The 57,671-nt window shown below is 40.7% G+C and carries 53 protein-coding genes and 2 tRNA genes (2 of these 55 cut by a window edge); 22 read left to right on the top strand and 33 right to left on the bottom strand.

Annotated features, from left to right (window positions below):
• Together ubiE and H5200_RS03330 are read right to left on the bottom strand one after the other, a co-directional pair.
• A protein-coding gene (gene ubiE / locus H5200_RS03325) for a bifunctional demethylmenaquinone methyltransferase/2-methoxy-6-polyprenyl-1,4-benzoquinol methylase UbiE (RefSeq protein WP_145240051.1) crosses the window boundary here: on the bottom strand, positions 1-435 show its 5' portion. 321 nt of this gene lie to the left of the window's left edge; the window shows 435 of its 756 coding nt (coding positions 1-435); the start codon lies at positions 433-435; its stop codon lies off the left edge, out of view.
• Positions 436-550: 115 nt separating this feature from the next.
• Positions 551-1,537 (bottom strand): GGDEF domain-containing protein, encoded by a 987-nt coding sequence (locus H5200_RS03330; protein WP_182760964.1) that lies wholly within the window; start codon positions 1,535-1,537, stop codon positions 551-553.
• Between the two features lie 355 nt (positions 1,538-1,892).
• On the opposite strand from H5200_RS03330, the gene H5200_RS03335 reads away from it, so the two are divergent.
• Both H5200_RS03335 and H5200_RS03340 read left to right on the top strand, forming a co-directional pair.
• Positions 1,893-3,671, top strand: a complete 1,779-nt coding sequence (locus H5200_RS03335; protein ID WP_182717496.1) for a DUF885 family protein — start codon at positions 1,893-1,895, stop codon at positions 3,669-3,671.
• 180 nt (positions 3,672-3,851) lie between these two features.
• Positions 3,852-5,333 carry an FMN-binding glutamate synthase family protein gene (locus tag H5200_RS03340; RefSeq protein WP_182717495.1) on the top strand — a complete coding sequence of 494 codons (1,482 nt, stop codon included), beginning with the start codon at positions 3,852-3,854 and terminating at the stop codon, positions 5,331-5,333.
• Between the two features lie 89 nt (positions 5,334-5,422).
• Here the strand turns inward: H5200_RS03340 and mtnK are convergent, their stop codons facing one another.
• Positions 5,423-6,640: an S-methyl-5-thioribose kinase gene (gene mtnK / locus H5200_RS03345; RefSeq protein ID WP_182760944.1), complete on the bottom strand. Its 1,218-nt coding sequence runs from the start codon at positions 6,638-6,640 to the stop codon at positions 5,423-5,425.
• Between the two features lie 132 nt (positions 6,641-6,772).
• On the opposite strand from mtnK, the gene mtnA reads away from it, so the two are divergent.
• Complete coding sequence (gene mtnA / locus H5200_RS03350) at positions 6,773-7,798, top strand: S-methyl-5-thioribose-1-phosphate isomerase (RefSeq protein WP_182760945.1); 1,026 nt, start codon at positions 6,773-6,775, stop codon at positions 7,796-7,798.
• Between the two features lie 3 nt (positions 7,799-7,801).
• Here the strand turns inward: mtnA and H5200_RS03355 are convergent, their stop codons facing one another.
• The 5 genes from H5200_RS03355 to H5200_RS03375 form a co-directional block, all read right to left on the bottom strand.
• On the bottom strand, positions 7,802-8,866 hold the full coding sequence (locus H5200_RS03355; protein ID WP_182760946.1) for a RelA/SpoT domain-containing protein: 1,065 nt from the start codon (positions 8,864-8,866) through the stop codon (positions 7,802-7,804).
• Positions 8,867-8,947: 81 nt separating this feature from the next.
• Positions 8,948-9,283: a gamma-glutamylcyclotransferase family protein gene (locus H5200_RS03360; protein WP_182760947.1), complete on the bottom strand. Its 336-nt coding sequence runs from the start codon at positions 9,281-9,283 to the stop codon at positions 8,948-8,950.
• 24 nt (positions 9,284-9,307) lie between these two features.
• A complete protein-coding gene (locus H5200_RS03365; RefSeq protein ID WP_182760948.1) occupies positions 9,308-9,850 on the bottom strand; it encodes an acireductone dioxygenase in 543 nt (180 codons plus the stop codon).
• Positions 9,847-10,533, bottom strand: coding sequence for an acireductone synthase (gene mtnC, locus H5200_RS03370; RefSeq protein WP_145240037.1), 687 nt, complete (start codon positions 10,531-10,533; stop codon positions 9,847-9,849). Before mtnC ends, H5200_RS03365 begins: the two co-directional genes overlap by 4 nt.
• The gene (locus H5200_RS03375) at positions 10,530-11,147 is read right to left on the bottom strand and encodes a methylthioribulose 1-phosphate dehydratase (RefSeq protein WP_149982209.1); all 618 of its coding nucleotides are present in this window, start codon (positions 11,145-11,147) and stop codon (positions 10,530-10,532) included. The genes mtnC and H5200_RS03375 overlap by 4 nt, the downstream gene beginning before the upstream one ends.
• A 90-nt stretch (positions 11,148-11,237) precedes the next feature.
• Between H5200_RS03375 and H5200_RS03380 the strand changes: the two genes are divergently transcribed.
• On the top strand, positions 11,238-12,380 hold the full coding sequence (locus H5200_RS03380; protein WP_182760949.1) for a methionine aminotransferase: 1,143 nt from the start codon (positions 11,238-11,240) through the stop codon (positions 12,378-12,380).
• Positions 12,368-13,156 (top strand): amidohydrolase, encoded by a 789-nt coding sequence (locus H5200_RS03385; RefSeq protein WP_182760950.1) that lies wholly within the window; start codon positions 12,368-12,370, stop codon positions 13,154-13,156. The genes H5200_RS03380 and H5200_RS03385 overlap by 13 nt, the downstream gene beginning before the upstream one ends.
• Positions 13,157-13,395: 239 nt before the next feature.
• Here the strand turns inward: H5200_RS03385 and H5200_RS03390 are convergent, their stop codons facing one another.
• From H5200_RS03390 to H5200_RS03405, 4 genes are all read right to left on the bottom strand, one after another.
• The gene (locus H5200_RS03390; protein WP_182730731.1) at positions 13,396-13,872 is read right to left on the bottom strand and encodes a hypothetical protein; all 477 of its coding nucleotides are present in this window, start codon (positions 13,870-13,872) and stop codon (positions 13,396-13,398) included.
• Positions 13,873-14,325: 453 nt separating this feature from the next.
• Positions 14,326-14,418 (bottom strand) — tRNA-Ser (locus H5200_RS03395).
• Positions 14,419-14,469: 51 nt separating this feature from the next.
• Positions 14,470-14,560: transfer RNA gene (locus H5200_RS03400), tRNA-Ser, on the bottom strand.
• Between the two features lie 211 nt (positions 14,561-14,771).
• Positions 14,772-14,912 carry a hypothetical protein gene (locus tag H5200_RS03405; RefSeq protein WP_169019719.1) on the bottom strand — a complete coding sequence of 47 codons (141 nt, stop codon included), beginning with the start codon at positions 14,910-14,912 and terminating at the stop codon, positions 14,772-14,774.
• A gap of 323 nt (positions 14,913-15,235) precedes the next feature.
• Between H5200_RS03405 and H5200_RS03410 the strand changes: the two genes are divergently transcribed.
• Complete coding sequence (locus H5200_RS03410) at positions 15,236-16,093, top strand: diacylglycerol kinase family protein (protein ID WP_220496380.1); 858 nt, start codon at positions 15,236-15,238, stop codon at positions 16,091-16,093.
• 73 nt (positions 16,094-16,166) lie between these two features.
• Here H5200_RS03410 and H5200_RS03415 read toward each other — a convergent pair whose 3' ends face one another.
• Complete coding sequence (locus H5200_RS03415; protein ID WP_145240025.1) at positions 16,167-17,102, bottom strand: DMT family transporter; 936 nt, start codon at positions 17,100-17,102, stop codon at positions 16,167-16,169.
• A 116-nt stretch (positions 17,103-17,218) separates the two neighbouring features.
• Here H5200_RS03415 and H5200_RS03420 point away from each other — a divergent pair, with 116 nt between their 5' ends.
• Complete coding sequence (locus tag H5200_RS03420) at positions 17,219-18,661, top strand: PLP-dependent aminotransferase family protein (protein ID WP_182760951.1); 1,443 nt, start codon at positions 17,219-17,221, stop codon at positions 18,659-18,661.
• Positions 18,662-18,744: 83 nt separating this feature from the next.
• On the opposite strand, the gene H5200_RS03425 is transcribed toward H5200_RS03420, so the two are convergent.
• The gene (locus H5200_RS03425) at positions 18,745-19,542 is read right to left on the bottom strand and encodes a YggN family protein (RefSeq protein ID WP_182739446.1); all 798 of its coding nucleotides are present in this window, start codon (positions 19,540-19,542) and stop codon (positions 18,745-18,747) included.
• A gap of 407 nt (positions 19,543-19,949) precedes the next feature.
• Between H5200_RS03425 and H5200_RS03430 the strand changes: the two genes are divergently transcribed.
• Positions 19,950-20,138, top strand: coding sequence for a PA3496 family putative envelope integrity protein (locus H5200_RS03430; RefSeq protein ID WP_145240019.1), 189 nt, complete (start codon positions 19,950-19,952; stop codon positions 20,136-20,138).
• Between the two features lie 49 nt (positions 20,139-20,187).
• Here H5200_RS03430 and H5200_RS03435 read toward each other — a convergent pair whose 3' ends face one another.
• On the bottom strand, positions 20,188-20,679 hold the full coding sequence (locus H5200_RS03435; protein WP_145240017.1) for a glutathione peroxidase: 492 nt from the start codon (positions 20,677-20,679) through the stop codon (positions 20,188-20,190).
• A gap of 95 nt (positions 20,680-20,774) precedes the next feature.
• On the bottom strand, positions 20,775-21,647 hold the full coding sequence (locus H5200_RS03440; RefSeq protein ID WP_149982204.1) for a LysR family transcriptional regulator: 873 nt from the start codon (positions 21,645-21,647) through the stop codon (positions 20,775-20,777).
• A gap of 173 nt (positions 21,648-21,820) precedes the next feature.
• Between H5200_RS03440 and H5200_RS03445 the strand changes: the two genes are divergently transcribed.
• Positions 21,821-22,975 carry an iron-containing alcohol dehydrogenase gene (locus H5200_RS03445; protein ID WP_149982203.1) on the top strand — a complete coding sequence of 385 codons (1,155 nt, stop codon included), beginning with the start codon at positions 21,821-21,823 and terminating at the stop codon, positions 22,973-22,975.
• A gap of 27 nt (positions 22,976-23,002) precedes the next feature.
• Here the strand turns inward: H5200_RS03445 and H5200_RS03450 are convergent, their stop codons facing one another.
• Both H5200_RS03450 and H5200_RS03455 read right to left on the bottom strand, forming a co-directional pair.
• Positions 23,003-23,302 carry an AzlD domain-containing protein gene (locus H5200_RS03450; RefSeq protein WP_149982202.1) on the bottom strand — a complete coding sequence of 100 codons (300 nt, stop codon included), beginning with the start codon at positions 23,300-23,302 and terminating at the stop codon, positions 23,003-23,005.
• Positions 23,302-24,006 carry an AzlC family ABC transporter permease gene (locus H5200_RS03455; RefSeq protein ID WP_259398451.1) on the bottom strand — a complete coding sequence of 235 codons (705 nt, stop codon included), beginning with the start codon at positions 24,004-24,006 and terminating at the stop codon, positions 23,302-23,304. The genes H5200_RS03450 and H5200_RS03455 overlap by 1 nt, the downstream gene beginning before the upstream one ends.
• A gap of 123 nt (positions 24,007-24,129) precedes the next feature.
• Between H5200_RS03455 and H5200_RS03460 the strand changes: the two genes are divergently transcribed.
• Entirely contained in the window at positions 24,130-24,786 is a 657-nt protein-coding gene (locus H5200_RS03460; RefSeq protein ID WP_182717488.1) for a cytochrome b/b6 domain-containing protein, read from the top strand.
• 68 nt (positions 24,787-24,854) lie between these two features.
• On the opposite strand, the gene H5200_RS03465 is transcribed toward H5200_RS03460, so the two are convergent.
• Entirely contained in the window at positions 24,855-25,307 is a 453-nt protein-coding gene (locus H5200_RS03465; protein ID WP_149982199.1) for a cytochrome c, read from the bottom strand.
• A 125-nt stretch (positions 25,308-25,432) separates the two neighbouring features.
• On the bottom strand, positions 25,433-25,903 hold the full coding sequence (locus tag H5200_RS03470; protein ID WP_145240002.1) for a DUF2721 domain-containing protein: 471 nt from the start codon (positions 25,901-25,903) through the stop codon (positions 25,433-25,435).
• 249 nt (positions 25,904-26,152) lie between these two features.
• On the opposite strand from H5200_RS03470, the gene H5200_RS03475 reads away from it, so the two are divergent.
• The 5 genes from H5200_RS03475 (at position 26,153) to H5200_RS03495 (ending at position 38,213) form a co-directional block, all read left to right on the top strand.
• Complete coding sequence (locus H5200_RS03475) at positions 26,153-30,208, top strand: S8 family serine peptidase (protein WP_182760952.1); 4,056 nt, start codon at positions 26,153-26,155, stop codon at positions 30,206-30,208.
• 204 nt (positions 30,209-30,412) lie between these two features.
• Entirely contained in the window at positions 30,413-34,804 is a 4,392-nt protein-coding gene (locus H5200_RS03480; protein WP_182717486.1) for a S8 family serine peptidase, read from the top strand.
• Positions 34,805-34,974: 170 nt separating this feature from the next.
• On the top strand, positions 34,975-37,155 hold the full coding sequence (locus tag H5200_RS03485) for a S9 family peptidase (RefSeq protein ID WP_182760953.1): 2,181 nt from the start codon (positions 34,975-34,977) through the stop codon (positions 37,153-37,155).
• A 185-nt stretch (positions 37,156-37,340) separates the two neighbouring features.
• Complete coding sequence (locus tag H5200_RS03490; protein ID WP_145239994.1) at positions 37,341-37,712, top strand: DUF4870 domain-containing protein; 372 nt, start codon at positions 37,341-37,343, stop codon at positions 37,710-37,712.
• A 66-nt stretch (positions 37,713-37,778) separates the two neighbouring features.
• Positions 37,779-38,213 (top strand): YqaA family protein, encoded by a 435-nt coding sequence (locus tag H5200_RS03495; RefSeq protein WP_145239992.1) that lies wholly within the window; start codon positions 37,779-37,781, stop codon positions 38,211-38,213.
• Here H5200_RS03495 and folX read toward each other — a convergent pair.
• The 3 genes from folX to folM are packed head-to-tail and all read right to left on the bottom strand — an operon-like array spanning position 38,210 to position 39,867.
• Entirely contained in the window at positions 38,210-38,569 is a 360-nt protein-coding gene (gene folX / locus H5200_RS03500; protein WP_145239990.1) for a dihydroneopterin triphosphate 2'-epimerase, read from the bottom strand. The two genes, H5200_RS03495 and folX, sit on opposite strands and share 4 nt — an antisense overlap.
• Positions 38,570-38,573: 4 nt before the next feature.
• Positions 38,574-39,128 (bottom strand): GTP cyclohydrolase I FolE, encoded by a 555-nt coding sequence (folE, locus tag H5200_RS03505; RefSeq protein ID WP_145239988.1) that lies wholly within the window; start codon positions 39,126-39,128, stop codon positions 38,574-38,576.
• A 19-nt stretch (positions 39,129-39,147) separates the two neighbouring features.
• On the bottom strand, positions 39,148-39,867 hold the full coding sequence (gene folM, locus H5200_RS03510) for a dihydromonapterin reductase (RefSeq protein ID WP_182760954.1): 720 nt from the start codon (positions 39,865-39,867) through the stop codon (positions 39,148-39,150).
• Positions 39,868-40,085: 218 nt separating this feature from the next.
• Between folM and H5200_RS03515 the strand changes: the two genes are divergently transcribed.
• On the top strand, positions 40,086-40,982 hold the full coding sequence (locus tag H5200_RS03515) for a sulfite exporter TauE/SafE family protein (protein WP_182760955.1): 897 nt from the start codon (positions 40,086-40,088) through the stop codon (positions 40,980-40,982).
• Here the strand turns inward: H5200_RS03515 and nadE are convergent.
• The 3 genes from nadE to H5200_RS03530 all read right to left on the bottom strand — a co-directional run bounded on the left by nadE (position 40,979) and on the right by H5200_RS03530 (position 45,953).
• Entirely contained in the window at positions 40,979-41,815 is an 837-nt protein-coding gene (gene nadE / locus H5200_RS03520) for an ammonia-dependent NAD(+) synthetase (RefSeq protein WP_149982194.1), read from the bottom strand. The two genes, H5200_RS03515 and nadE, sit on opposite strands and share 4 nt — an antisense overlap.
• Before the next feature lie 110 nt (positions 41,816-41,925).
• Positions 41,926-42,549 (bottom strand): YceH family protein, encoded by a 624-nt coding sequence (locus H5200_RS03525; protein ID WP_145239982.1) that lies wholly within the window; start codon positions 42,547-42,549, stop codon positions 41,926-41,928.
• Positions 42,550-42,587: 38 nt separating this feature from the next.
• On the bottom strand, positions 42,588-45,953 hold the full coding sequence (locus H5200_RS03530) for an ATP-binding protein (protein WP_182717480.1): 3,366 nt from the start codon (positions 45,951-45,953) through the stop codon (positions 42,588-42,590).
• Positions 45,954-46,118: 165 nt separating this feature from the next.
• On the opposite strand from H5200_RS03530, the gene H5200_RS03535 reads away from it, so the two are divergent.
• From H5200_RS03535 to H5200_RS03545, 3 genes are all read left to right on the top strand, one after another.
• Positions 46,119-48,410: a penicillin acylase family protein gene (locus H5200_RS03535; protein ID WP_182760956.1), complete on the top strand. Its 2,292-nt coding sequence runs from the start codon at positions 46,119-46,121 to the stop codon at positions 48,408-48,410.
• A gap of 308 nt (positions 48,411-48,718) precedes the next feature.
• Complete coding sequence (locus H5200_RS03540; protein WP_145239976.1) at positions 48,719-50,251, top strand: bifunctional GNAT family N-acetyltransferase/carbon-nitrogen hydrolase family protein; 1,533 nt, start codon at positions 48,719-48,721, stop codon at positions 50,249-50,251.
• The gene (locus H5200_RS03545; RefSeq protein ID WP_087531228.1) at positions 50,251-50,568 is read left to right on the top strand and encodes a multidrug efflux SMR transporter; all 318 of its coding nucleotides are present in this window, start codon (positions 50,251-50,253) and stop codon (positions 50,566-50,568) included. The genes H5200_RS03540 and H5200_RS03545 overlap by 1 nt, the downstream gene beginning before the upstream one ends.
• 56 nt (positions 50,569-50,624) lie before the next feature.
• On the opposite strand, the gene H5200_RS03550 is transcribed toward H5200_RS03545, so the two are convergent.
• The gene (locus H5200_RS03550; RefSeq protein ID WP_182760957.1) at positions 50,625-51,506 is read right to left on the bottom strand and encodes a DMT family transporter; all 882 of its coding nucleotides are present in this window, start codon (positions 51,504-51,506) and stop codon (positions 50,625-50,627) included.
• 272 nt (positions 51,507-51,778) lie between these two features.
• On the opposite strand from H5200_RS03550, the gene H5200_RS03555 reads away from it, so the two are divergent.
• The gene (locus H5200_RS03555) at positions 51,779-52,162 is read left to right on the top strand and encodes an MAPEG family protein (protein ID WP_182730742.1); all 384 of its coding nucleotides are present in this window, start codon (positions 51,779-51,781) and stop codon (positions 52,160-52,162) included.
• 147 nt (positions 52,163-52,309) lie between these two features.
• Here H5200_RS03555 and H5200_RS03560 read toward each other — a convergent pair whose 3' ends face one another.
• The 3 genes from H5200_RS03560 to H5200_RS03570 all read right to left on the bottom strand — a co-directional run bounded on the left by H5200_RS03560 (position 52,310) and on the right by H5200_RS03570 (position 54,679).
• Positions 52,310-53,521 (bottom strand): TonB family protein, encoded by a 1,212-nt coding sequence (locus H5200_RS03560; RefSeq protein WP_182739440.1) that lies wholly within the window; start codon positions 53,519-53,521, stop codon positions 52,310-52,312.
• Between the two features lie 9 nt (positions 53,522-53,530).
• Positions 53,531-53,905 (bottom strand): BlaI/MecI/CopY family transcriptional regulator, encoded by a 375-nt coding sequence (locus H5200_RS03565; protein WP_145239968.1) that lies wholly within the window; start codon positions 53,903-53,905, stop codon positions 53,531-53,533.
• An 81-nt stretch (positions 53,906-53,986) separates the two neighbouring features.
• Complete coding sequence (locus tag H5200_RS03570; protein ID WP_145239966.1) at positions 53,987-54,679, bottom strand: pseudouridine synthase; 693 nt, start codon at positions 54,677-54,679, stop codon at positions 53,987-53,989.
• An 85-nt stretch (positions 54,680-54,764) separates the two neighbouring features.
• Here H5200_RS03570 and H5200_RS03575 point away from each other — a divergent pair, with 85 nt between their 5' ends.
• Positions 54,765-55,070 (top strand): DUF6482 family protein, encoded by a 306-nt coding sequence (locus tag H5200_RS03575; RefSeq protein ID WP_145239964.1) that lies wholly within the window; start codon positions 54,765-54,767, stop codon positions 55,068-55,070.
• Between the two features lie 46 nt (positions 55,071-55,116).
• Complete coding sequence (locus H5200_RS03580) at positions 55,117-55,527, top strand: N-acetyltransferase (protein WP_182739439.1); 411 nt, start codon at positions 55,117-55,119, stop codon at positions 55,525-55,527.
• Here the strand turns inward: H5200_RS03580 and H5200_RS03585 are convergent.
• The 3 genes in view from H5200_RS03585 to H5200_RS03595 are tightly spaced (at most 17 nt apart) and all read right to left on the bottom strand, a layout consistent with a single transcriptional unit that may run on beyond the window.
• A complete protein-coding gene (locus H5200_RS03585) occupies positions 55,520-55,876 on the bottom strand; it encodes a HopJ type III effector protein (RefSeq protein ID WP_145239960.1) in 357 nt (118 codons plus the stop codon). The genes H5200_RS03580 and H5200_RS03585 overlap by 8 nt on opposite strands.
• 8 nt (positions 55,877-55,884) lie before the next feature.
• Positions 55,885-56,997, bottom strand: coding sequence for a retroviral-like aspartic protease family protein (locus H5200_RS03590; protein ID WP_182760958.1), 1,113 nt, complete (start codon positions 56,995-56,997; stop codon positions 55,885-55,887).
• Between the two features lie 17 nt (positions 56,998-57,014).
• Positions 57,015-57,671 carry the 3' portion of an HAD-IA family hydrolase gene (locus H5200_RS03595; protein ID WP_182739437.1) on the bottom strand. It continues 57 nt past the right edge of the window, so the window shows 657 of its 714 coding nt (coding positions 58-714); its start codon lies off the right edge, out of view; the stop codon is at positions 57,015-57,017.

A 57,671-nucleotide genomic window follows, 5' to 3' on the forward strand; every position in this document is an offset into this window, starting at 1 on the left:
ATTACGTAAACCAAAGGCAATGGTAATTAAATCAAAACTATTATCAGGGAAAGGCAGTGCTTCAGCATTCATTTGTACGTAGTCAATATTACCGACAAGACCTAGGTTATGTAGCTTTTCGCGCCCCACTTTAAGCATTGATGAGTTAATATCACCTAATACTACTTGCCCAGTATCACCAACTAGTTGACTAAACTTTGCCGTTAAGTCGCCAGTGCCACCGGCTAAATCCAGCACATGATGGCCTTTACGCACACCTGAGCTGGCAATGGTTTGACGTTTCCATAAACGATGAATACCAAACGACATGAGATCATTCATTACGTCATATTTAGTAGCAACTGAATGAAATACATCGGCAACCATAGAAGCTTTTTCGGTTTCGGCAACGGTCTTATAACCAAAATGCGTGGTCTTTTCAGGATTCTCGTTCATGATTAATCTCTATCGTAGTAATAAAGACTAGTGTACTTGATTGTTACGCCATGGTGCAATTTGAATATGGGGAAAATTGCTTGTGGATCAAGCTTTATTATTTATTCGTTGTGGCTCACTGTCCGGCAATAAAGCTGCTTTGGCCAAGCGATCTTGCTTTATGTGCTGCATTGGAGGCTTTACGGGCAAGATTATTAAAATCTTTTTCATCTTGGTGTTTGGCAATCCCTAATGACAGGTTGATTGCTGGCAGCTTAATGCCATTTTTAGAACTGACGAAACGCAGTTTCTCGACTCCGTTACGGACTTTTTCAGCAATTACATTCGCAGTTTCAGGGTCGATATCAGCCAGTAATACAGTAAAAGCATCTTTACCAGTACGCCCTGGCAGGCCACTTTCAAATACATACTTTTGAATTTGTTTAGCTACTTTACTTAAAATTACTTCACCAATGATATCGCCGTAGTTATCAATAAAGTGATCTAAGTTATCGATTTGGATGGCAATTGCACACACAGATTTTTTTTGGTTTAACCATAATTGTGTTTGCTGGTTTAAATAATGACGTTTAAAAAGGCCTGTTTGCTGGTCGGTGATGTGTTGTTTACGTAATTGTACGAGCTGTTGTTGGGTTTTCTCTTGCAATCGCTTTGCTTTGATTAGCTCTATTTTAAATTGTTTATGTTGAGTGAGCAGGTGGGCAGTTTGCTTATTTAATGTCTCAAGTGCGAGTTTGCTTTGGCTAACATTATTTTCATCTAATAAATGCACGCATTCGCTGACCTGACTTGCAAAGCGAATGATATCTTTTTCGGTTGAGTGCGCGCTACGTGATAATGAATTAATAACATCATCAACATTGCGTACCATTTTGGTTTCAGCTTGATGAGCTTGATCCATATAATCGAAATACAGTTGCTCTATATAAACACAGTCAATTTCTTGGCCTTGGGCAATTGCACGATCGATAGTGGTATTTAAATCAGAATTAACTTGGCTGATATAGGTATAGACAACGTGATAATTGAGAGGGGTCGGTGGTAATATATGGTGTTCTAAAAAGATACATACCTTGGTCATTTTTTCTTGAGCAATAGCCATGGAATCATGGAACATCATTGTATACACCAATTAAATACACGTAACAGCGAAATTAAATAACCTTCTCCATGAGGTCTTGACGCGATCCTAGCGTATGAGATTGCCTTACATTAATCTGTATCGGGGATATTTAAAAGCAAAAATATGTAATTTGGCAGCGAAATCTCCATTTTTCTCGTTCATTAGCTGGTTTTCTCGACAATCTTATTAGGCAATAAAAATGCTGATTAACTACTAGCCAATAGTCGCGGTTAATTTAACCTTATATTTATCGCCCTTGGTCGCATTTTTTTGGTTATTTGATCTGCCTAGGTTAGGTTAAACATCACGTTTTAAGTAGCAGATCCCTATTATTATGAAAAAATCACCTTCATCGGTTATGCGTCATTCCCTGTTAAGTATCGCCTTGGTATGTACATTAAGTGCGTGCCAAATGACCACGATAGATAGTGACCAACAATTTACGCAAGTGGCGCAATCAATTGTTGATTACCGTAAAAGTATTAGCACGTATAGCAACCCCGAGGGGGTTGATGGCTATTTGTTAACTAATTTATCTGCGGAGTTTCTTGAAAAGAAATACCAACATAACACTGAATTATTAGCGCAGTTAGATGCAATAGATAAAGATAAACTCAGTGATGAAAACCGTATTAATCTCACTATAATTCGTGGCCAAGTACAAAATAGTATCGATGAATATGTATTTAACAGCCACTACATGCCGCTTACTTCTGAATATGGCTTTCACTCGAGTTTATCTTTTATGGTGTCGAGTTCAGATTATAAAAAACTAGCTGATTACCAGCTTTATCTACAGCGTTTGCAGCAAGTTCCTCGGTTTTTTGCGCAAAATATCGGTTGGATGCGTAAAGGGCTGGAAGTTGGCTTAACTCAACCTAAGGCTGTATTAATTGGTTATCAAGATTCTATCAGTGCATATATTGTTGATGACGTTACTGAGTCTGAATTTTATAAACCATTTTTAAATAATACCGCTGGTTTGAGTGATAGTGAGTTTTTTGCTTTACAGCAACAAGCTAAAAAAATCATTAAAGAACAGGTAATTACTGCTTATAAAAATTATTTAACGTTTTTTAATGAAGAGTATCAGCCAGGTGCGCGTACTGAAATTGGTATCTCTGCTACACCAAATGGTGCTGCGTTTTATGCTAATCGTGCCAAGTATTACACCACCACAGATATGACACCAAAAGAAATCCATGAACTGGGGTTAAAAGAAGTGGCACGTATTCGTGCTGAAATGGATAAGATTATTGAGCAAGTTGGTTTTAAAGGCACATTTGCTGAATTTGTGCACTTTTTACGTACTGATCCGCAATTTTACGCTAAAACACCGGAAGAGTTATTAAAAGAAGCATCGTACATAGCTAAAAAAATGGATGCACAATTACCTAAGCTATTTCACACCTTACCACGCATGCCTTATGGTGTTGCACCTGTGCCAGCAAGCATAGCGCCTAAGTACACGACTGGTCGTTACTCTGGTTCGAGTCGTGATGATCAAGCGGGTTATTACTGGGTAAACACTTATGCACTTGATAAGCGCCCTTTATATGTTTTAGAGGCACTTACTTTTCATGAAGCTGTACCTGGGCATCATTTACAGATTTCCCTTAATGCTGAATTAGAAAACCTACCAAGTTATCGTCAAGATGCTTATTTATCAGCATTTGGCGAAGGATGGGGATTATATTCTGAATACTTAGGTATTGAAGCGGGCTTTTATCAAGATCCATATAGTAACTTTGGTCGTTTAACTTATGAAATGTGGCGTGCAGCCCGTTTAGTGGTTGATACTGGCATGCACATGTACGGCTGGAGTCGCGATCGTGCGATGAAATTTATGAGCGAAAATACGGCGTTGTCTTTACACAATGTGAAAACCGAAACTGATCGTTATATTTCATGGCCAGCACAAGCACTATCATACAAAATTGGTGAGCTGACTATTAAACGCTTACGCAAAGAAACAGAGCAAGCATTAGGGCAAGACTTTGATGTACGCGAGTTCCATCATCAAATACTTCGTCATGGCTCTGTGCCAATGTCAGTATTAGAAGATCAAATCCATCGATACATTGAAACTGAGTTAACTAAACAAAAAAGCTAGCTTCTATCGACATGGATCGCTGCATTCAGTGCAGTGATCCATTAAAATCCTTTGCTTGAAATTTAATCTGCTTATATGCTCTCTACTGTAATAAGATTTTTACTAATATATTCGCTACTTAGCTTAAGTTTTTAGTATAAGTATTAGTGAAATGAGAAAACAACCAGCAAGGGGCGCTGCATGAGTAATTTAATAGTTTTTAGCATTGATGTGTTTGCCAGCTTATTTATAGTGGTATTTGGGTGTTTAGTTTTAGTTGTTATTTATTTTTATATCAGTGATGTCACTCAATCTAAACAAGCGATTAGACGTAATTATCCGGTAATAGGTCGGTTTAGATACTTTTTTGAGCGCCAAGGTGAGTTTTTTCGTCAATACTTTTTCGCTATGGATCGCGAAGAAATGCCATTTAATCGCGCCGATCGTAGTTGGGTTTATAAAGCGGCTAAAAATGTTGATCGTACCACCGCCTTTGGCTCAACTCAGAGCCTAGAAGTTACCGGGACCGTGATGTTTATGAACTGCGCGTTTCCTACCTTGGACGAAGAAGCGCTTGAACCTAGTGCAGTTACCTTAGGGCCGCATTGTCCAAATCCTTATATTACTAAATCGCTATTCAATATTTCAGGTATGAGTTTTGGTGCGTTATCAAAACCTGCTGTACGTGCGTTATCGCAAGGTGCCAAACTCGCTGGTTGTTGGATGAACACTGGTGAAGGTGGTTTAAGCCCTTATCACTTAGAAGGAGGTGCCGACATTGTGTTTCAAATTGGCACAGCTAAATATGGTGTGCGCGATGAACAAGGTAAATTAAGTCATGAGAAGCTCAAGCAAATAGCTGCGCATGAACAAGTAAAAATGTTTGAAATTAAAATGAGCCAAGGTGCGAAGCCTGGTAAAGGCGGTATGTTGCCAGGCAAAAAAGTGACTGCTGAAATTGCGGCTATTCGTGGTATCCCAGAAGGTCACGATTCAATTAGCCCAAATGGTCATCCTGAAGTTAAAAACCCTGCAGATTTACTTGATATGATTGCCTCGGTGCGCGAAACGACTGGCAAGCCAACCGGCTTTAAAGCGGTTATTGGCGCTTATGCATGGCTGGAAACCTTGTTTGCTGAGATCAATCATCGTGGTATTGAATCTGCGCCCGACTTTATTACTATCGATAGTGCTGATGGCGGTACCGGTGCTGCACCACAACCGCTGATGGATTCGGTGGGTTTACCACTGAAAGAAAGTTTACCTTTGGTTGTTAATATGCTCGAAAAGCATGGCCTGCGAGAGCGAATTAAAGTTATTGCGTCAGGCAAACTGATTGTGCCGTCTAAGGTTGCATGGGCGCTCGCGCTGGGCGCAGACTTTGTTGTATCGGCACGTGGTCATATGTTTGCTTTGGGTTGTATTCAAGCGCTGCAATGTAATAAAGACACTTGCCCAACAGGGATAACCACACACAACGAGCGGTTGCAACGTGGCTTAGATGTCGCCGATAAAGCGCAGCGCGTAGCAAACTACAATAAGTACATTCATTATGGTGCGGGTTTAATTGCTCACTCATGCGGGGTATTTAGTGCCCGTGAACTTGGCCGCCAGCATGTGCGCGTTGTGCAAGAAAATGGTTTATCAGAGCCGCTTGATAAAATGTATGAAAATTACCAGTAATTTAAAAGATTAGGTAATAGAAGCTAGGTCCCGCCCAAATAGGTTGATAAAAGGCACTAAATAAAGTGCCTTTTGCTATTTTTATAAATTTAATTTAGTTGGCTTATCAATAAAGAGAAAAACTCTTCTTTGTTATTGCAAGTGTGGGCGTTGAGTACTAACTGCTCACCCAGCGCTAAAGTGTGGCGTTGTACGTCTAAACGCGCCTGCGCATCTTCAATGCCATCAATGTCAGCAACGTGTGCTAAGCCGATAGTGCGGCGTATTAGTTCTGTCCCACAGTAACCAATCGCGTCTTGTAATACTTGTTGCATAAAATACTCGCCATAACCAGCGGCTTTTAAATTGTTATCTGTGGTTTGCTCTGCAATAAATGTCAGCCACTGTTGTTCAAACAAAGAATAACTCTCTTGCAGGCAAGTCAGTAAATGGGTGTGATAGTTACGGCGTGTAACAAATTCACTAATACGAGCATTTTGCGCGCAGTAGTTTAATAATAAATTGCCGATAAATGAGCCGATATCAAAGCCAACTGGGCCAAAAAAGCCAAATTCAGGGTCGATCATCTTAGTGGTGTTTTGATCGACAAAAATACTGCCGCTATGCATATCACCATGTAATAGCGTCTGCGGGCATGATAAAAACTTAGCTTTTAGTTTTGCGATCGCTAAATGTAATGCGGTGTTATTTTGTAGTTTATTGACTGTACTTTGCAACTCGCTTGGATAGTTATTACGTTCATGTTCACGCAAGATATCGTTGAAAAACAAATCTTCAGTAATTTGGCACAATTCTGGATTGGTAAACTGACTGATTTTGGCTTTTTTATCTTGCGCGGTTAGGTAAAAGTCTGAGTTATAAAAACCGGTATGGCTTAAGTAGTGAGCTACATGTTGACCTAATAGCGGAAATTGCTCTGCGTTTATTTGTGCGCTACGCAAAATTTGTAAGTGACCAAGATCTTCTAAAATGGTCAGTGCTTGCGCTGGATTATGATGCAATACTTTTGCTGTGTAGTCAGGGCTTAATGCGCCGTGATTGAGTAAAACCTCAGCTTCAATGCGTGCTCGGTCAAGCGTTAATGGCCATGACTCACCCACACAGCGCGCATAAGGCAAGGCTTGCTTTAAAATAACGCTATTACTTTGCTCGTCGCTTATTCTAAAAACGAGATTTAAATTGCCATCTCCAAACTCATACGCCGATAACGTTTGGTCAGGATCAAACAAATCATATCCATCTTTAGTTACAAGATTTTTAATATAATCAATCGCATGCTGTGCATTAAAGGCAACGTATTCGGCCATCGGCGTACTCTCAGAAAATGATAAACGATAGCATTCTATACCTTCAACCGTTTAGATGTCTACACTTCTGGGTTGTGCGTTTTAAAAACTACTGTAAAATAACCTCAGCCTAACGATTATTCAGGATCAATCATGCAAGACCTCATAGCGAGCAGTTTAAAATATCAAAACAATACACTAAGCGTGTTAGACCAATACCTACTGCCGCATCAGCAGGTATGGCACGAATGTGATGATGTAGCCAGTATGAGGGATTTAATTCTAAGCTTAAAAATACGCGGCGCACCGCTGATTGGTTTAGGAGCAAGTTTGCTAGTTGCCCATTTGGCAGAGCAAGGCACAGATAAAGTAGCATTAGCGCAGGCGATTGATGATTTAGAAGCCACTCGGCCAACCGCGGTTAATTTAATGCATTGTATGGCAAAGTTACGTATTGCGTTACAACAAGATGATTATTTAACGGCAATTGTAAGCGCAGCTGTTACCCTGTTTAATGAAGATATCGCCTTGTGTGAAAGCATGGCAAATCATGGTGCTGCATTGGTTAGCAGCGGCGATAATATTCTCACACATTGTAATACAGGCGCCTTAGCAACCGCAGGTATTGGTACTGCTCTTGGTGTTATTTATAAAGCGCAGCAACGTCATGGCGATATTCATGTATGGGTGGATGAAACGCGGCCATTATTGCAAGGCGGGCGTTTAACCGCATTTGAACTTGAGCGCTGGCAAGTACCTTACACCTTAATTTGCGATAATATGGCAGCGAGTTTAATGGCTGCTGGCAAGGTTGATAAAATTTTTGTCGGTGCAGATCGTATTGCTGCAAATGGTGACTTTGCTAATAAAGTAGGCACTTATAACTTAGCAGTACTGGCGCATTTTCATGACATCCCATTTTATGTAGTAGCGCCGCTAACAACCCTCGATGTAAACACAGCATGCGGTGCAGACATTGAAATAGAACAACGTAACAGCGCAGAAGTGCGCGGTGTAAGCGGAAGCTTTGGTGAAGCGCTATGGGCACCTACAAATGCTAACGTATATAATCCCGCATTTGATGTAACCCCCGCTAAGCTTATTACCGGCTGGGTACTCGATACTGGCGTGTATGACCAACAACAAGTGTTAGTTGGTGAACTGAAAGACTTAAATTAACAGTTAACCCAGTAATATACGGCTAAATTCTGAAAGAAACTCAGAAGTGTCATTAAGGTAGTTGGGATAGGCTTTTTCGATAGATTTTAAGTCATTTCCCGCGACTAATAATACGTTGTTGTGAGTTTGTCGCTCTTGCTCTGCATAGTGCGTTAATGCTTCTTGTTTCTTACTGGCTGCGTACAAAAAGACCCGACCCATTTGAGTTTCGGTATTGTGAACAAGTAAAGCAAAACCTGTATCTTTTGATTTATTTTTAATCTCGTCAACTTGAAACGCACGGTTAAACGCATCGAGTTTATGAAATGCTGCGAGCTTTTTATTTAAAGCAGCTAATTCATCAATAAAGCCTTGTGATTGTTCAGGACTTAATTGATTTGAGCCATCTTTAACGGCAAGAAATTCACCCATGATAAAAAATAATCGCTGCCAATCTGTATCGGCGGCTTGTGGGTTGGTTTTCAGTGTTTCTTTTTCAATAATATCGACGATTTCGACTGTAGTTGCCCATAAATGCTGGAGTCGAGTACGTAATTGAACTTCTATTTGAAAGCCTCTGTAATCGTGAGACTCTAAATTGTTATAGCTTTTATAGACACGATGAATGCCCCTATAGCCAGTGGCTTTAGGATGTTCAATATAATCATATGACTTTACGCTATGGACTGTTCGACTTGAATCTAAACTCGTATTGAGCTTATACAGGCTGTCTAAATTGTCTAAAATAACTCTGCAACCACCTATGTCGTGCATGCGTTTAAGGTTGATTGCATTTTCACTTTTGCCGTCTAATGACTCACGTTGCAGTTTATCAATAATTGTCGGCAAGCGTTTTAAGCGACGTACAATAGTAGCAGAATCAAGCAGGTTGAGTTTTTTTACGTGTTTCCATATTAAGTTTTTGATGATGGTCAGCGGGTATAAATGAGCCGCGCGATAGTTCTGAATGACTTCGGTAGCAAATTCAAAATCGCCTTCTTGTTTACGAAAAATACGGCCAGCTTTTTCAACTTGCTTACGAGAATACGCAAGTTGTTGTTTGGACTTTTGATATTGTTCGTTGACCATTCCACGTTCACTTAATTGAGTAAAACTAATACTGAAAATATACTACAGAGTTAAGTTGTTTAAGTCATCTTTGATATGACGTTAGCTCTTAGCCACATACACCCATGCATTAATGCCGCTGCTAAATGACTCTTCAATACGGATGTAGTCATTAACTTCGTAGCTATCCGCGTTAGCAAGTTCCTCTAAGGTGATAGTAAAAATAGTGCCAGTTACTGTATCTGTTGGCAGGCCTGTTTTAATTAATGCTGGATGAAAACGCTGGCCGCTGCTTTTGTGCACGGCGGCGTCGGTGATCTCAACTTCGCCTACTACGTAACCTTGTAGTGTATCGGCTTGGCCTTCGAGCAAGCGGCCAAAGGTATCAAGCTGTACTTGCTCTAATTGCAGTGTGCCGTATGAAAACAACTTTTCCATTTAAACTCCATTATTAACAGATATTTAGTCCAATAAAGGAAACTGCTTAGCAATCTCAGATTCGGTGCTTTGTGCCACCCAGCCTTCGATATTATTGAACAAACGGATCGCAGTAAATTCAGGATCGCTGCCCATATCAAACCAATGGGGAGTAAGCTCTGGTACTGAAATTAAATCACCCTGCTTGCAAAGTACTTGGTAAACCTTGTCGTTAATATGCAGGCAAAATAATCCTTGGCCTTTTATAAAAAAGCGTACTTCGTCTTCACTATGGGTGTGCTCAAATAAAAACTTAGCACGTAATTCTGCAGCGTTCGGGTTGCCTTTTGCCAGCGAAATAACATCTACAGTTTGATAACCACCTTGTTGCTTTAAGCGTTCAATATCAGCGTTATAGGCGGAAATAATAGCTTCATGACTAGTATCAGCAGTAATCGTTTTTGTTGCTTGCCACTGCTCAAATCGTACATTTACTTTATTAAGCTCGGTGGCAATTTGTGCTGTATCTTGAGTGTTTAATAAAGCATTATTGCCGTTACAATCAGCAAAAATAGTCAGTTGGCTCATGCTAAATGCTCCACGGTGAATTGGCTAAAATCGTTAATATAGTTATGCGCAGGCGAGCTTGCTTGACCATCACGGATCAGGTGCAAGGTTTTTAAACCTGCGGCTTTGGCGGCATCAAGCTCGGCTGCCACATCACTTAAAAATAACACTTCATTAGCGGCAAAAGGTAGTTGCTCAATAATATTGTGATATGAACGTTGCTCTTGTTTAGCGCCGACTTGAGTATCAAAATAATCAGTAAACAAGGAGCGAATATCACCAAAGTCAGAGTAGTTGAAAATTAAATGCTGTGCTTTTACTGACCCTGATGAATACACATACAACTGCTGGCCGGCTTGTTGCTGTGCAACTAAAAAGTGGTAGGCATCTGGGTATAAATGGCCGGTAAAATCGCCATTTTCATAGCCAGTTTGCCAAATCAAACCTTGTAACTGTTTTAATGGAGTGATTTTTTTATCGTCACGGATCCATTCAAGTAAAGTGTTAATTACGACATCAATACTGGCATCTGGCTGTTCAATAACCGCTTTTACGGCATAAATTTGTTCAGCTACAGCGCTTTGCTCTTGATGAGTTTTTACAAATTCGGGGAGTTGCTTTGCGGCATATGGAAATAGTACGTCTTTAACAAACGAAATACGGGTAATAGTGCCTTCAATATCGGTCAGCAGTGCTTTGATCATGATTCTAATCCTACTAATTTTAAGCGTTCTATCTCACATGCAAATAAAAACTCAAGGCCTTCTAATTGACGGCGTACTTCACCAATAGTGCGACCCACTACATACAAACCGTGGCCGCGAATAAGCACGCCGTGCTCAATAGGCGTGTGTAAGTGGTGATCGCTCACTAATAAACTCAAGCGATCAATATCTTGGTCGTTATCAAAGATTGGAATACTCAAGGTGTCTAAATGTGAAGTAATGCCGGTTAGTGACTTTTGCATTTCGTAGCCGTGTAAGTCTAGGCTGTGACCTTTAATAACCCGAGATAATACCGTCGCAGCAACCGAATGAGTGTGCAATACATAATTAGCAGCAGGAATAAGTTTATACATGCACAAATGCAATTCGGTTTCAGCTGAGGGTTTGGCGGCGCTAGCGCTACGATTACCGACATGATCCAGTTCAATAAAGGTATGCGACCCTAATTGACCTTTGTCAAAACCGCTGGCAGTAACCACAAAACCGGTGTTAGTTCGCGCTGAAAAATTACCACCCGTAGCTGGCACCCAACCACGTTGACTGATCCACTTTCCTGCTTCTATAAGTTCTGAAATAGCGGTATTGTTATGCATACATTCCTCATACTTTTTTAGACGGCTATACATCTGTTAACAGCAATGATAGCATCGCTTTGGGCGCAAAACCATCATTAAGGGTAACCAGTGTTTGAAAGTAAATTGCCAAATTTAGGCACCAGTATTTTTAGTCAAATGACTGCTTTAGCAAATCAATTCGAAGCGATTAATTTATCGCAGGGGTTTCCTGAGTTTGATGCGCCTGAGCTACTTAAAAAACAGCTTAATCATTATGTGCTTGAAGGAGTGAATCAATATTCACCTTCATCTGGTGTACCGCGCCTGCAGCAACAAATTGCCCAGTTAGCAAAACGAAAATATGCGGCTGAAATAGATGCCGCGCAGCAAGTAACGGTAACCTCTGGCGCGACCGAGGCCTTGTTTGTTGCCATTCAGGCGCTGGTGCGCGAAGGTGATGAAGTCATTGTGTTTGACCCCGCTTATGATTCATACCAGCCAGCGATTGAATTGGCCGGTGGTAAGTCAGTCAATATTGCTCTGCATGCTCCGAGTTATGCAATTGACTGGCAAACGGTGGCTGCGGCTATCAATAGCAAAACGCGGGCTATTATAATCAACACCCCACATAACCCAAGTGGTAAAACGTTAAAACAGCACGATATTAATGCTCTAAAAGCCTTAGTAATTAAGCATGACTTATACCTGATAAGTGATGAAGTATACGAGCATATTACTTTTGATCAGCAACCACATTTAAGTGTGCTGCGTGATAACGAATTGTTTGCTCGCAGCTTTGTGATCTCAAGCTTTGGCAAGACTTTTCATAGCACAGGCTGGAAAATGGGTTACTGCATCGCACCCGCTGCACTTGCGGTCGAGTTTCGTAAAATTCACCAATATGTGACTTTTTCAAGCTTTACGCCGGCACAACATGCATTAGCTGATATGTTAGAACAGCAAGGTGAGCATGTGGATGAGCTCAGTGAGTTTTATCAACAAAAGCGTGATGTACTTAGTAATGCACTAAAAGATAGCCGCTTTACCATTTTACCAAGTGAAGGCACCTACTTTTTACTGCTTGATTACAGCGATGTATCAGATTTAAATGACGTAGAATTTTGCCAGTGGTTAGTAGAACAAGCAGGCGTTGCAGCCATTCCACTAAGCGTGTTTTATCAGCAACCAAGCAACGATAAAGTTATTCGCTTATGCTTTGCCAAAAATGACGCCACGCTATTACAAGCCGCGGAGATTTTATGTCAACTTTAACTATAGCACTGATACAAACATCGCTTAATTGGTTAGATAAAGACGGCAACTTGGCACACTTTGGCAATAAAATAGCTGATGTAGATAAATCAGTAGAGCTTATTTTATTGCCAGAAACCTTTGCCACCGGCTTTGCTATTAACCTTGATTGCGCAGAGCCGGATCATCAGTTAAAGCAAGGCAAAGTGCTTGATTGGATGATCGCGTCGGCAAAATCAAGCAATGCGGTAATTGCAGGCTCGGTATTGGTAACGCAAGGCGATAAAAAAGCGAATCGCTTTTATTGGGTATGGCCCAGTGGCGAAGTGAAATATTACGACAAACGGCATTTATTTTGCTTGGGCAAAGAGGGCGATTTTGTAACCGCAGGGCTGCAACGTGAAGTGTTCACCCTTAATGACTTTAGAATTCTACCGCAAGTTTGTTACGACTTACGCTTTCCGGTATTTCAGCGTAACCGCAACGACTACGATGTGATGGTGAATGTCGCCAACTGGCCAGCGGCACGACGCAAAGTATGGGATACCCTATTGATGGCGCGGGCGATGGAAAACCAGTGTTATGTGATTGGGGTTAACCGTATAGGTGATGATGCTAATGGCGTCGCACACAATGGTGGCACAGCTGTATATGACTTTAAAGGTGATACGTTAGCAGCCGCTACTGATAACAAAGCTGATGTTGTTATTATCACTTTGGGCAAACAGCCGCTTGAGCTCTTTAAGCAAAGTTTCCCGGCGCATTTAGATGCCGATGGGTTTAGTTTGGGTTATTAAGATAAAGAGACTGTTTAGCCTCTTTACCCGTTTTACACAGAAGCACTGTAGGTGAGTTTGATCGCAGCGAAACCCGACAACATACAAAAAAAAATAATCTACAGGCTTGTATCAATACAAGGCCGTTTATCTGCGATGAATTTTTACCTGCTCACCCAATCGTTACGAGAGAATACCTAGGCTAGGTTAAAGTATTGATTTAATAGGTAGCAACCTATTGCATTACTATGATGTATCAGTTAGTTATCCGGTTTTTTATCTGCATTGTGATTATATGGTTGGCACAATATCTGAATTTCGTGATGCCCATCATATAATTTAAATAACTCATCGCCCCCAGTTTTGTTAAAAAATTGAGATAGGGTTATTTTGTCCTGCTCATACTCCATTAGTAACCAAAAGCCGTAAAAACCTTTAAACCAAAAATAATAGAATATCGCTGCGAAAAAAAATACTAGATAGGCTGCTTTACCTACTTTCTTTTTATATTTTAAACAACTAAGGAACAACCAAATACAACTCAATATTGCTAAAATTAAGAATGCTGAAAAAGGAGTAATAACTACTTCAATGTTGTCCCAGCGAGAGCTTAGACAAGAAGCATATCGGTCTGAAACTATTGTGTAAATTAAAGTGATTTTGAAAAGGAAGTACAATAATACAGTTGTAAAAACTGCATATAAAATACCACTTTCTTTGTCCTCACTGTTATTCAACTTGTAGCCTTAGAAAATATTTTGGTGTTTTTAAAAAGAAAAGTCAGAACGATTTTTGAATTTGGTTTAAGAGCTGACTTATGTGTTCTATTTGATATTACATTACACAACTTAGCGGAAGGGATCTAGAGTTTAGTTTTCTGGCCGCACTGCGTGCGTTTAACTTTGTTCCAGACAAAGTTTGGTCGAACCCTAGTCGAGGGTTCTCACCCGCCTTCATTGGTGTAAAGGTTACGGACATAAAACAATAGGCTTTTCATTCTGAAATTTGTGTCAAACGTGGGGATGGGCTTGCTTACGTCCATGTAACCAATCGCTTCGCGACGCTTGCAGCGGCCTAAAATGTTCCTGAAATTTTATCGAACCCTGGTCGAGGGTTCTCACCCGCCTTCTGCCATTTTTAACAACAAAAAAAGCCCCACAATAAATTGCGGGGCTTTTTTCGTTATTAAATGGCGGAGAAGGAGGGATTCGAACCCTCGATAGAGCTACAAACCCTATACTCCCTTAGCAGGGGAGCGCCTTCGGCCACTCGGCCACCTCTCCGGCGCATAAATTGTCATTTTGATAATCGAGTGAACCACCAAAATGTAATAATGGTGGAGAGATAGGGATTTGAACCCTAGAGGGGCTATAAACCCCTGCCGGTTTTCAAGACCGGTGCATTCGACCACTCTGCCATCTCTCCGTTGGGAAAGAATAATACGCAGGTGATTGGGGTGTGTAAATAGGAAAAAGATCGTTTGCTGTTTTTTTGTTCTAAAAAAGAGGTTTTTTTATAAAAAAGTAGTTTTTAGGGAGTTTAAAGAAGGGGTTGCAGCAAACGAGGGAGCTAAATAAGTAGTTTCATTTAGTGGTTGGGTGTTTGCTGCACCGCTAAAGTAATCATGGTTGGGTGATTACTTGTATTGAACTGCGCCGCCAAGAGCTAGCTTTTTGCCGAAACGGTTAAGTCTGGCAAGCATTTTTGCTTTGCGGTTGGTCGGTTTTACTGCAACATGAGTAGCTGCATTTTCGTTTAATGTATTTACTGGGTTCATTACTTTGCTCCGGGTTATGTCTGTTTTGACAATACGGCTATTCTGAGCTTTTTTTGCACAAAAATAAAACGATAAAAATTAGGGTGGTCGGATAGAAATAACTAATCCGAATTGTTTTTATTAAGGTATGATTCAGATAGTACGTACTGAGTATTATGCATGGTTATGAAATTTAAAGTCGCCTAAATCACTTGTTTAAAAGCAATATTACACTACCACTGATATTTTAATGCATTAGATAATAAATAAAGTGACTAATTATTCAGATTAATTTATTTTTTGAAAATGTCTATTTCCCTACTTTTGAATAGGCTGGTATCCAGATGCTAATAATTATTAAACCAAGTACGCAAAAAAAACATAAAAAAAATTGCACTTGGTTATTAGAGCAGTGTCAAAAACGTCAAATTAGTTACACTATTTTTTACACCACAGGACATTTTACCAATGATTGCCAAAAAATAACGGTTTTGGCTCAGTCACAAAAGCGCGTTGTTGTGCTCGGTGGTGATGGCAGCCTGCATTTGGCTGTAAATGCATTGATGGGATTGAGTTGCTCGTTGGCGTTATTGCCTCAGGGGACGGGTAATGATTTTGCACGCGGCTTTGGCTGTTCAAACTCAGCTTGGCGTAATGCTATTTTTAGTGAGCATCAAGTAAAAATCGATATTGGCCAAATAAATAGCCGTTACTTTATTAATATTGCGGGGGTTGGCTTTGATGCGCATGTAGTACAGGCATTGCAAACCAAGCCTGCATTATCCGCTTTAAGTTATAGTTTAGCTGGCTTTAAGTGTTTATTCGTTTATCAGCCTTCTCGCTTGGCTGGGAGTTTTGCAGGGCAGCAATGCGAATATGGTAATTTGATTACTGTATTTGCAAATCATCATTATTTTGGTGGGGGGTTGATGATAGCGCCAAAAGCACAATTGAATAGTGGCTATTTAGAGTGCTATCGCGTGCCTACGCGTGGTTTGTTAGGTAACCTCTACAGTTTTGTGCGCTTATTGCTACGTAAGCACCACGGTATGAAAGAGCTCAACTACCAGCGCTTAGAAATTGCTTATATAAATACGCCTGATTTACCAATCGAAGCAGATGGTGAGCTGGTAGGCGTTACCCCAGCGGTGGTGACTATTCATCCGCTCGCGTTGCGTTTTTGTATGCCCAATGCTAAATGACGAGTAATATGTTAGTAATAAAAAAGCGCCTAACAAGTAGGCGCTTTTGGCGTTAGTTGCGTATATACGCATTCTAACTGGGGATGGAGCGTTTATTAGCAAATGATGCTTTATTAGACTCAATAAACGCTTTAATTCTTTTTGTTGGAGTCAGTACAATAGCATTACCAAGCAGTACTAAACTAAAGCCGATAAACGTATTGGCTTGCCAACTAAAACCTTCAAATAATGTACTTAAAGTCACTGCAACTAATGGAAATAACACAATCACATAGCTGGCACGTTCTGGGCCGATATTTTTTAGTAGTGCAAAGTAACATGCAAATGCAATAACCGTCCCAAACACCGATAAATAAACTAATGAATACCAGTAGCTTGCTGGGGCCGACAGGCTAAAATCGGCACCGCTGATGATTACATATACAAATAAACCAATAGCGCTGTATAACATGCCCCATGCATTGCCCTGCATGACGCCAATACGTTGTTGAGAGTTACGCACGCTGATCATATTCCCTAATGAAGCCACAAAGGTGCCAGCTAAGGCAAGTAGCAAACCGACCAACGCCCCATTACTCAAGTCGAACTGCTGTAATTGTGGCCAAAACAGACTGATGATGCCTAATACCCCTATCAATGCACCCGTATAAATACGTTTAGCGATGGGTTTACCAAAAAATAATCGGGTATTTACAATGTTCATTAATAACAACATTGAAAAGGCGATTGATGCCATGGCTGACGTTAAATAATGTTGTGCCCAGTAAAGTACTAAGTAATTAAGGCCAAAGTTACACAGTGCTAGTAATACGAAAAAGCCATGATCGCGACGACTATAATTCATCGGTAATTTTTTAATATTCACCCATACCCACATTAGAATTGCAGCCAAACTAAAGCGATAAAATAGTGAAACTTCAACGGCGATATCGCCAAGTTGAAATTCGATTGCGAGCCAGGTAGAGCCCCAAATTAAAACGGTTAGTGCATAAAGCACGATACTTTTCATGGCCTTGGTCCATTATGTCGATTAAGTGTTTATTTTAAGATACTTCTGTATACTTAACATACACAGAAAACTATAAATGCAACCTATACAGATTGTACGGCTTTAAGGTGTCTACTATGTCGCTGGTGATCAGCAAAACCAACCATGACTTTTTATATCAGCAAGTAATGCAGCTGGTGCGTGAGCTGAGTGAGCAGGGGACACTATTACCAGGCGAAAAACTCCCCTCATTACGTAAAATGGCCACTAAGCTGAATGTCAGTATTCCGACGGTGAAATTGGCTTACCAATCACTTGAGGCACAAGGTTTGGTTGAAGCACGAGAAAAGTCAGGCTATTTTTTAAAAACGGCACATACCCAGTTAGCGCGGCCAAAGCGGGTTAAACTCAATCGTGAGCCAGTTTCGGTCAACATGCAGGTATTAATTGAGCAAGTGTATGATGCAATTCATCAAGCCGATGTCGTACCGTTTGGCATTGCTAATCCTGTTGCTGCCGCTCCAACTGATAAAATGCTAAGTCGTACGATGCGCCGGGTTATGTCGATTGCCGGCAGTCGCGCCATAAATTATGGTGCGATGGATGGTTTTGCACCATTGAAAAAGCAGTTAATCCATCGTTATTTAGATTTTGGCATTGGTGTTGACTCGCAAGAACTTGTGATCACCAACGGTGCTCAAGAAGCACTGGCGATCGCGCTAAAATGTGTCACTAAAGTAGGTGATGTGGTGGCGATCGAGTCACCTTGTTATTTTGGTATCATTGAATTGATCGAAAGCCTGGGCCTCAAGGCGCTCGAGATCCCGCTGTGTCCTGATGATGGGATCTGGCTTGATGATCTGAGCCAGGCTTTACATGATCACGATATTAAAGCCTGTGTGTTCTCTACTTCGATCAATAATCCTGTGGGTAGTTTTATGCCTGATCATAAGCGTAAACAATTAGTAGAGTTATTGGAATCTCAAGATGTGGTGCTAATTGAAGATGATGTGTATGGTGATTTACATTTTACCCCGCAGCGTGGTACACCCGCTCAGGCTTACTCAACAAAAGGGTTGGTATTAACCTGTGCATCGTTTTCTAAAACTGCGGCGCCGAGTTATCGTGTTGGCTGGTTGATTGCCGGAAAGTTTGCTGCCAAAGCGCGTCGCTATAAGCGTGCATTGAGTTGTTCTACTTCACTGATCAATCAATGGACGTTATATGAATTTATAGTCAGTGGTGATTATGATCGTAATATAAAACTACTGCGACAGCGTCTACGTTCTAATAAAGAACGAATGATCTGGTGTTTACATCAGGCCTTTCCGAGTACCGCTAGGATCAGCGATCCGCAAGGCGGATGTGTGGTCTGGATTGATTTAGGTGCGGCTTACGATAGTGTAAAACTATTTCAACTGGCATTAGAAAGTGGCATTAGCATTACTCCGGGCTATATTTTTTCAGCCACTAATAAATATCGCAGTTGTATTCGATTAAGTTATGGTTTGCCATGGGGTGAAAAAATTGAACAAGCTATTATAAAGCTAGGTGAGTTAGTGCATTTAGCGAAGAAATAGCATGGCATAAAAAAGCAGCACCTTTAAAAAAGAGTGCTGCTAAAGGGATATCAAACTTTTAGCGTTTAGAACCTGAGTTCAAGTTAGTTATTTTGTTTATAACTAAATAATTGGTAGTCTTTCAATTCTGGAACTAGTTTAACTAATTGTTGCTCTTGATCAGCAATGGTTGAAAAATTACCGCACAGTGCATCAGCGCGTTTTTCAAGTTGGTTAGCTTGTTGCTCAACTTTGGCTTCAATTTCAGCTCCCATATTTTCCATGCGTTGTTCAAAGGCTTGCATATCGCCACCAGAGCCCATTAGTTCTGAACCTACAGCCATTAAAATACTACCCATCGATTGCATCATCGCAGCTTGTACAGCGCTTTCTATTTGCTCATCAAATTGGCTTTCAAAGTTTTCGCCAAATTGGCTAAAGCTTTGTTGGCCCATTACAAAAGCGCCTTGTTGGTAAAAGGTGTTTTGTACTTCTACCTGAATATCAGCCATTAATTCATTAATGCTATCTAGGCCATCGATATTAAATGCATTGGCGACTTCTTCAATGGCGACCCCGGCAATTTTAACGCCTTCAAGAGCAATGTTCGCGACTTCTGGTAATTGGCTACGCAGACTGTCTGAATAATTACTGATCGCTTGGTGTTGTTGACTGTTGAGTGCCAAAGTTTGGCCATCAATCATTAACTCGCCACTATTTATAAAAGTCATAGTGTGGTTATCAGCTGTAAAAATTTCTAATTCATTTGGCTTAATACGCACATCATTTTTAAATTCAACGTCACATGTGTCGCCGCTAAAAGAAATATTCGTCTCATTATCATTGTGTGCCATTGCCCCTGTGGCAATGAATAAAGAACTTATTAATAGTAATTTTTTCATTTTTATTTCCTGCTAATTTGTTGATTATGACCAGTACGCATTTAACGTATTTAATACTTATCAAGTTTAATGCCAATAATTATTGGCATTTAAAAACAATGAGTTAATTGTTTTTTTCCCTTTTTTAATTACATTTAAATGTTATAAAAAAGCCATTTTTTAGTCATTTTGACTAATTTACATTAATACATAAAAGATACTTATCGTTTCGATAAAAAACTCTCACTTTCCAGAACTCAAATTTAGCGCTATTTATTCACAATATCGACATAACACTATTTTAGAATTGCGTTATGGCTTTATTTTGGTGCTTTTTCATACGGTGAAATAGTGCTGAACATTTTTAATTTACCAATGATAGTGATAAAAAATCCTTAATTGGTCTCAAACACTTTATGGAGTGGGTTGTGGGTAAGACATTTAGTTACGATGCGCTAGATGACGATTTTGTTGAAGACGAGTACGAAATGGTCGGGCGTAATCAACACGACAAGAATAAGCAAAAGGTTAAGAAAAAGTTGGAAGACTACCTTGAGCAAAAACGCTTGCGTAAAAACTTGGGCGATGATGACTTAGATGAGTATTTAAACGACTAAGAGATAATTTAAATAAAGAGGCAATTTGCCTCTTTATTGCTTTTAGAGTTTAGATATTACTGCTTTTAAGGGCTTTGATAATAGCACCTTCGATTTGTTGCGGTTTGGTAAATGGTGCAAAGCGTTTAATTGCCTCGCCGTCGCGGCCAACTAAAAACTTAGTGAAATTCCATTTTATTTTGCGGGTTAAAAATCCAGGTAAGGCTGATTTTAAATGCCTGAATACGGGGTGGGCGTTTTCGCCATTAACATCAATTTTGCTCATCATCACAAAATCAACACCGTAGTTAATTAAACAACCTTGCGCTATTTCTTTTGCGCCGCCAGGCTCTTGTTTGCCGAATTGATTGCACGGAAAACCAATAATTACTAACCCTTGATCAGCGTATTTTGCATGTAATTGTTGTAAACCTTCGTACTGTGGAGTGAAGCCACATTTACTAGCAGTGTTGACAATTAACACAACTTTGCCTGCGAAATCTGAAAAATCAATGCTTTGGCCTTGCAGATTGCTGGCTGAAAGTTGATAGAAGTCGTTCATGTTGCTCTCTTGTTATTGTTGTTTGTTAAATTCTATCCTGAGTTGTGACAGACATACAGCTTAAATTATCATCATATTGCATAGACCATTTTATTTTAACTTGCATGATTAAAGCTTGTGAGTAAATGTTCAATCAATAATCGCACTCTGTACGGCATTAAATCTTTACGTGGATACACTAACCAAGAGGCATTGTCTGTTACCTGAAACTCATCAAGTAAGGTAATTAGTTGCCCGTTTTCAATATACTTATCAACAATATCAGTGGCTAAATGGGCAATGCCTAAGCCTGCTAATGTCGCAGATAATAGTGCGCGCGGATGGTTACTGCGCCAGTTGCCGGCAACTTTTACCTCTTTAATATCGCCGGCAAAATTAAATCGCCAACGTTTCCCCATGGCAATTAAGCAATTATGAGCGGTTAATTGTTGAGGCGTAGTTGGGGTTGGGTGATGTGCTAAATATTCTGGACTGGCAACGAGAGTCATGATTCGCGGGCTAAGTGGTCGTGCAATTAAGTTAGAGTCTTGCATGCGGCCAAAACGGATCGCTAAATCAAAACCTTCTTCAACTAAGTCGACATTACGATTGTTGAAGTCCATATCTACTTCAACCTCAGGGTAGCGTTTTACAAACTCAACAATTTTAGGTGCTACATGACATGCAACAAATTCACCAGCACCAGAAATTCTAATGATCCCTTTGGGTTTACGTTGCTCACCTTGCAGTTGATTATTAGCATCAATTAGCTCTTGTTTAATTGCTTTGAGCTTTACGGCATATTCGCGGCCGGCATCGGTGAGGCTTATTTTTCGGGTAGTACGTTGAAATAGCAATGAGCCTAAGCGGTTTTCAAGTTGCTGTACTTGGCGGCTAATATGTGAAGTTGATACTTCCATGACTTTGGCTGCTTTGGTAAAGCTGCCATGTTCAACCACATGTAAAAATTCATCAAGGCCATGCCACATAATTTAGTTCTCAAATATTAAGTAATTATAGTTTATACCATCTATTGTTGCAGCTGTGCAAAAGTGATTCTCTGAGCTTAGTCTTTAAATTAATGCTTAAATCCCTACAATTAGATGGTCACCAAATTTTAGCTCACACTAAATAATGAGCATCTCTAAGCAATGGAGCAAGCATGTTAAATTTCAGTTTTGCAAACCCAACCAAAATTCATTTCGGCGAACAACAAATCGCTTTAATTAAAAATGAGATCCCTGCAGACGCAAAAGTATTAGTTACTTATGGTGGCGGCAGTATTAAAAGTAATGGCGTCTATGATCAAGTCGTCGATGCGTTAAGTGAACATACGTGGTTTGAGTTTGCCGGTATTGAGCCTAACCCAAGTTATCAAACATGTATGAAAGCCGTTGCTTTGGTTAAAGAAAAGCAAGTTGATTACATTCTTGCAGTTGGTGGTGGTTCAGTCGCTGATGGTAGTAAATTTATTGCCGCAGCAGCTAATTATGACGGCGAGCCATGGGATATTTTATCAAAAGGTGGCGAGATTAAATCTGCTATTGCTCTTGGTGTGGTATTAACGTTACCTGCAACGGGCTCTGAGTCAAACGGCAATAGTGTTGTTTCAAATCTTGACACTCACGAAAAACTTGCATTTGCTAGTCCATTTGTATTGCCAAAATTTGCAGTACTCGACCCTGCAGTGACTTTTTCATTGCCTGAGCGCCAAGTGGCGAACGGTATTGTTGATGCATTTGTGCATACTATGGAGCAGTATTTAACCTACGATGTAGGTGCTAAGCTGCAAGACCGTTTCGCTGAAGGTATTTTAATGACCTTAATCGAAGAGGGCCCTAAAGCGTTCAGTGAGCCTGATAACTATCAAGTACGTGCAAATATTATGTGGTCAGCAACGATGGCATTAAACGGCTTAATTGGAGCGGGTGTACCACAAGATTGGTCCACTCATATGTTGGGCCATGAAATGACTGCGATGTATGGCCTTGACCACGCGCAAACGCTTGCGATTGTATTACCTCGTATGATGGCTGAGCAAACAGAAACTAAGCGCGGTAAAATCTTACAGTACGCAGAACGCGTTTTAGGATTAGATATCAGTGATGAAGATGCAGCAATTGAACAAGCAATTAATGCAACTGAAGCGTTTTTTCACAGTGTGAATATGCCAACGCGTTTAAGTGATTATAACTTAGGCGAAGAAGTCGCTGATAAAATTGTTGAGCAACTTGAACGCCACGGTATGACGGCTATTGGCGAACGTGGTCAGGTCACTCTAGATAAAAGCCGTGCTATTTTATTAGCCAGCGTTTAAAGCTACTTTTAGCGCATTACTAATGTGCTAATTTAAGATCAAAAATAAACCCATACCAACCAGTGTTGTGTAGTAAATGTTGTGCGTTTTATACGCGACAATAATGGCTGCTATTGCCGCACTGAGGTATGGGTTTTGCCAATCTAAATTTATTCCCTCATCTGTTACAAACACTATAGGTACCCAAATCGCGGTAAGTACCGCCGGTGCGCTAAAACTTAGAAACTGCTGCATTTTCGGGCCAACTTTAAATGGTAGGTCACGATGTAAAAATAAGTAACGGGTAAAAAAGGTAATACACGCCATAAGTAAAATAGTGCTCATCATCAGTTATGCTCCAATTTATCTTGGATACGGCTAATAAGGTAACCGATAGTCATCGCCGATAGTGCCGCGGCTACTAACCATAGTTCAAACCCCTGGCTTTTTAAAACGGTAGCGACAACACCAGCGCTTACAACCGTTGCCAATGTAGCGAGATTTTTAATACCAGGAATTACTAATGCAATAAAAGTTGCAGCAATAGCAAAGTCTAAGCCTAAATTAGTGAGATCAGGTAGCAGACTGCCCGCTACGATGCCAATTAATGTCCACAAGTTCCAAGTAATATAAAAGCTAAAGCCGGCACTGAGCGCGTAGATCAAGCGAGTTTTAGTTCGATAAGCTTTGCGATGATGGGAAAACGCAAACAGCTCATCAGTGAGTACAAAGCTTACCGGTAAGCGCCAACGCAGCGGCTGATCAATCACTTTATGACGCACCGCTAAGCCGTATAAAAAGTGCCGTGAGCTAATTATGAAGGTGGTGAATAAAATAGTTAATAAAGGCGTATTGCCAGCCATTAGCTCTATAGCGACTAGTTGGGCGGAACCGGCAAACACTAATAATGACATAGCTTGGGTTTCAAATGCGCTAAAGCCATTTTGTATTGCCAGTGAACCACATAAAATCCCCCAGGGGATCACTGCTAAACACAGTGGTAGCATATCTAAAAAGCCTTTTAGGAGTGCGCGTTTGGTGCTAAGTGTCATTAATATTATTCATTACGGTAATTAATGCCCTTAGTCTGCCATAGATCAATTAACCCTGAACAGCAAAGATGCTAAATTAACAAAAGTTTGAAATAATAAGCTTTTACGCAAAAGAGGTTAAGCATGCATAAAATTAAAGTATGGGATGGGTTTATTCGCAGTTTCCATTGGTTGTTAGTTATTGCAATTGCGGCGCTGTATTTTAGTGCTGAAGAAGGCATGATGGAATTACACTTTGTGGCTGGCTTTTTCACCTTAGCGCTACTAGTAACACGCCTTATTTGGGGCTTGATTGGTAGCAAAACAGCTAAGTTAAGTGCATTGTTTCATTTACCTAGCGCAGCACTAAAATCATTTAAACAAACAGATAATAAACCTGGCCATGGCGCAGCGGGCAGCTACATGGTGTTGGCATTTTTTATTTTATTACTGGCGCAGTTAGTAAGCGGCTTAATGACCACTGATGACATTTTGACAGATGGCCCATTAGTGCAGTATGTATCAAGTAATGTAGTTGAATGGGCCGGCTGGGTGCATCATAAAAACTTTGATTTATTGTTGTACGCGATTATTCTCCATATTGTGGCAATTGTAATTTATCGCATTAAAGGCAAAAATTTAGTCAAAGCAATGGTTACGGGCTATGCCGCTGAAAAAAATAATGATAGTAATGAAGAGCTAACAAAATCACCGTGGACTGCGATAATTATTTTTGTCGTTGTATTTGCGGCATTACTGATGACATGGGGCGCAGAACCTGTGGCTTACTTGTTTAGTTAAACGGTTCAACAGATCAAAAACGGCGCTAATTAAGCGCCGTTTTAGTTTTAAGATGATCGCATTAAAGATTAGTCTTTAAATGATGTGTGGCAATCTTTACAGCCTTTAGCCCATGGGCCAAATGCTTTAGCAATTACTTTTTTATCACCTGTTTGCGCGGCAACGGCTAGTTCATCAGCATATTGTTGGAATGCTACCGCTTTTTTCATAAAGGTTTCGTTATCGCTCCAAATAGCAGGTAATGCAGATGTTTCGCCTTTATCACTGCCTGCAACGAATGCTTCCCATGGCATTTTTGATAATGCAGCGGCATTATTTGCACGGTGCTTAAAACGCTCAGCATCAAAAGGTACTTTGCCCTTTAGCATGTCACCCATATCACCAATTTGGACACGGATCATTGAAAACGCCGCTTGGCGGTACTCAATGGCGTCACTAGGCTCTTCAAATACAGAGTTTGCTGTTGCACCAAATGTTAGTGCACAAAGTGTTGCACCTAAAAATAATTGCTTTAACTTCATTCCTTTTGCCCCTTATATGTAATTCATTGCTTGTATAGCAGCTGTTGTATATCAGCAAGTCAGATTATTCAAGTGTATTGCGGTTAAACTGAACTGTTATTGAATTATAAAACTAAGATCATGCCTTAATTATTTATATCAATGTCAGCAAAGATCATTCCTCTGCGCATACTACGGGTTGCTAAAAATACTTCACCCAGTAATGACATAAATGCACAAATAAGTAGTGCCATTGCGCCAACAAAACAACTGCCGATGGAAACACCTAAATTAACTGATTGGATATGAGACAAAAATAACAGCATGACCACGGCGCAAACAAGTACCGCACTTAATACACTTAAACTAAAGGCAATATGGATACAGCGAGAGCGTTTCAGCAGTGCTCGTAGCTCGGTTGTTAGCGATGAATTAAACTCTTCATCGGTACTTACCTTTAATTTTCGTTCAAGTTGACGAGCACGGTCGGTAATTCGAGCTAAGCGATTAGATAAAACGCCCAGCGTAGCAGCAATACCAGTAATTAAAAAAACCGGCGCAACGGCTGTTTGGATTACTTTTGCCATTGTTAAAATATTTATAACATCAGAGTTCATTGGTTCCCTTTTAGGTATATTGGTGTGCTTTAGTTCTATTTGTTTACAAACATTTACATTTTCACTTTTCAGTTTTTAAACATTAAAAACAGATGTTTAGTGTTATTTTTTTCGGTTTTCTATTTGCCTTTGTAATTTTAATGTAATCGAGTTGTTGTTATTTTGGGTGTTGAAGTTCTATATTAGTCTCGCACTTAATTTATGATCACCAATAAATACAATAATACATAACATATCCCAGGGGAAATCATGTCTAAGAATCTAATAAAAAGAACGGCGGTTGCAACCGCTGTAACAAGTATCTTAGTTACAGGCGCTGTAAATGCAAATACAATAAATAACAGCGTACTTAAGCATACCAGCTACACGCCAGTATCACAGACCGATATTGTAAATAAAAATCAACCATCAGCATACCTTGTTGTTTTAAAAACAAAAACAGCAGCTGATATGATGGAGCAGGGGGTCTACAATGTTTCTGATGCTCGTCAGAGCTATAATCAAGTTGCAACGTTACAAAGCCAAGTTCAAGATAAGCTATTTACCCTTGATAGCAATGTAAAAGTACTTGGTTCAACTAAAATTTTGGCGCCGACGTTAATTGTTCAAGCAAGCCAAGGTGCACTAGATAGAATTGCAAAAGACTCGCGTGTAGAGCGTGTTTTACCTATGTTTGATTACGACCTTCATGTTGCAGCAACTGCTGACTACATCAAAGCGTCACCATTAGTAACAAATGGTACAGTAACAGGTGCAACGCAAACTGTTGCAGTACTAGATACAGGTATTGATTATACTCACAAAATTTTTGGTGGTGAAGGAACTGTTGAAGCTTATGAAGCAGCTCAAGCAGATCCAACTGCAGTGACTTGGCCACAAGGTCAAGTTATGGGTGGTTATGACTTCATGCGTGATGATGCTGATCCAATTGAAAATGATCCAGCTACTCCAACAGAAGAAGATGCAGCAACTAGCCATGGTACATCTGTATCTCACTCTGTCACTGGTATTGCACCAGCGGTGGAGCTATACGTGTATTCAGTGTGTGGCGGTGGTTGTCCAAGTGCAGCACAGGTTTCGGCATTAGAAGCCGCTATGGATCCAAATGGTGATGGTGATTCAGAAGACCGAGTTGATGTAATTAATATGTCTTTAGGTGGAGAGTTTGGTGACACATACATCGGTGGTGGTACGCAGTTTTTAATTCAGCAAGCCGTAGATGCAGGTGTGAACGTTGTTATTTCTGCTGGTAATGATGGTGATAACCCATTCCGCATTGGCGGTCCTTCTACGACGCCAAATGCACTCTCTGTTGGCGCGATGACGCATCCTGCAAATGATGTTGGCGTTGCATCTGGCACAGTTGAAGGTGCAGAGACCACAATTCAGCCGTCAGGTTTTGGTCCACAAACTGCGTTTGTAATGACAGATGCCGATGCTGAAGTTGTTTACCCTGAAGAAAACCAAAATGGCTGCGTGGCATTTTCTGCTGAAACTGACTTTACTGACAAAGCGGTAATTATTGACCGTGGTGCCTGTAATTTCACTCAAAAAGTATTAAGCGCTCAAGATCGTGGTGCTAAGTTTGTATTTGTAGCAAATAATGTTGATGATGGTACGCCTGCGCCAATGGGTGGCTTTGATGCAGCAGTAACAATTCCTAATGTCGGTATTAATTTTGCTGCAGGGGCAGCAATGAAAGCTGCTTTAACAGCCGGTGAAATGCCAACATATAGCATAACGATTGAACGTAAAGTGCTAGCGGGTGCAGTTGCATCGTTCTCATCTCGTGGTCCATCAATGGATGGTTTACTAAAACCTGAAATTACAGCGCCAGGTACTGATATCATGGTAGCGGCAACTGGTACACAAGATCAATTAGCACCCGCAACAGGTACTTCATTTTCAGGTCCGATCACTGCTGGTGCTGTTGCATTAGTTCGTGAAGCGCATCCAGATCGTACTGCACTTGAAATTAAAGCGACAATCATGAATGCGGCTGACTTAAATATAACCGTAGAGCCGATTAGTACTAACCCAGATTCTCCACTTGCACCAATTAGTTCTATCGGTGCAGGCTTAGTAAATGTTGACAAAGCTGTTAACTTACCTGTTGCGGCATGGGTTGAAGATGAAACATTCAAAACTAAACAAGCGGCGCTATCGTTCGGTTTAGAACGCATGACAGAAACAACCAGCTTTACAAAAACAGTGACGTTGAAAAATTTCTCTGATGCAGACAAAACATATGACCTTCGTATTGAAGAGCGTTATATGAATGATGTGGATACTGGTGCTGTTAGTTTTGATATTCCACGTAGCGTAACTGTTGCGGCAAATACGGTAACAACATTCGATGTAACCATGACAGTTGATCCATCTAAACTGCATAAGTGGACGTTAGAAAACCCATTTAGCCAAGAGGATCTAGCAGCTCGTAGTCCGTCACTGACTATGGCTGAGTTTGATGGTGCGCTGGTATTTGATGATACTTCAACAGCCGACACAGATCATGACTTGCACATTGTTTACCATGCGATACCTAAAGCCGGTGCTGAATTAGCTTTTTCATATGAAGAAGTTAATGGTGTTGGTGAGTTGGTTGTAACCAATGTGGGGGCGACTACGATATTACCAATTGCAGAATCAGTGGTTGCTACAAGTGAAGAGAACCGCGACGCTGACTTTGATATTCTCTCAACTACATTTGCTGCTTATACGTCTGAGACATGTGAGTCAGGTGTGTTCATTACATCTTCAATTCAATTACGAGATGAAATTACCCACATGCGTCAAATCGGTGTTCGTATGAATCTCGATATTGATAATGATGGTGTTTATGATCACTTTATGATGAATATTAATGATGTTGGCCGTGATGCAGCAATACCTGGGCGCAGCCGTACATTAATTGGTGAAATCGATGCCGCAGGTGAGGATGTGTGGCAGTGGGGTACACCGATGTATCATGCTGCTGGTGAAGATACAGTGACCTTCTCTGGATGTAGTAATTTGTTAGGCTTAGATGCAAATATGCTGGGCAGCACAATTAACATTGCAGCTTCAGTTGGTTATCCAAATTATCAAGCCGGTGTGTTCTCTGAAACCGATAGTGTAGTTGGTTCTACTGTGTTTACAGGTAATCCGGTGGTTACTTTGGAATCGACAGAAGACGCTGAAACTAAATTATCTGAACTTGCTCCAGGTCAGAAGGCTGTAATTAGAGCTGATGGTAATTTCGCATTGACCTCAGCTACAGGGACAGATGTATATACTAATTCAGTAACTGGTGTTCCGGCTGTTCCAGCTGTGCCTAATCTCGTTGTAGAAGAGTTTACAATTAATGAAACTGCACTTGATGGTATTACTATTGGTAGACTTAGTTTTGAAGATACTCCAGCACTACGTATAACAAACTTTACTGTTGTGAGTATGTCTGCTCCAGGCTTAATGATTGATGCTGAAACTGGCGATATCATGGTTGAAGATACGAGTATGTTGGATTTTGAGTCTGACATTAAAGAAATCATTTTAACAGTGAAGGCGACTGATTTACTTGGTACTGAATCTGCAGCAGCCGATATTAAAGTAACGATTACCAATGATGCAGATGAGTTACCAGTTGTAGCAAAAGGGCAAAATTTCAGTATTATTGAATCCGCAGCCGAAGGTACAGTGATTGGCATGCTTGATCATAGTTTGTTTGAAAGTGCGGCAACAATGGTTACTGGTGGTACGGTTGCAAACACAAACTTAATTAGTATTAATAATAAGGGTGAGCTAGTTGTCACTGGCAGCCTAAGTTATTATGCAACTCCAACTATGACTCTTGATGTAACAGTAATGGATGACAGCGGCTTAGAGTCTGAGGTTGTGCAAGTTATGTTGAATGTAACCGCCGATCCTAAATCTCATGCCCCAGTCATTGAGGGTGGTCAAAAATTCAGAACTGATGAAAATGTTGCCATTGGTACCGTGTTGGGTCAATTGGTATTCTCAGACCCTGATATGGATATTTCGCCAATTACTCGTTTTATTGTATCTGGAACAACATTAGTTAGTGTTCAGTTAGATGGTTCAATTGTGACTATGGGTGAAATTGACTATGAGTTTGATAAAGAGATTGTTTTCAGTGTTCAAGCTGAAGATAGCAAAGGTTATGTATCGAAAGCGGTAAGTGTTGAGATTGACGTTAACAATCTACGTGCGAACGATGATGACGACAATGATAGCTCTGGTTCGCTAGCGTGGTTAACGCTGCTTGTAGCACCGTTTGCATTTATGCGTCGCCGTAAACAAAAGTAGTAATATAGCCTCTAAAGGCATATAGCTTTAGTTAAAATACCGCCATAGGGCGGTATTTTTTTTGTTTTAAATTTATTGTTATTACCTAAAATGGTTACATTTTTTGTTTCAATGTTGTTTTTTTGTTTCTTGCTGGTGTAGTATTCGGGACTTAATGTTTCTTTTTGGGAGCATTTAATAACAATAATCTCATCAGAGGAATTTATGTCTAACAAGTTAATAACAAAAACAGCCTTATCAATTGCAGTATCATCAGCACTAATGGCGGCATCGGTAAATGCACAAACAGTGCAAGCAGCACACAGTATTACCGCTCTCAATAATTTCTCTACAGCTACATTTAATGAAACCGATGTTAAAGAACAGTTACCATCAGCTCATATGATTGTGCTAAGAGCGACAACCGCTGCCGATCTAATGGCGCAAGGTATTTATCAAATAGGTGACAGCCGTGCAACCATTGCACAAATTGAGCAAGTGCAAAGTGCAGTGACAATTGAACTAAGTAGTCTAGATTTTGGTACAAAAGTAATTGGCCAAACTAAAGTGCTGGCGCCTACTTTAATTGTACAAGCAAGTCCTGAGGCGTTAGAAAAAATTGCCCGTGACTACCGAGTTGAGAAAGTGCTGCCAATGTATGATTATGAATTACATGTCGCCGCATCTGCAGATTATTTAAAAGCTTCACCATTGGTTGCAAATGGGGTTGTAACAGGTAAAGGTCAAACGGTAGCGGTACTGGATACAGGTGTTGACTACACGCACAACGTTTTTGGTGGTGCTGGTACCGTAGAGGCGTATGACGCAGCTCAAGCTGATCCTACTTCTGTAGCTTGGCCGCAAGGCATCGTACATGGTGGCTACGACTTTATTCGTGACGATGCTGATCCAATTGAACATGATCCTGTAGTCGTGATCCCCGATGTTGATGAACCGACCAGTCATGGTACGTCTGTTTCTCACTCTGTCACTGGAATTGCTCCTGAAGTAGAGTTATATGTGTACTCAGTGTGTGGTGGTGGTTGTCCAAGCGCAGCACAAGCATCAGCATTAGAAGCGGCAATGGATCCTAATGGTGATGGCGATATCTCTGACCGCGTAGATGTTATTAATATGTCTTTAGGTGGCGAGTTTGGTGGCACTGAAACTGACGGAGGTACTCAATACTTAATTCAAAAAGCGGTTGATTTAGGTGTAAATGTTGTTATCTCAGCAGGCAATGATGGCGATCATCCTTTTCGTATTGGGGGACCAAGTACCACGCCAAACGCACTTGCAGTTGGTGCGATGACGCATCCAACATTAGATATTGGGATTGCTTCAGGTACCGTGCTTGGAGAAGAGGTTGTTTTTCAAGTTTCAGGTTTTGGTCCGCAAACCGCATTTGCTATGGCAGATACCGATGCTGAACTTGTTTACCCAACCGCAAATCAAAATGGCTGTGAAGCATTTTCAGAAGACACCGATTTTAATAATAAAGCGGTGCTTATAGACCGTGGTGAATGTAATTTCACGAAAAAAGTACTGCATGCACAACAGCGCGGCGCATCGTTTGTATTTATTGCAAATAACGAAGATGACGGTACTCCTGCTTCAATGGGTGGATTTGATGCCACGGTTACTATCCCAAATATTGGCATTACTTATGCTGCCGGGGCAGCGATAAAAGCGGAGCTTAAAGCATCAGGCAAGGCTGCATATAGCTTAGTTGTTGAGCGTAAAGTAACATCAGGTGCTGTGGCAACCTTTTCATCGCGCGGTCCATCAATGGATGGTTTATTAAAACCTGAAATCACAGCGCCAGGTACAAGCATTATGGTTGCAGCAACTGGTACGCAAGATCAACTAGCTCCAGCCTCAGGTACATCCTTTTCAGGACCGATTACTGCCGGTGCGGTTGCGTTAGTACGCGCAGCACACCCACAGCGTAATGCCTTTGAAATTAAAGCAACATTAATGAATACGGCAGATCTAAATGTGACTAATGAGCCGCTTAGCACAAATCCAGATTCTGAATTAGCACCAATTAGTATGATTGGTGCTGGTTTAGTTAACGTTGAAAAAGCGGTTAATCTGCCTGTTGCAGCATGGGTTGATAATACCGAGTTTAAAACTAAACAAGCGGCATTATCGTTTGGCTTAGAAAACTTTACTGGCGTTAGGTCAATCAGCAAAACAGTCACCGTGAAAAATTTCTCGACACAAGAAAAAACCTACAAATTACGGACTGAAGCACGTTACGAAAATGATAAAAACAGCGGTGCAATCAGTTGGGATATTCCAGGCAGCGTAACAATTCCCGCAGGTCAAACTACAGAGTTTGATGTAACGCTAACGGTTGATCCTAGTAAATTGCACGAGTGGAAACTGGAAAACCCATTTGATGCCGAGTCGGTAGCTGCACGAAGCGCCGCATTAACGCTCGCAGAGTTTGACGGCGCCTTAGTGTTTGACGATGTGGATGATACTGATTCAGATTATGCGCTACATGTTGTTTATCATGCGCTACCAAAAGCGGCTAGTGAATTAAGTATTGCTCCGGAAGTGGTTGGTAATGAGATGCAACTTATCGTTGAGAATACCGGGGCAACAACAGTTTCAACAATGACAGAAAATATTGTTGCAACTGGTAAAGTTAAGTCAGCAGCAGAGGCACCGTTCAATATTCTTGCAACGACATTCAATGCAATAGCAGCTGAAGGATGTGAATCTGGTGTATTAGTTACAGCATCGATTCAGTTACGTGATGAGATCACTCATGTATTCCAAGCAGGTTATCGTTTAGATATAGACACCAACAACGATGGTGCCTATGACTTCCTTATGCAGAACTACAATGACCGAGGTCGTAAAACGACTTCGCCAGGGCGTTCACGTACTGTTATTGGTACTATCGATGACACTGGCGCAGAAACGCTTCGGTTTTTGACACCGTTATATCAATCAGCTGGTGCAGATACCATTACCTTCTCGGTATGTAGCAGCACACTGGGGTTAACACGTGATAATTTAGGTGATCCGTTAAATATTAAGGCATCTGTAGGCTATCCATCTTATGGTGGCGGCGTGTACTTTGAAACAGATAGTCTAGTTGGCGCTACGACCTTTAGTTCTTCAGCGTCAGTGAGTTTAACTGCGGTGGATGGCAGTGATACAGTCGTAAATCAACTTGCGCCAGGTGAAAAAGCGATTGTGAATGCTAGTGCGCCATTTGCTTTTACAGCATCGTCATTACAAGATGTACTGAAATTAGTGACTGCTGAAGACTTAGTGTTACCAAAAACGCAGGCTCCTAAGCTTGCAAATGCATCATTTGATGTTGTTGAAAATGCGGAAAACGGCCATCTCGTTGGCACCTTGAGTGTTGTGGAATCAGATAGAGATTTAGCGATTGCTGAGTTTTATGTGCAATCGCAAACTCATCAAGGCTTTAGTGTTGATAATAAAGGGCAAATTCTTGTATCAAACAGCGAGTTAGTTGATTTTGAAGTTGGTAAGCACATCGCTGAACTAGTCGTTGTTGCCATCGATACTTTGGGAAATACATCAGAGCCTGCTGTTATTACTATTAACATTACCAATGTTGCAGATGAAGCGAGCGAAGTAACCCCAATTATAAATTCTGGCCAAGTATTCTCTGTTGCAGAAAACACCCCAGTAGCTACCGCATTTGCTCAATTAGCTTTCACAGATCCAGATAACAGTTCAATCACTATGTTTACTGTAGCGGGAAGTGATGCAATCACGATTGATAATACGGGGATGCTAACCGTTGCTCAACTACTTAATTTTGAAGAGCAAAGTACTATTACGTTAGAGATAGTCGCAATTGATGAAGATGGTCATCAGTCAGCTGCTGAAATTGTGACGATTAACGTGTTAAATGTCGCTGATGAAGGAGCAGAAGTTGCGCCAATTATCGAAGCCGGGCAAACTTTTAAAGTGCAAGAAAATGCCGTGGTAGGCACTGTGATTGGTCAAATACGTGCTATTGATCCAGATACAGCAGTAACACCAATTGTAAGCTACACAGTGGCAGGTCATAACGGTATTGCAATTGATGAACTTGGCCAAATCACAGTGGTGGGTGACGTTGATTATGATGCAACACCTGAGATAAAGCTGATGGTTAGTGCAACGGATAGTGCTGGTAATCAATCTGCAGCTGTTGAAGTAACAATCACTGTAGCGCAAGACGCATTAGAAAACACGCCAGTTATTGCTGATAAACAACGCTTTAGTGTTGATGAAAATACAGCGCTTGGCACTGTGATTGGTAAACTTAACTTTAGTGATCCAGATGCTGATGTAAGTCCTGTTACTAAGTTTATTGTGTCAGGCACTGACTTAGTCACTGTTAATGCTGCGGGTGAAATTGTTGTTGCAGGTAGTATTGATTATGAATATGAGCGTAACTTTACATTTAGTGTTATCGCTGTTGATAGTGCGGGTAATAACTCTAAAGCTGTTGCTGTTGAAGTACGAGTAAAGAATATTGTGGGCAAAGATGACGATAATAATGACGGTGACAGCGGTTCACTAGCATGGTTAACATTGCTTATTGCACCATTTGCATTTATGCGCCGCCGTAAATAAAAGTAATTGTTTAGTTAGTCATTTTAATTATCAGTGACTAACGAGCAAAGTTAATCAAACAAAGGGAGCTTAGGCTCCCTTTTTACATTGCTTTACAAACTAATATAGGTAATCAACAGCTAGTTAGATATATTGCTAGTAGTGGAATAATAATAACTCTAGGGAATACTATGAAAACACGTCAATCATTTGCGTTAGCGGCTTTGTCGTTAGCTATTTTAGCGGGCTGTAATAAAGCCCCAGAACAAAATAATATAAAATCCGAGGCTGTACAGAGTGAAGCTGCAGTGGTTAATGTAACTGCACCTATAGCCAATAAGATCCCTTTCGAAATGACTATTCATGGTGATACGCGCACCGATAATTACTATTGGATGCGTGACGATGCACGAAAAGATGCAGCTGTCATAGCACACCTTAATGCAGAAAATACCTATACTGATGCGATGCTAAAGCATACTAAAGCTTTACAAACTACTTTGTTTGAAGAGTTAAAAGGGCGCATTCAAAAAGATGATGACTCCGTGCCAACTAAGAGTGGCGATTATTATTATTCATCGCAAACGCGAGGGGATAATGAATACCCGACTTATGTTCGCAGTAGCGATGATAAGGGCACTGATCAACACGTTATATTAGATGTAAATGAGTTGGCAAAAGGCCATGACTATTTCGCGGCAACAGGTTTATCTGTCAGCCCAAATGGTCACTTATTAGCATATGGTGAAGACACGGTAAGTCGACGTATCTACTCTATTTTAGTGAAAGATTTAAAGACCGGTAAATTACTAGAAGATAAGCTCGAAGGGACCGATGGTGATATCGTCTGGGCGAATGATAATAAAACTTTTTATTACATTAAAAAAGACTTACAGACATTGTTAGGTTATCAGGTTTATCGCCATACCTTAGGTACGCCACAAGCACAAGATGAGTTAGTGTACGAAGAGACTAACACAAGTTATTACACTGGCCTTGGTAAGAGTAAAGACAAACAAGAAATTTATATTTGGCATGGCAGTACTAACGCTTCAGGTGTGTCGGTAATTGATGCTAATGACGTCAAGGCGCAGCCAAAGCGCTTAATTGAACGTGAAGAAAACCTAGAATATGATATTGCTAAACTCGGTGATACTTATTACATAGTCACTAACCTTAACGCAGTAAACTTTCAGCTAATGACGGTGGATAAAGATAAAGCGCACGACAAAGCGAATTGGCAAACACTGATCGCCGCGCGTGATGATATTAAGCTTGAAGGCATCGATTTGTTCACAGATCATTTAGTGTATAAAGAGCGTGAAATGGGGCAATCTCGTTTAACGATACGCAACTTAAAGTCGGGTGATGAACAGCAGCTGAGCTTTAATGACAGCAGTTATATGGTCAGAACATATGGTAATAATGAATTAGATAGCGAAAGCTTACGAGTATATTATGCCAGTATGACGACGCCTGGTTCATCGTATGATATCGATTTGAATAGCACAACGAAAACACTGTTAAAACAGCAACAAGTGATCGGTGATTTTAATGCCGATAATTATGCATCGGAGCGACTATTTATTACTGCGCGAGATGGCGTAAAAGTACCGGTGAGTTTAGTTTATCGCAAAGATAAATTCAAAAAAGATGGCACTAATCCATTGTTACAATATGGCTATGGGTCGTATGGGGCAACCATGGATCCAAGTTTTTCTAGTAGCCGTTTGAGTTTACTTGAGCGAGGCTTTGTATTTGCTATCGCGCATATTCGTGGCTCGCAGATGCTTGGTCGTCCTTGGTATGAAGATGGCAAGCTACTCAATAAAAAGAATACTTTTAATGACTTTGTTGATGTAACCAAAGGCTTAGTTACCCAGCAGTATGGTGCGCAAGATAAAATATTCGCGATGGGCGGCAGTGCGGGCGGCTTATTAATGGGCGCCGTGGCAAACCAAGCACCAGAGCTTTATCAGGGGATGGTTGCGGCTGTGCCATTTGTTGATGTAGTGACCACTATGTTAGATGCGAGCTTACCATTAACAACCAACGAGTACGGCGAGTGGGGCAACCCAAATGACAAACTATATTATGATTATATGCTGTCTTACTCACCGTACGATCAAGTGAGTAAACAAGCGTATCCAAATATGTTGGTCACCACAGGTTTGCATGATTCTCAAGTGCAATATTTTGAACCAGCAAAATGGGTTGCAAAATTACGTGAGTTTAAAACCGATGATAATAAATTACTGTTTAAAATTGATATGGAAGCAGGCCATGGTGGCGCATCTGGGCGTTTTAAAAGCCTTCAAGATACAGCTCTAAATTATGCATTTATCTTAGATCTAGCTGGTATTAAAAAGTAATAACTGATTTTAGTGTTTTACAATTAAGGCGTGACTTAGGTTACGCCTTAATTTTTTGTCTAAATTAAGTGTTGTGGTTTTGCACACTTGCTCGAGCTTAGCAGTATCGACGACGCTGATTAAAATCTAGACATTAAGACTGAAAAAGGTCAGCATATAGGTATTAACGAAATAAGGAGATGGTAATGGAAGATAATCAACAGGTTGAACCAGTTATAACGAGTAAAGATGAGCGTATGTGGGCGATGTTATGTCATTTAAGCGCATTAGCCGGATTTATTATACCTATGGGTAGTATCATCGGTCCGCTGATTGTCTGGTTAATAAAAAAAGACGAAATGCCATTAGTGGCTGAACATGGGCGTAAATCGCTTAACTTTCAAATCACTATGTTCATAGCATATATAGTGTGTTTGATTTTGATGTTTGCAGTTATCGGGGTAATTCTATTACCTATAGTCGCTATTTTCTCGTTTATTATGGTGGTGATTGGCGCAATCAAAACTAATGACGGTAAAGAGTTTAACTACCCATTTAGCTTACAATTGATAAAATAAACTACTCTTCATTTTTATCAAACCCAGCAAATGCTGGGTTTTTTATATGCATTAATAAAGGCTTCGATGGCTTATTTAACTCTGTTCTTTACTGCGTTTATTTCGGCAACATTATTGCCAAGCTCATCAGAAGTGGTACTCACAGCAATGGTGACCAAAGGAGAATATTTACTTTGGTTGTTATGGCTCAGTGCCACAGTTGGTAACGTACTAGGTAGTTGCGTTAATTACTGGTTAGGCACGCAAGTCATACGTTTTAAGGATCGGAAATGGTTTCCCGTGTCACAGGCAAGTATCGATAAGGCTGCAGAGCGCTTTGAAAAGTATGGTGTTTATAGCCTGTTGTTGGCATGGCTACCAATTATTGGTGATCCGCTAACAGTTGTAGGAGGCATTTTTAAAGTGCGCTGGTGGACATTTTTATGGCTGGTTACCCTTGGCAAAGGCGCACGTTACTTGCTTGTACTAGCCTTTGCCGTTGGGCTGGATAAGTTGCTTTAAGCTTTACTCCAATCGAGTGTTAGCGATACTGAATCTGCAAAACGCAAAGCGTGAGGTTTATCAACTCGCACTTTTGCATAATTCACGCTGCTATGGCTATGGCAAACACTGAGTATTTCTGCCACTAGTTTTTCAAGCAATAAAAAGTGACCTTGTTCAACAATACTAATCACTTCTTTGGTGATCACTTTATAATTAAGTGCTTGTTCAACTTGATCCGTTTCACAGGCTTGCTCAGCAGGATAGTGAATTTCTAAATTGATCACTACATCCTGCTTTTTCTCACGTTCATCGGGATTAAAGCCAATAAAAGTGCGCAGCCGTAAGTTAGTTACATGGATAATTGCATTGGCCATAGGATCAGCCTTTTACAAGTTGTAAAAACTCATTGCGGGTTTTTGGATCGGCTCTGAAGTTACCTAGCATTACCGACGTACGCATACTTGAGTTTTGTTTTTCAACCCCACGCATCATCATACACATATGTTTTGCTTCCACTATTACACCAACGCCTTTAGCACCGGTGACTTCTTCAACCGCTTTAGCGATTTGATGAGTCAGTTGTTCTTGAATTTGAAAGCGGCGTGCAAACATATCAACAATACGCGCAAATTTCGATAAACCCAGCACTTTGCCGTTAGGAATATAAGCAATATGACAGCGCCCTACAAATGGTAATAAATGATGTTCACACATCGAATAAAGCTCTATATCTTGAATTAAAACCATGTCATCTGCATCAGAAGTAAATACCGCATTATTGGTAATTTCTTCTAATGTTTGACGATAGCCTTTGGTCAAATATTCCATCGCTTTGGCGGCGCGTTTTGGCGTGTCTAATAGGCCTTCACGTTGTGGATCTTCACCTACAGCAGTAATAATTTCGTGGTAACTATTTTTTAATTGATCGTGCATAAATTTCTCGATTAATCCGTTATTTTAAATGTCTGCCACCATCTACGGGTAAAGAACGTCCCGTGATGTAATGGCTGCTAAGCAATAAATCGACGCTGTTTATAATTTCGCGACAACCGGGCTCGATGCCCATTAATGATTTTTTAAGGGTTTTTTCTCGGTACTCATCGCTATCGTGATCATTAAAAATAATTAATGAAGGGGCGATAGCGTTCACTTTAATATTCGGGGCAAACTTAGCTGCAAATGATTTTGTCATATTTTCTAAGGCGGCTTTACTTGCGGCATATGCGATATGCTTTGGACTTCCTTTTTCAACAACATAATCAGTTAAATGAATGATATCAGCAGGGTGTTGCTGCTGTTGCTGGAAATTTAACAGTAACTCGCTAAGCGCTAAGTTAATTAAGTAAGGTGCTTTAGCATGGATCCGCATCATGTTATCAAATAGCGTACTGCTATCTGGATTATTCGCTTCGCAATCCCAACTCGAGGCATTGTGGATCACCGCCTTTAAGCTATTTGTGTGCAGCTTTAATTGACTGACAAACTCATTAATGCCCTTGTCAGTGCTAAAGTCTGCGTAAACACATACAGCACCATGGTCAGATAATTCATCAATAGCGGGATGGCGAGTTCGGTAAGTAACGATAATAGCTTGCCCTTGGGCTATAAAATGTTTTGCCAGTGCTAAACCAATACGTTGGCCGGCACCTGTTATTAAAATGGGCGATGTCATAACTAAATACAAATCCTTAGGTTTTTTAATGCGATGAGCTGGATTACCATGTGTTTACTAACAACTATAAACTAAATTACAGAACTATTTCATCTTTACTGCAAAGATATTGCACTCATATAACAATCTGTTTGTACGCCGTAACGAACAGTTGCGATCATTTGCTCTGCGATGATTGTCAGGCATAATAATAAAACTTCGATTTATGATCCGTAACTATGCAATCATCACCTAAACCGATCCATAAACTGCGTATGATCCCCTGGTTATTTATTGCTGGCGTGTATTGTTCATTAATTGCTTGGCAAGGCGCAAATGCCGCGCTACAAAGTGTTATCGCAGAGTTTAGCATTGCTGTGACTATGGCTTTTGGGTCTTTTGTTGCTGGTGGCACTGCACTTGGTGGTGGCGCAGTAGCATTTCCTGTGATGACTAAGTTACTGGCAATAGATCCTGTAACGGCAAAAGTATTCTCGTTAGCGATTCAAAGTTTTGGTATGAGTGCGGCCGCATTAACCATTATTTTTACTGGTATTCCATATTATCGCCAAGTGGTATTAATCGCAGCTCCTGCTGCGTTAGTTGGCGTATTACTAAGCCTTACTTTTATTGCCGATCAATTACCAAGACTGGTGGTTAAAGGAGTCTTTAGCGTACTTTTAATATGCTTCGCATTAACTCTTTTATGGCGTATTTACAGCAGGGTGCAACATGTATGTAGTCAAACCGATATACACGTTAGTACATTTAAAGTTGCATTAGTTGCTGTTATTGGAGGAGTTGCATCTGGCTTAGTTGGTTCAGGAGCTGACATTGCTATTTTTGCGTTATTGATTATCGCCTGCAACGCTAATATTCAAAAAGCGACTGCAACCTCGGTGATTATCATGGCAATAACGTCTGTGGTGGCAAGCATTGCTAACGTATGGTTCTTCAAGAGCTTAAGTAGCGAAATACAGTCGTATTTATTAGCGGCTATTCCAGTGGTCGTAGTTGGAGCACCGTTAGGGGCTTATGTTTGTGCTAAAGTGAAAAGCGGGCAATTAATCACATTTTTCTTATTGTTAATTGCCCTAGAAGTGTCATTTACGGTTTATGAGCTTATGACAGCCTAAAGATCGTCGTAAATGGTTGGAATAGCTTGGCGTTTATGTTGAGTGCGTAGATAAATTGCGATGAGTTTTTCACTTACCTCGTCACTGACTTCTTTGCCTTCTAAAAAGTCATCAATTTGTTCATAGCTTAAACCAAGGGCTTCTTCATCAGTAAGGCCTGGGCGATCACACTCTAGGTCGGCGGTTGGCGCTTTATTAACGAGTAAATCGGGTGCACCTAACTGCTTGGCTAATGCGCGTACTTGGCGTTTTGATAAGCCAAATAATGGCGCTAAGTCGCATGCGCCATCACCAAATTTAGTATAAAAGCCAGTAATGTTCTCGGCGCTATGATCAGTACCAACAACGAGGCCTTGGCACAGTCCGGCAATTTCATATTGCGCGACCATGCGTTGGCGGGCTTTCACATTACCTTTAATAAAATCAATTTGTGCTTGTTCCGGCAGTGCATCACCGCAACCTACTACTGCCGCTAATGCTTGCTCATGCATGCCGTCTGCTGCGGGTTTTATATTCACTGTTAGGCGTTTATTTGGTTGAATAAAATCAACAGCCAATTGCGCTTCAGCTTCATCAGCTTGCACACCATACGGTAAGCGAACCGCAATAAATTGATACTTGTCGGTTTGTTGCTGCGCATTTAATTCGTTAACGGCGAGTTGGCATAAGCGACCACAGGTAGATGAATCTACACCGCCACTAATCCCCAGCACTAAAGAGCGTGAATGTGCTGCCACTAAACGGTTTTTTATAAAGTTTACGCGGCGTGTGATCTCGTTGTTGACGTCTATATTTGGCTGGACTTTCATTTCTGCCACTATTTCAGCGCGCATGCTGAGCTCTCCTAATAATATTACTGGTTGTCATGGTTATACCAATTAGCTTAAAAGCATGATCTCTATTTAATGTAATTGGAATTATTATCTAATTCAAAGGGTTTAATTTAAAGCCCTAAATGTAGCTTAATTTTTTGTAATTCAGCTTTTAGCTCATCAATTTCAGCAAGTAACTCATTCAACTCGTCAGCTTTGAGTGCTGGCAATTCAGGTGGTTCTACTGCAACAGCACTTTGTGGATCAGCAAATAAATGGCTGTAACGGCTTTCACGTTTGCCGGGTTCTCGTGGGTGTTTAGTCACATGTTCGGCAGTCATCAAGGCATTTAATGCCGACTCAACTTCAGCAACATTATTAAACTCAGCGAGCCGATTACTGCGGGTTCTTAATTCACCAGGGGTTTGTGGGCCACGTAGCAGCATTAAACAAATAATAGCGCGCTGTTGCTCCGTTAACTGTAAATTACCAAATTCAGTATTGCAAAAGCGATGTGCGAACTTAGTTACGCGTCCAGATAACCCTTCGTCTAATGTAACTAACCGCTGGGAAACTAACGAGTCTAGCGCCTCTTGTACTTCAGTTTCGCTGAGCGTGAGCACTGGCTCTCGGTTCGATTTTTGATTGCACGCATTGGTCAATGCATTTAGTGACAGCGGGTAATGCTCTGGTGTGGTGCTTTGTTTTTCAAGTAGGCAGCCGATCACACGTTGTTCAATAGCAGTGAGTTGCATAATAAATCCTTCTTTTTGTTATGCCTTAGCTTACACCTTTATTGTTTGCCAAGCCATTGTTGCAGTTTCGGATTAAGCGCATCAAAATCGAGTGGTTTGGTTAGGTAATCAGTCATTCCTGCACTGAGGCATTTATCTCTATCGCCTTGCATAGCATTTGCGGTTAACGCAATAATAGTTACGTTTTTGTAGTATTCACCCGCATCCCCATTACGGATTGCCTTAGTTGCTTGGTAACCATCCATTTCTGGCATCTGGCAGTCCATTAACAATAGCTTGTATGGTTCTGTGGTTTTGCTTTTTAGTTTTTCAATAGCTTCCAGACCATTTTCAGCGATATCAAAATTAATGCCTGCTTGTTTTAGTAATGCACAGGCAACGACTTGATTTACTTTATTGTCTTCTACCAGCAGGATTTTGTCTTGATTTACAAAGTGTGTATTGTTGATTGCAATACTTGCTGGTAGTGCATTGTTATTTTGTTGTTGCTCGATAAATTTTTCATTCGCCAAAGAATCAAACAAGTCCGAAGGCGTTAGTGGTTTAAAAATCATGCAATCGGCTTCGATTGGCAAGTTTGCATGTGCTTCTTGTGAGAAACTCATTGGCGCCATAAGGATCAGTTTTACGTGATGCTCACTTAGGTAAATTTTCAATGCATTAATTGCAGCAGCGTCGGCTTGCTGAAAAAAGCTATAATCAAGCAGCACAGCATCAATCAATTCATCGCTCGAATTGAGATAATAACTCAAGGCTAGGTAGTTTTTGAGGATATGCGCACGCGCTCCCCACACGTTTAGCTGTTTTTGCGCAATTGAGCTATTTAACGGGCAAGTATCGACAATTAAAATATGTTTGTTTTTAATTAAATGACTCGGTAAGTCTTGTTCTTTACCCAGTAGCGGCTGTACTTTAATGGAAAAAGTAAAGGTACTGCCTTGGCCATAAACACTCGTGACATTGATTTCTCCATCCATCAAATTACAAAGCTGCTTAACAATCGCCAGGCCCAAGCCTGTGCCGCCATATTGGCGAGTAGTTGAGGTATCGGCCTGAGTGAAAGAATCAAATAATGAAGCTTGTTTGTCGGCTTTAATACCAATACCGGTATCAATAATTGAGCAATCTAAAAAAGTCCCGTTAGTGGTATTTTTTAAGTTTGCGCTCACGATAATTTCACCATTATGAGTAAATTTAACGGCATTACCGAGTAAATTATTAATAATTTGGCGAAGCCTATTTGGGTCACTAACAATCTTATTTACATTAATTTTAGTGGCATCTAAAATCAGTTTAGTATTATGTTGCTCTACTTTAAGGGCAAATGACTCGACCACTTCACCTAGTAATTTCGGTAAATTAAAGGCAATCTCTTCGATATCTAATTTACCAGCTTCAATTTTTGAGAAATCCAGAATATCGTTAATTATATTAAGCAGCGATTGTGCTGATGATTGTGCTAATTCAATATGGTGCGTTTGCTGAGGATCTAACTTAGTTTGTTGCACAATATTAAGCATCCCGAGCACACCGTTCATCGGGGTGCGAATTTCGTGGCTCATGCTCGCTAAAAACTCACCTTTAGCGGTTACAGCTTGTTCCGCTGCTTCTTTTGCTGTGACTAATTGTTGCTCGGTTTCTATACGTTGCTCGCTAGAATATAAACTGCCAATTAAAGCGGCAACGGCAATTAAAAAGCTTTCTTCGTTACGCGACCATGCCCGCGGATACTGACAATGCTCAGCACAAACAATACCAATCGCCCCGCTTCCAGTAGGAATAGATACACAAAGCATTGATTTTATATCGAAAGGAGCTAAATAGTGCGCTGTAAGCGGGGCTGTAAATTTATTGCTCAGTGCATTTGAGGCGCGGATCACAGCTTGATTATCAATCGCTGTAAAAAAATCATTTAACTCAGTTTGCTGCCATGCTGGTAACGCAGTGTTCTTTGGGGTGTGTTTACCATGATGGGCAAATGATTGCAGTTGATCTCTTGCATCATTGAACAGCCATATACTGGCACGTTCAACATTAAATGCATCGCAAATTGATTGCGTAATAATATCTTTTGCTTGTTTTAAATTACCAGTTAGCACTGCGTTATTAACGGTAAGTGAGGCGAGTACCTCATTGTGCAAAGCAGTTTTACTGCTTTCTAATTCAATGCATTTACGGACGTTTATATCTTGTAAAGAGCCAAAAATCTTAATACAACGGCCATTACGGATTTCGGCCTCACCATGCACTAACACCCATAAAGCATTACCTTTAGAATCGATAACTTCGAGCTCAACTTCGTAACTTTCACCATATTTAATCGCTCGCTCAACGAGCTTTTTTATCGTGTCACGGCTTTCGCCTTCTTTAAAGTAAGTAAAGTTCGTTGGCCAATTCGGTTGTTCGTCTAGCGGATATTTGAAAATGTTTTTGGTCATATCTGACCAATATACTTGTTGTGTTTCAAGGTTAAATGACCAAGCGCCAATTTTTGCAAGACTACTCATTGTCACTAGCATTTTTTCATTTCTTAGCTGGCGATTGAGCATTTTTAAGAATAATAAGAAAGCTAAAATTAGTAACCCGCAAATAGTAAATATTGCTAATCTCAGCGGCCAAATCGCAGAATTTGGAGGTGCCCAACCAACTTTAGGAGTAACAAAAATTTCCCACTCGCCACCTTGAAAGGTTAAAGTAAATTCCAGAGGGTTACGCTCTAAAATATCCGCTTTACCACGGAAAAACTCTCCTTTTAGACCCAAGCCATTGCGTCCTTGGATGGCGACATCATAGTCTTCTTCTAGTTCGAAAATACCCGCTCTTTCATATATTTTGTCTATGTCGAGTACCACCGAGAGCAGTCCCCAAAAATGGTTGTCAGGGGGAAGGTAAACAGGGACTCGGGCAATTAATGCCTCACCACCTTGCACTAATGTAAGTGGGCCTGCCATAACTATTTCATTGTTATCACGCGCACGAATTGCATCTGCACGTTGTGCTTTGTTCTCTAAAAAGTTTAGCCCTATGGCTTTTTCATTGCCTGCCAATGGGTAAGTCATGCGGATCACCATATTAGGTGCACCACCGATATTGCGTAATTCAGATGAGGTGTCGAATAATGGTGCGGCAATTTGGGCAAAACGTTGTTGATCTAAATTAGGCTCTGCAGCAACTGCAACAGCTAAACCACGCACCAATTGAATATTCGATACTAATGTTGATTCAAGTTGAGTACGGTAGCTACTTACTTCAGATAAAATTAATAGTCGATGAGATTCTTGGGCACGTTTATAACTGATCTGATCAAGCACTAAACTGATTAATAAAATAAAAACGAGCGAGCACCAAAATATCAGTTTAAATTTGTAGACTTGTTTGTGATCATCTGTTTTTAACAATGGCATTAGCGACTTGTGCTTTTATATTTGGCTGTTCAACTATAGTCAATTTATCACGGAAATAAAAATAGTCCGATCAATTGAGCTATTTGCTTTTTTATTTAAATTACCGCACTTTTTTCATAAAACTATGGTTATGATAGAGCTAATCAAGAGTAAAAGGACTGGTTCATGTTTAAAATTATCAAGTGGTTGGTGTTAGCAATCGTAATTTTAGGATTAGCTGCAACAGCAGTTATTTATGGTGTACTGTCAATTAGCTTACCGGCGCTTGATGGTAATGGGCGTAGTAACCACGTCAGCCAAGCGGTAAAAATCTCCCGAGACCAACTGGGTCAAGCAGTTATTTCAGCTGAGAACCGCCTTGATGCTGCGTATGGTTTAGGTTTCGCACATGGTCAAGACCGATTTTTTCAAATGGATTTGTTGCGCCGTAATGCTGCAGGTGAATTGAGTGAACTGTTTGGCAAAGCAGCATTAGGTTTGGATAAAAAAATGCGCTTCCACCAGTTACGAAAACGCAGCGCTGCGATTGTTGAGCAATTGCCTCAAGCAGATCAAGCATTATTAACAAGTTATGCCGCTGGCGTTAACGAAGGCTTAGCACAGGTAGGTTTTAGCAGTTTTGAATATTTACTAACAGGCGCTGAGCAAAAGCCTTGGCGCAGTGAAGACAGTTTGTTAGTGATTTACAGTATGTACTTAGATTTACAAACGGCGACCTTTGAACGTGACCAAGCGTTAATTCAAATTGCCGATATTTATGGCCCAGAAATGGTCAGTTTTTTAACTCAACCCAGTCAATATCAAGCGGCTTTAGATGGCAGCACACTCGCACCTTATAATTTAACTATTCCTGAATTTCCTAAGCAAACCTTACAAGCTTTACTCAGGATTGATGCAAATCAAGAACGTGGTAGTAATAACTGGGCGGTGACTGGGCAGTTAACTACCACAGGTGCTGGGATGCTGTCGGATGATATGCACTTGTCGATGGCGGTGCCGGTTATTTGGTATCGTGCGCAACTTAACTATGCAATGTCAGGAAAAGTGAGCCAAGTGACAGGGGTTTCCTTGCCTGGCGCACCAGCAATTGTGGTGGGAACTAATAACAATATTGCCTGGGGATTTACTAATGGTTACCTCGATACTGCCGATTGGGTAGCATTAACTGATAACAGTAAAACATGGCAAGAAGTTGAGCAAATAGCACTACCCGATGGGTCAATTGAAGAATATAAGCTGACATTGAGTGAGTATGGTCCAGTGCGAGAAATAAATGGCAAGCCTTATGCGCTTAGCTGGGTTGGCCATCAACCTTATGCAGTCGATATGGATTTATTGAAATTAGAACAAGCAACCACAGTCGATGACGCGCTGCTGATTGCCAGTGAAGTAGGTATTCCAGTACAAAACTTAATGGTGGTAGATAGCCAAGGCAATGCGGGTTGGAAAAATATGGGAGCCATTCCAGGGCGTATTAAGCCCAGTGAACTAGCTGTTCAGGAAAATGACTATTCAGCACTTTGGCAGCATAATGAACAGCAAAGGCCGGAAGTTAAAAATCCTGTTGATGGCCGTTTATGGACTGGGAACTCTCGCGTTGTATCGGCTTTGGATGATCAGCGTTTTGGTAATGGTGGTTATGCCTTGGGAGCACGATCGAGTCAAATTCGTGATAGATTGTATGAAAAGCAACATTTTAATGAAGCTAATTTCAACCAGTTGCAGCATGATAATCAGGCGCGCTTTTTACAACCGTGGCATAGCTTATTGCTGCAACAGCTTAATAGAAATAGTTCGGCTAATCAGCAGTACATAAAAGAGTTAGAGAACTGGCAAGGTTGCGCCTGTGCAACGTCAATAGGCTACACGCTGGTTAGGCGTTATCGTGATGAAGTTATCAATAGTGTATTTACGGCTATGCAAGCAAATTTACAGGCTCAGGGCGGTTCATTAAAGTATGTTAAACGTGATTTAGAGCCGGCAATATGGCAGCTTATTGAACAGCAACCAGATAGCTGGTTAAATCCACAATTTGCTGATTGGGATGCACAATTAACTGATTCATTTAGTCAAGTTGTCAGTAATTTAAGTAAAGAGTTTGGCAGTAACTTAAAAGGTTGGCAGTGGGGGACAGTTAATGAATTGGTTATTGAGCATCCATTCGCACAGCAAATACCACAACTAAGTAAATTATTAAATATGCCGACAGCGCCAGGATTTGGCGACAGTTATATGCCAGCAGTGCAGGGGCGTAGTTTTGGTGCGTCACAGCGATTTATTGCTCAACCTGGGCATTTAGAAAATGCCATAATGGCCATTCCCGGTGGCCAGTCAGGTCATCCACTATCGCCATTTTATCGCGCAGGATTTGATGACTACGTAGCTGCAAAACCAACGCCGCTATTACCGCAAACACTAATGCATGAGATCACAATATTACCTGCAAATGAGCTTTAAATGAGTAAAGCCACCTTGTTTTGAGGTAGTGGCCGCTTGATTTCGGCCATTACTTTTACTCTTATAAAGTGCAATTAACCTAAGCTTTAGGTCGAAAACCGCTAAACCAGCGTTAATGTTAGCTGAGCAAAGAGGTGTAAAACTAAAAATTTATACCTACTTATACTTACTTCAACACTGTTGTTGGTGCTATCTTAAAAATAAACCAGCGCTAGGTATGCTGCACTAAGCAAGCGTTCAGAGCTGATCACGTATTATGCGCGTATTGAACTATCAAATTTAATGTCCTACGCCTAAAGGAGTTGTGTATGTCGGCAGAAAAAACCCATCTTGAGATTTGTAATTTAACTAAAGAGCAGTATCCACAAGTAAAAACTTTGATGGATCAGGCTTATCCAGATTTAGGTGGTGCATGGCCAAGCCATACTATATTTAGACTGATTGACCAGTTCCCTGAAGGGCAGTTGGGCATGGTGGATGATGGCGTGCTGGTAGGGATTGCGTTGAGTGTGCAAGTTGATTACACGCGCTTTTCTAATCCGCACACCTATGAAGATATTGTTGACGGCCATGACCGGGTATTTAGTGACCCCGATGGTGATGCGCTGTATGGCTTAGATGTGGTTATTTCGCCTACTCATCGTGGTATGCGTTTAGGGCGCAGGCTTTATGATGCGCGTAAAGAATTATGTCGTCAGTATAATCTGCGGGCTATTTTGGCGGGCGGACGTATTCCGCGTTATTACAATCATAGCAGTGACATGAGTCCAACAGAATATATTGCCAAAGTCGATCATAAAGAGCTGTATGATCCAATTTTAAGTTTTCAATTGTCGAATGATTTCCAGGTTAAACGCTTACTTAAAAAGTATTTACCGGAAGATCAAAATTCGGTGGGTTATGCCACGCTACTTGAGTGGAATAACATTATGTTTGAACCGACCGACACGGTACTTGAATCAACGAAGTCGATAGTGCGAGTAGGCGCAGTGCAATGGCAAATGCGCAGTGTTGAGTCGGTTGAAGAAATGCTCACGCAGGTCGAATATTTTGTAGACACAGTGTCTGATTACAAAAGTGATTTTATTCTTTTTCCGGAGTTTTTTAATGCGCCACTAATGGGGCTTACAGAGCAAAGAAATCAGACTGAGGCTATTCGTTATTTAGCCGAATACACGGAGACTTTTCGTGATGCGATGTCGCGTATGGCGATTGAGTATAATGCGAATATTATCACCGGCTCAATGCCGCTTGCTGAAGGCGATAAAATCTATAATGTCAGTTATTTATGCCATCGCAGTGGTAAAATTGACGAACAACGTAAAATTCATATCACGCCTCATGAACAAAATGACTGGGTGATTCAAGGTGGTGACAAAATTGCGGTATTTGATACTGATGCTGGACGCGTGGGTATTCAAATTTGTTACGATGTTGAATTTCCTGAATTGTCACGTATTTTAGCAAAACAAGGTCTCGATATTCTGTTTGTGCCATTTTGGACCGACACCAAAAATAGTTATTTACGAGTACGCCACTGCGCGCAGGCGCGGGCCATTGAAAACGAATGCTACGTGGTTATTGCCGGATCGGTAGGTAACTTACCAGAAGTTGAAAGTCTTGATGTGCAGTATTCACAATCAGCGGTATTAACACCGTCTGATTTTTCGTTCCCTCATGATGCTACGCTTAATGAAGCAACCCCCAATACTGAAATGCTGTTATTTAGTGATTTAGATATGGATAAATTAAAAGTTCTGCACAGTGAAGGCACGGTGCGTAACTTAAAAGATCGTCGTGAAGATCTGTACGATGTAATATTGAAAAAGAGAGAAAATTAATGGCGTGGATTTATTTAATTATTGCAGGCTTGCTGGAAATTGGCTGGCCTGTAGGATTAAAAATGTCGCAAGAGGGTGAAAATCGCTGGTTAGGTATTGGCATTGCAGTGGCGTTTATGGTCGCCAGTGGTTTTATGTTATGGCTGGCACAGCGTGATATTTCGATGGGGACTTCCTACGCTGTGTGGACAGGTATTGGCGCGGCAGGAACATTTTTAGTAGGGATACTATTTTATAATGATGCAGCAACATTCGGCCGTATTGCCGGTGTATTAATGATTATTAGCGGCGTTATCACATTGAAAATCAGCCATTAATTCAGTGAATTAAAAAATCGAAAGGCGGCCACGTTGCAGTGAGCCGCCTTTGTTGTTTATATCGAAGGTAACATGACTAATACTGCGGCTATAGCAATTAACACCAGCCCTGCGGTATCTTGACGTTTTAAAGGCTGCTTGAGCCATAAAACTGAGATCAAGATTGTAAAAAATACTTCTACTTGCCCTAAGGTTTTGACATAGGCAACATGCTGTAAACTCATCGCACTAAACCAACCAATCGAGCCTATGCAGCTAAAAAAACTCACCGCACTGGTGGTTTTTTTATGGTTCCACATAGCGCGAAATGTTGAGCGTTCCCTTACTGTAATATAACCACATAGCATGATAGTTTGCAGGCTGATAATAAGCAGTAAAACCCATGCTGCGGAATAAGGAAACGACAGACCTGAGTTTAGGCTTGCTTCGCGTATCCATGATGAGGAAAGTGCAAATGCTGTCCCACAGGCCAAGCCTAGTAAGGCTGTTTTTAAGCTAAAGTGCTTAATGTTAGCAATTCCACTTAATAGTAATACTGCAATTGAGCCAATAAACACGCCAAGCCAGCCGAATAAAGATAGCGTCGCGCCAAAAAATAATACTCCTAGTATAGCCGCAACGAGAGCTTCACTTTTTGCAAGACCAGCACCAACAGCAAAGTTATTCATTTTAAATAACGTCACCATTAATCCTGTTGCAATAATTTGCACTATGCTCGCGCCGACAATGTAGCTAATAAAAGCTAGGTTGAAGGTGGGTAAGGGAGCATCTTGATAGAGATATAATGAAATGAGATATGCCAAAGCAAGTGGGCTTGCAAGTATAAAGCGCGCTAAGGTGACGCCTGCAACACTCACATGCGCACTTAGTTTACTTTGTAAAGCGTTGCGCCACGACTGCATAAAAGCGGCTAAAATAGTTAAAAAGATCCAAGTCATAATGAAAAAACAGCAATTCACAGAGGCGGATAAGTTACCAGTGCCAGGGCTCTAAAGCGAACTAAGATTCCATAAAATGAAAATATCTTTGCTGCGACAATATGCCACAGCTGCAAATCCAACTTTTTGGGCTATAGTTATCGCGATGTTATTGTTAGTCGCAATGCCTTGTATTTATTCATATAAGTCATTGCGGCTTTTTTATTACTCAAGTCAATTACGCGATCAGTTTAGCTGTGCTAAGTTAATGAAAACTATGATTAGGAGTAACGATGACGATATTACTTATTTGCGCACTACTTGCTGTACTGATGCCTTACTTTGCCAAGGCCCCCGTGGCATTTGCAATGAACAAGCTCGATGGCTACGATAATAAGCACCCAAGAGAGCAACAGTCTAAGCTCACCGGATTTGGCGCAAGGGCGCTGGCAGCACATCAAAATTGTTTTGAATCATTGGCCGTGTTTGCTGTAGCGTTAGCCACCGTGCTGGGCACCAATAATGTCCACCAAGTTACTGAGCTATTAGCCATTACTCATATTATTGCCCGCGTTCTATATTGTGCTTTTTACTATCTAAATTTAGACGTACTGCGTTCTTTATCATGGCTGGTTGGTTTAGCTGCTGCAGTCGCTATGATTGTTGTGTGCTTGTAATACCAATCGTGTTAAGTTACTGACCATTTATTTAGCTCGCTAGAATGGTTAAATATTTAAGTCGATTGGTATAAGCTTTGTTTTTTAAAACGCTAAAGCAAGCGGCTTCAATAAGGCGCTTGCTTTAGGGTCTTTGGTTGTTAAAATTTACTTAGCCGCAACAGTCACCTTTTCAATCAGTTGTTCTGATTTGTAATTACTGTCAATTGCAAAGTCTAACTGTACCAATACATCTTTAAAGCCTGAATTTGAAGGCTTATATTGCCATTGCATTAGCGCTTTTTTTGCCTCTTTATCGAATACTCTTTCAGGTTTGGCATTCACAACCGACACATTTTGTGTCTTTCCGGCTGGGCTAATATCGTATTTTAATACTACTGAACCGCTGATACCTTGTTCAGCTGCCTGTATCGGGTAAATAGGCTCAATACGCATGATGGGTGAAATAGCTTGCACCTTACTTATTGCTTCAGGTTGTTTTGCGATAGCAAAGCTGCTGATCATACCCGCTGCAAAAATAAGTAAAGCGCCTTTGGCAATCATTGAGCTATTGCCGGTGTGTTTGATTTGATTGAGTCGTTGTAACATCGTGTTTTTATCTCCATAGTGTGAGTAAGCTATTAACCCTGCACGGCTATTTGCTGCACAGTTGATCAGAGCTTTACTGTATAAAATGCGTTGTTGAGTAGTTTTATTGGTCAGTACTTTTTCGTCGCACGACAGCTCTTGCAAGCGTCTAAAGTTCATGTAGCCAAGCCAAGCCAGTGGATTAAACCAAATCAGCAATGTGGCCATTAATGCCAGCGCATTAAATAAATTATCGGCGCGTTTTATATGTACTTTTTCATGTTCAATGATCAGCGTTAACGCAGTGCTATCAATGTGTTGTGTATAGGCGGTTGGTAGGACTAGCTGATTACTGAATAGCCCTATAACCATTGGTGTACTAACGGCGCTACTTTGTAATAGTTGCATGTCGGGATGTGCGTCAATCAGCACTTTATCATCAAGATTGGTTAATCGTAATTGGTTGATAAACCGCAGGTGTACCACGATGGCAGTTAACGCCAGTATGCTAAATATAGCGCTATAAACTAGTACCCAACTAATACTAATCGTTGTTGAAAAACCTTGCTTGGGGCTGATCAGCATAGTGCTAATGACGTTGTTTGGCAGCGGCTTAAAATGCTCTGGCATATTTGCTAGCAGTAATGTGATTGGTAACATTAGCCATAACTTATAGACAAAGTTAGCATTGAGCCATTTTAGTGAATAGCGTTCTAAAACCAGCAAACTGAGTATCAGTAAGCTGATTAATAGTTGCTGCTCAAGAAGCCAGTTAAAGGTGTTTTCTAACATATTAAGCCCTTACTTTTGCTGTTTTTCCCAGTCATCAATCACCTTTTTAAGTTCGTTGATGTCTTGTTGAGAAAGTTGCTCAGATTTAGCAAAACCGCTGACTAACGGCGCGATACGGCCACTAAAAAAACGCTCAATAAAATTTTGACTTTCTTTTAGCGTGTATTCAGCGCGTTCCATGCAAGGAGTGTAAATATACTGGCGGCCATCTTTTTCAAAGCTGAGTGCGCCTTTTTTTACTAACCGACCGAGTAAGGTTTTAATGGTTTTTTCGTGCCATTGTTTATCATCGCTTAAACGCTCGATAATTTGGCTTGCTGTAGCAGGGTAGTTCAGCCAAAGTGCATCGAGCACTTCAAATTCTGCTTTTGATAATTCAATCATATATATATTGCCTACAGGTGTAATCTTTAACTTAAGATTACACCTGTAATCAAACTTTGCAACTATTTTATATAAAAATAATTAGTTTTTTAAAATGTCAGATTTATTTATTTTACGATAGGTATTTTCTGGCAGGCTTAGGGTGGCCAAATTAAGCTCGGCAATTTGTTCTCGGTAAAGATCAATCACTTTATAGCCACAGTAATGGGCCATTTTTCGGATTTGGCGATTCAGCCCTTGCTTTAAAATAATACTAAATTGGCAGTCGGCTACTTTCTCCACGGTGCATGGCAGTGTGATATGTTTATCAACAGGCACACCATTTGCCATTTTTTGGCTAAAGCCATCATTAAGCGGTTTATCAACAGTGACTAAATAACGTTTTGGCTGGTGGAAGTCAGGATGGATCAGCTGATTACAAAATTCACCATCATTAGTCAGTATTAACAGACCACGAGAATCTTTATCTAGCCTGCCAATGGGGTATACGCGGGTGTCTGTTGGTAGATGGTGAATTAAGCTGCTAGGGTCATGTTGATTGAGTTTACAATCAATTCCTACCGGTTTGTGATAGGCATAATAAACGCGCGTTGCTTTACCTTGTACACGCGTGTTATTGACGCGTATATCGTCGTTATCATCAACGTGATCAATATGATTGGCTGGGCGGTTATTTACGCTCACCACACCTTCATCAATCAGCCGCGAGGCTTGTTTACGAGAACAAACGCCAGCATGGGCAAGGTATTTAGCTAGACGAGTTTTCTCGCTCATAAATTAAGTCGCTTCGGTTTAAATTGATCAAAGTATATCAAAGCAACGTACAGATAACTTAATCCACTGTAAAAAGGGTTTCACCATGGCGATAAAATTATCAGAACTTAAAAACCATCAGCCTTTGCAAAAAGTTATTGTTCACTCATTGGAAATGGCTTTATACCAAGTGTCGGTGATGATCAACAATGTTGAGTATTATGTAACGGATGAGCAAGGGGAGTTTATTCGTGGCTTAAGTCCATTGCATATTCAAAAACGACTCGACCACCTTAGTTATGCGCAAATGGTATTGCGTCATACCAGTGCATACGATGAAATGTGTGGCCAGAGTGAAAAAGTGGGCAGTAATATGCTTGAGGTGCCTTACGGTAAAAATCATTTATATTAACTTGCTAGTCATTTAAACTGACCTTTTAACTTGGTAAAAAGCGACCATGTATCAGTTTGAAAATGATGATTCACAGGTATTAGAACAGTTATTGCGTGAGCAAATAGTTGCTTATAATCAAGCTCACTTTGATGCACAAAGACTGCCATTGGGGTGTAAATTTGTTGATGAAAATCAGCAAGTGGTGGCGGCTGTAGCTGCTCAATTATTTGGTAACTGGTTGCAAATAAATTGGCTTTGGTGTGATGAAAAAGCACGCGGTCAAGGCCTAGCTAGTACGTTACTTAGCGCGATCGAATTAAAGGGTAAGCAGTTAGGTGCGCTGCAAGTTCAGCTTGATACTTTAGATTTTCAAGCTAAACCATTTTATGAACATCGTGGTTATGAAGTTAAATATCAACTCGATAATTATCCTCGCTCTGGCACCCGCTACTTTATGGAAAAATCACTTAGTTAGCTGTTAATGGTTCGCCATCAAAAGTAATGCCCAAGAAGGGGGTTACTTCTGGTGCTAACATAAATGTGCGAATGTTCATGTGATCGTGCTCATTAGGATTGCCAAGTACATCATCACGATAAAACGCGCCAAAGCAATCTAGAGTATTTTGTTTACTTAGTTGGTTTAGTTTAGCAAAAGCAAAAATTTTACATGAGCCATTATTTTCACCAACGGCACTTTTTAAGCCGTGGTTATTGAATGCGCAGGCTGTAAAAGTATAGTTTGCTTCAATCACTGCCATCGTATCGGCAAATGCAATGGTGTGTGGCTCATTAGCCAGACGGCTTAAAAAATCGTTGAGTGTCATAGTCATCCTTATTTAGCTAACTCTAGCTGATTAGTTTGTTGATTAATATTAAATTTAAACAACTGTAAAAAATTCATGCCGAGTAATCCATACCCACTATGGTTATCAATTACTAACACTTCAAAGTTTTCAATATATTGCTGGCCAATTAAAATTGAATCAAGTTGGTAACGTTTTGCGATTACTTGGCCGTTGGCGGTATTGATGCTTAAGCTATCAATATAGTCGGGTATTGGCCGTAATGCTTGAAATACGTTATTTGGTAATACGGTAAAGCTTGCCCCGGTATCTATCATTAGTTGGGTGTTGAGCGCATCGTTGATTTGCATATCTAATAAATAGTGTGCGCCGTATGGACGTAATGGCACCAGATCAATACCGCTTTGCGCTTGTGCTATGCGTGTTTGTAATTCAGCAACTTTCGCTTGTAATGGATGCTCCAAAGGAAAGCGATCTAATGTTGCTTGCGCGCTTAGCAGGTCACCGAGATGGTAATATGCATTAGCGAGTGCGAATAAGTAATTAGGATTTTCGTTATCATAATCAAGCCACACTAAGGTTTGATTAATGGTTTTTTGCCACGCGTGCTGCTCTGTAAGCGTTTTTATTTGTGCCATGGTCAATTGTATTAAACGCATATTAATGGCTGCTTGCTGGCTTTCATTGGCAAGTGATTGCAATGAGAATAACGCAACAATAGCTTGGTGTAGCTGCTGGTTTTTCACTAAACGTTCGGCATCAAGCTGCAACATATGTATATCGTATGGATAGCTATTTAAAAATAATTGCAAAAAAGTCTCAGCAGCTGTGAGCTCATTATTTTTTAACCAGTTATCGAGTTTATCTAACCATAAAAAGTAAAGTTGTTCAGCTTGTAATGGCTGGCTTGTAGTTAATGCTTGGTAGCTGGCTAAGGCAGCCGTAAACTGTCGCTGATTAAATTGCTGTAGAGCTTGCTGATAGAGTGATTGCTGATTGTTTTCAACGATAACTGATGGCGACAATTTAACGGCTGCTTGTGGGGCTGTTGCTTGCTGTTGTGGCCACAATAAATAGCCATTAAGTGCCACTGATAGCAGTAGCAGCAGCGTGATAAATTTAGTAACAGCAGTCCCTTTCATTGCTCGCTCCTAGAATATTATGGCTGGCTTAAAAAGTGTTTAAGCGCTTGAATATCAGTTATTTCAATATCGGCTAAGCCTTTGTAGGCATATTTAGCTGGTTGGTCATTTAACCAAAGTGACTGACAACCCGCATTATGCGCACCTTGTACATCGGTGTCTAAACTATCGCCGATGTGCAAAATATGTCGGGTTGGTACGCCAAGCGCTGCGGCGGCCTGTTCAAACATCGTGGTATGAGGTTTAGCTTTACCGTGAATACCTGCTTGTAAAACCAGTTCAAATACACCATTTAAGTTAAAACGTTCAATTTCTACATTACCATTGGTAATAGCAATTAAGCGATAGCGTTTACTCAGTTGTGAAAGTAAATCGAGCACTTTATCATCCACCACAATTTGGCTGCGGGCATCAGCAAATGCTTGATAAGCATTATTAGCATGGTGTTCGAGCTCTGCGTTTTGATAACCGAGCTTTGCCAGTGCTGTACGCAGAGTGCTTTTGCGCCACTGCGTAACATTGTCGACTAACTCGGGGTTATCAAGTAGCGCCTGCTCACGGCATTGTTGCCAATAGTCTTTACCTTGTGCTTGCCAGTTTGGCAATGCATTTAGATAATTTATCTGTGCTTGAACGGCTGCTGTAATTATCGGATGGTTATTGTATAAGGTGTC

The organism is Pseudoalteromonas sp. SG43-7 (assembly GCF_014164295.1).
GTDB classification, from domain to species: domain Bacteria; phylum Pseudomonadota; class Gammaproteobacteria; order Enterobacterales; family Alteromonadaceae; genus Pseudoalteromonas; species Pseudoalteromonas rhizosphaerae.

Coding starts and splice junctions, on each gene's coding strand:
- H5200_RS03415 (WP_145240025.1), bottom strand. CDS start 17,102: ATGAAAAGTATCGTGCTTTATGCACTAACCGTTTTAATTTGGGGCTCT.
- H5200_RS03580 (WP_182739439.1), top strand. CDS start 55,117: ATGTATCAGTTTGAAAATGATGATTCACAGGTATTAGAACAGTTATTG.
- H5200_RS03425 (WP_182739446.1), bottom strand. CDS start 19,542: ATGAAAAAATTACTATTAATAAGTTCTTTATTCATTGCCACAGGGGCA.
- H5200_RS03590 (WP_182760958.1), bottom strand. CDS start 56,997: ATGAAAGGGACTGCTGTTACTAAATTTATCACGCTGCTGCTACTGCTA.
- H5200_RS03565 (WP_145239968.1), bottom strand. CDS start 53,905: ATGATTGAATTATCAAAAGCAGAATTTGAAGTGCTCGATGCACTTTGG.
- H5200_RS03410 (WP_220496380.1), top strand. CDS start 15,236: ATGCTAATAATTATTAAACCAAGTACGCAAAAAAAACATAAAAAAAAT.
- H5200_RS03385 (WP_182760950.1), top strand. CDS start 12,368: ATGTCAACTTTAACTATAGCACTGATACAAACATCGCTTAATTGGTTA.
- H5200_RS03550 (WP_182760957.1), bottom strand. CDS start 51,506: ATGACTTGGATCTTTTTAACTATTTTAGCCGCTTTTATGCAGTCGTGG.
- H5200_RS03365 (WP_182760948.1), bottom strand. CDS start 9,850: ATGAGCCAACTGACTATTTTTGCTGATTGTAACGGCAATAATGCTTTA.
- H5200_RS03490 (WP_145239994.1), top strand. CDS start 37,341: ATGGAAGATAATCAACAGGTTGAACCAGTTATAACGAGTAAAGATGAG.
- H5200_RS03335 (WP_182717496.1), top strand. CDS start 1,893: ATGAAAAAATCACCTTCATCGGTTATGCGTCATTCCCTGTTAAGTATC.
- H5200_RS03445 (WP_149982203.1), top strand. CDS start 21,821: ATGTTAAATTTCAGTTTTGCAAACCCAACCAAAATTCATTTCGGCGAA.
- folM (WP_182760954.1), bottom strand. CDS start 39,867: ATGACATCGCCCATTTTAATAACAGGTGCCGGCCAACGTATTGGTTTA.
- H5200_RS03485 (WP_182760953.1), top strand. CDS start 34,975: ATGAAAACACGTCAATCATTTGCGTTAGCGGCTTTGTCGTTAGCTATT.
- H5200_RS03530 (WP_182717480.1), bottom strand. CDS start 45,953: ATGCCATTGTTAAAAACAGATGATCACAAACAAGTCTACAAATTTAAA.
- H5200_RS03360 (WP_182760947.1), bottom strand. CDS start 9,283: ATGGAAAAGTTGTTTTCATACGGCACACTGCAATTAGAGCAAGTACAG.
- H5200_RS03455 (WP_259398451.1), bottom strand. CDS start 24,006: ATGACACTTAGCACCAAACGCGCACTCCTAAAAGGCTTTTTAGATATG.
- folE (WP_145239988.1), bottom strand. CDS start 39,128: ATGCACGATCAATTAAAAAATAGTTACCACGAAATTATTACTGCTGTA.
- H5200_RS03480 (WP_182717486.1), top strand. CDS start 30,413: ATGTCTAACAAGTTAATAACAAAAACAGCCTTATCAATTGCAGTATCA.
- H5200_RS03355 (WP_182760946.1), bottom strand. CDS start 8,866: ATGGTCAACGAACAATATCAAAAGTCCAAACAACAACTTGCGTATTCT.
- H5200_RS03555 (WP_182730742.1), top strand. CDS start 51,779: ATGACGATATTACTTATTTGCGCACTACTTGCTGTACTGATGCCTTAC.
- H5200_RS03585 (WP_145239960.1), bottom strand. CDS start 55,876: ATGACACTCAACGATTTTTTAAGCCGTCTGGCTAATGAGCCACACACC.
- H5200_RS03495 (WP_145239992.1), top strand. CDS start 37,779: ATGGCTTATTTAACTCTGTTCTTTACTGCGTTTATTTCGGCAACATTA.
- H5200_RS03515 (WP_182760955.1), top strand. CDS start 40,086: ATGCAATCATCACCTAAACCGATCCATAAACTGCGTATGATCCCCTGG.
- H5200_RS03405 (WP_169019719.1), bottom strand. CDS start 14,912: ATGAACCCAGTAAATACATTAAACGAAAATGCAGCTACTCATGTTGCA.
- H5200_RS03465 (WP_149982199.1), bottom strand. CDS start 25,307: ATGAAGTTAAAGCAATTATTTTTAGGTGCAACACTTTGTGCACTAACA.
- mtnC (WP_145240037.1), bottom strand. CDS start 10,533: ATGATCAAAGCACTGCTGACCGATATTGAAGGCACTATTACCCGTATT.
- H5200_RS03440 (WP_149982204.1), bottom strand. CDS start 21,647: ATGTGGCATGGCCTTGATGAATTTTTACATGTGGTTGAACATGGCAGC.
- H5200_RS03560 (WP_182739440.1), bottom strand. CDS start 53,521: ATGTTAGAAAACACCTTTAACTGGCTTCTTGAGCAGCAACTATTAATC.
- H5200_RS03375 (WP_149982209.1), bottom strand. CDS start 11,147: ATGCATAACAATACCGCTATTTCAGAACTTATAGAAGCAGGAAAGTGG.
- H5200_RS03460 (WP_182717488.1), top strand. CDS start 24,130: ATGCATAAAATTAAAGTATGGGATGGGTTTATTCGCAGTTTCCATTGG.
- H5200_RS03435 (WP_145240017.1), bottom strand. CDS start 20,679: ATGAACGACTTCTATCAACTTTCAGCCAGCAATCTGCAAGGCCAAAGC.
- folX (WP_145239990.1), bottom strand. CDS start 38,569: ATGGCCAATGCAATTATCCATGTAACTAACTTACGGCTGCGCACTTTT.
- H5200_RS03475 (WP_182760952.1), top strand. CDS start 26,153: ATGTCTAAGAATCTAATAAAAAGAACGGCGGTTGCAACCGCTGTAACA.
- H5200_RS03540 (WP_145239976.1), top strand. CDS start 48,719: ATGTCGGCAGAAAAAACCCATCTTGAGATTTGTAATTTAACTAAAGAG.
- H5200_RS03575 (WP_145239964.1), top strand. CDS start 54,765: ATGGCGATAAAATTATCAGAACTTAAAAACCATCAGCCTTTGCAAAAA.
- H5200_RS03340 (WP_182717495.1), top strand. CDS start 3,852: ATGAGTAATTTAATAGTTTTTAGCATTGATGTGTTTGCCAGCTTATTT.
- H5200_RS03420 (WP_182760951.1), top strand. CDS start 17,219: ATGTCGCTGGTGATCAGCAAAACCAACCATGACTTTTTATATCAGCAA.
- mtnK (WP_182760944.1), bottom strand. CDS start 6,640: ATGGCCGAATACGTTGCCTTTAATGCACAGCATGCGATTGATTATATT.
- H5200_RS03470 (WP_145240002.1), bottom strand. CDS start 25,903: ATGAACTCTGATGTTATAAATATTTTAACAATGGCAAAAGTAATCCAA.
- H5200_RS03535 (WP_182760956.1), top strand. CDS start 46,119: ATGTTTAAAATTATCAAGTGGTTGGTGTTAGCAATCGTAATTTTAGGA.
- H5200_RS03570 (WP_145239966.1), bottom strand. CDS start 54,679: ATGAGCGAGAAAACTCGTCTAGCTAAATACCTTGCCCATGCTGGCGTT.
- H5200_RS03330 (WP_182760964.1), bottom strand. CDS start 1,537: ATGGCTATTGCTCAAGAAAAAATGACCAAGGTATGTATCTTTTTAGAA.
- nadE (WP_149982194.1), bottom strand. CDS start 41,815: ATGCGCGCTGAAATAGTGGCAGAAATGAAAGTCCAGCCAAATATAGAC.
- mtnA (WP_182760945.1), top strand. CDS start 6,773: ATGCAAGACCTCATAGCGAGCAGTTTAAAATATCAAAACAATACACTA.
- H5200_RS03525 (WP_145239982.1), bottom strand. CDS start 42,549: ATGCAACTCACTGCTATTGAACAACGTGTGATCGGCTGCCTACTTGAA.
- H5200_RS03545 (WP_087531228.1), top strand. CDS start 50,251: ATGGCGTGGATTTATTTAATTATTGCAGGCTTGCTGGAAATTGGCTGG.
- H5200_RS03450 (WP_149982202.1), bottom strand. CDS start 23,302: ATGATGAGCACTATTTTACTTATGGCGTGTATTACCTTTTTTACCCGT.